This window comes from Flavobacterium sp. KMS, assembly GCF_000813005.1.
GTDB lineage: Bacteria > Bacteroidota > Bacteroidia > Flavobacteriales > Flavobacteriaceae > Flavobacterium.
Genome location: NZ_JSYP01000017.1, coordinates 1 through 57671, shown reverse-complemented (window position 1 = coordinate 57671; position 57671 = coordinate 1). Strand labels below are relative to the sequence as shown.

The 57671-nt window shown below is 31.9% G+C and carries 45 protein-coding genes (1 of these 45 running past the window's edge); 35 read left to right on the top strand and 10 right to left on the bottom strand.

Annotated elements, in window-relative coordinates; translation table 11 throughout:
* Together OA93_RS16935 and OA93_RS16930 are read left to right on the top strand one after the other, a co-directional pair.
* Positions 1-1861, top strand: partial view of a CusA/CzcA family heavy metal efflux RND transporter gene (locus tag OA93_RS16935; protein WP_039114690.1) — the final stretch only. The gene continues 2519 nt to the left of window position 1, outside the view; 1861 of the gene's 4380 nt are visible here — the last part of the coding sequence; its start codon lies off the left edge, out of view; the stop codon is at positions 1859-1861.
* A 4-nt stretch (positions 1862-1865) separates the two neighbouring features.
* On the top strand, positions 1866-2996 hold the full coding sequence (locus tag OA93_RS16930) for an efflux RND transporter periplasmic adaptor subunit (protein ID WP_039114688.1): 1131 nt from the start codon (positions 1866-1868) through the stop codon (positions 2994-2996).
* Positions 2997-3282: 286 nt separating this feature from the next.
* On the opposite strand, the gene OA93_RS16925 is transcribed toward OA93_RS16930, so the two are convergent.
* Positions 3283-4308 (bottom strand): LLM class flavin-dependent oxidoreductase, encoded by a 1026-nt coding sequence (locus OA93_RS16925; protein ID WP_039114739.1) that lies wholly within the window; start codon positions 4306-4308, stop codon positions 3283-3285.
* A 109-nt stretch (positions 4309-4417) separates the two neighbouring features.
* On the opposite strand from OA93_RS16925, the gene OA93_RS16920 reads away from it, so the two are divergent.
* The 3 genes from OA93_RS16920 to OA93_RS16910 all read left to right on the top strand — a co-directional run bounded on the left by OA93_RS16920 (position 4418) and on the right by OA93_RS16910 (position 6654).
* A complete protein-coding gene (locus OA93_RS16920) occupies positions 4418-5278 on the top strand; it encodes a helix-turn-helix domain-containing protein (protein ID WP_039114686.1) in 861 nt (286 codons plus the stop codon).
* Positions 5279-5693: 415 nt separating this feature from the next.
* Positions 5694-6224 (top strand): hypothetical protein, encoded by a 531-nt coding sequence (locus OA93_RS16915; RefSeq protein WP_039114684.1) that lies wholly within the window; start codon positions 5694-5696, stop codon positions 6222-6224.
* Between the two features lie 76 nt (positions 6225-6300).
* Entirely contained in the window at positions 6301-6654 is a 354-nt protein-coding gene (locus OA93_RS16910; RefSeq protein ID WP_039114682.1) for a DUF1622 domain-containing protein, read from the top strand.
* 4 nt (positions 6655-6658) lie between these two features.
* Here OA93_RS16910 and OA93_RS16905 read toward each other — a convergent pair whose 3' ends face one another.
* Positions 6659-7081 (bottom strand): hypothetical protein, encoded by a 423-nt coding sequence (locus OA93_RS16905; RefSeq protein ID WP_039114680.1) that lies wholly within the window; start codon positions 7079-7081, stop codon positions 6659-6661.
* A 360-nt stretch (positions 7082-7441) separates the two neighbouring features.
* Here OA93_RS16905 and OA93_RS25520 point away from each other — a divergent pair, with 360 nt between their 5' ends.
* From OA93_RS25520 to OA93_RS16880, 5 genes are all read left to right on the top strand, one after another.
* The gene (locus OA93_RS25520) at positions 7442-9838 is read left to right on the top strand and encodes a TonB-dependent receptor (RefSeq protein ID WP_039114678.1); all 2397 of its coding nucleotides are present in this window, start codon (positions 7442-7444) and stop codon (positions 9836-9838) included.
* A gap of 648 nt (positions 9839-10486) precedes the next feature.
* Positions 10487-11113, top strand: a complete 627-nt coding sequence (locus OA93_RS16895; protein ID WP_039114676.1) for a response regulator transcription factor — start codon at positions 10487-10489, stop codon at positions 11111-11113.
* Positions 11114-11401: 288 nt separating this feature from the next.
* Positions 11402-12820: an aspartate aminotransferase family protein gene (locus OA93_RS16890; RefSeq protein ID WP_240474747.1), complete on the top strand. Its 1419-nt coding sequence runs from the start codon at positions 11402-11404 to the stop codon at positions 12818-12820.
* Between the two features lie 8 nt (positions 12821-12828).
* Positions 12829-14160 carry a lysine N(6)-hydroxylase/L-ornithine N(5)-oxygenase family protein gene (locus OA93_RS16885; protein WP_205625787.1) on the top strand — a complete coding sequence of 444 codons (1332 nt, stop codon included), beginning with the start codon at positions 12829-12831 and terminating at the stop codon, positions 14158-14160.
* 153 nt (positions 14161-14313) lie between these two features.
* On the top strand, positions 14314-14913 hold the full coding sequence (locus OA93_RS16880; RefSeq protein ID WP_240474746.1) for a GNAT family N-acetyltransferase: 600 nt from the start codon (positions 14314-14316) through the stop codon (positions 14911-14913).
* A 353-nt stretch (positions 14914-15266) separates the two neighbouring features.
* Here OA93_RS16880 and OA93_RS16875 read toward each other — a convergent pair whose 3' ends face one another.
* From OA93_RS16875 to OA93_RS16860, 4 genes are read right to left on the bottom strand one after another with little or no spacing between them, the layout of a single operon-like run.
* Entirely contained in the window at positions 15267-16421 is a 1155-nt protein-coding gene (locus OA93_RS16875; protein ID WP_039114673.1) for a hypothetical protein, read from the bottom strand.
* 4 nt (positions 16422-16425) lie between these two features.
* On the bottom strand, positions 16426-18819 hold the full coding sequence (locus OA93_RS16870) for a TonB-dependent siderophore receptor (RefSeq protein WP_052259498.1): 2394 nt from the start codon (positions 18817-18819) through the stop codon (positions 16426-16428).
* Positions 18820-18833: 14 nt separating this feature from the next.
* Positions 18834-20642 carry an IucA/IucC family siderophore biosynthesis protein gene (locus OA93_RS16865; protein WP_052259497.1) on the bottom strand — a complete coding sequence of 603 codons (1809 nt, stop codon included), beginning with the start codon at positions 20640-20642 and terminating at the stop codon, positions 18834-18836.
* 31 nt (positions 20643-20673) lie between these two features.
* A complete protein-coding gene (locus tag OA93_RS16860) occupies positions 20674-22515 on the bottom strand; it encodes an IucA/IucC family siderophore biosynthesis protein (protein ID WP_052259496.1) in 1842 nt (613 codons plus the stop codon).
* 434 nt (positions 22516-22949) lie between these two features.
* Here OA93_RS16860 and OA93_RS16855 point away from each other — a divergent pair, with 434 nt between their 5' ends.
* Together OA93_RS16855 and OA93_RS16850 are read left to right on the top strand one after the other, a co-directional pair.
* Positions 22950-23558: a nitroreductase gene (locus OA93_RS16855; RefSeq protein WP_039114671.1), complete on the top strand. Its 609-nt coding sequence runs from the start codon at positions 22950-22952 to the stop codon at positions 23556-23558.
* A gap of 222 nt (positions 23559-23780) precedes the next feature.
* Entirely contained in the window at positions 23781-25178 is a 1398-nt protein-coding gene (locus tag OA93_RS16850; protein ID WP_240474745.1) for an MATE family efflux transporter, read from the top strand.
* A gap of 171 nt (positions 25179-25349) precedes the next feature.
* Here the strand turns inward: OA93_RS16850 and OA93_RS24820 are convergent, their stop codons facing one another.
* Complete coding sequence (locus tag OA93_RS24820; RefSeq protein WP_052259494.1) at positions 25350-29207, bottom strand: M43 family zinc metalloprotease; 3858 nt, start codon at positions 29205-29207, stop codon at positions 25350-25352.
* Positions 29208-29631: 424 nt separating this feature from the next.
* A complete protein-coding gene (locus tag OA93_RS16840) occupies positions 29632-29940 on the bottom strand; it encodes a helix-turn-helix transcriptional regulator (RefSeq protein WP_052259493.1) in 309 nt (102 codons plus the stop codon).
* Positions 29941-30691: 751 nt separating this feature from the next.
* Between OA93_RS16840 and OA93_RS16835 the strand changes: the two genes are divergently transcribed.
* The 14 genes from OA93_RS16835 (at position 30692) to OA93_RS16770 (ending at position 47516) form a co-directional block, all read left to right on the top strand.
* Entirely contained in the window at positions 30692-31768 is a 1077-nt protein-coding gene (locus tag OA93_RS16835) for an MraY family glycosyltransferase (RefSeq protein WP_165572116.1), read from the top strand.
* A gap of 73 nt (positions 31769-31841) precedes the next feature.
* Positions 31842-32975 (top strand): UDP-N-acetylglucosamine 2-epimerase (non-hydrolyzing), encoded by a 1134-nt coding sequence (wecB, locus tag OA93_RS16830; protein ID WP_039114669.1) that lies wholly within the window; start codon positions 31842-31844, stop codon positions 32973-32975.
* 31 nt (positions 32976-33006) lie between these two features.
* Positions 33007-34221 carry a UDP-N-acetyl-D-mannosamine dehydrogenase gene (wecC, locus tag OA93_RS16825; protein ID WP_039114667.1) on the top strand — a complete coding sequence of 405 codons (1215 nt, stop codon included), beginning with the start codon at positions 33007-33009 and terminating at the stop codon, positions 34219-34221.
* Between the two features lie 3 nt (positions 34222-34224).
* Complete coding sequence (locus OA93_RS25270; protein WP_052259491.1) at positions 34225-34848, top strand: acyltransferase; 624 nt, start codon at positions 34225-34227, stop codon at positions 34846-34848.
* 6 nt (positions 34849-34854) lie between these two features.
* On the top strand, positions 34855-36330 hold the full coding sequence (locus tag OA93_RS16815; RefSeq protein ID WP_039114665.1) for a lipopolysaccharide biosynthesis protein: 1476 nt from the start codon (positions 34855-34857) through the stop codon (positions 36328-36330).
* A complete protein-coding gene (locus OA93_RS16810; RefSeq protein ID WP_039114663.1) occupies positions 36327-37520 on the top strand; it encodes an O-antigen ligase family protein in 1194 nt (397 codons plus the stop codon). The genes OA93_RS16815 and OA93_RS16810 overlap by 4 nt, the downstream gene beginning before the upstream one ends.
* Positions 37517-38623, top strand: coding sequence for a glycosyltransferase family 4 protein (locus OA93_RS16805; RefSeq protein ID WP_052259490.1), 1107 nt, complete (start codon positions 37517-37519; stop codon positions 38621-38623). The genes OA93_RS16810 and OA93_RS16805 overlap by 4 nt, the downstream gene beginning before the upstream one ends.
* 8 nt (positions 38624-38631) lie before the next feature.
* Complete coding sequence (locus OA93_RS16800) at positions 38632-39741, top strand: glycosyltransferase (RefSeq protein WP_165572115.1); 1110 nt, start codon at positions 38632-38634, stop codon at positions 39739-39741.
* A 332-nt stretch (positions 39742-40073) separates the two neighbouring features.
* Positions 40074-41114: a glycosyltransferase family 4 protein gene (locus tag OA93_RS16795; RefSeq protein WP_052259489.1), complete on the top strand. Its 1041-nt coding sequence runs from the start codon at positions 40074-40076 to the stop codon at positions 41112-41114.
* Complete coding sequence (locus OA93_RS16790; protein WP_039114659.1) at positions 41111-42454, top strand: hypothetical protein; 1344 nt, start codon at positions 41111-41113, stop codon at positions 42452-42454. Before OA93_RS16795 ends, OA93_RS16790 begins: the two co-directional genes overlap by 4 nt.
* 4 nt (positions 42455-42458) lie before the next feature.
* Positions 42459-43646 carry a hypothetical protein gene (locus OA93_RS16785; RefSeq protein WP_039114658.1) on the top strand — a complete coding sequence of 396 codons (1188 nt, stop codon included), beginning with the start codon at positions 42459-42461 and terminating at the stop codon, positions 43644-43646.
* 2 nt (positions 43647-43648) lie between these two features.
* Complete coding sequence (locus OA93_RS16780; RefSeq protein ID WP_039114656.1) at positions 43649-44347, top strand: WecB/TagA/CpsF family glycosyltransferase; 699 nt, start codon at positions 43649-43651, stop codon at positions 44345-44347.
* 36 nt (positions 44348-44383) lie between these two features.
* Positions 44384-45148 carry a polysaccharide biosynthesis/export family protein gene (locus OA93_RS16775; protein ID WP_039114655.1) on the top strand — a complete coding sequence of 255 codons (765 nt, stop codon included), beginning with the start codon at positions 44384-44386 and terminating at the stop codon, positions 45146-45148.
* Between the two features lie 7 nt (positions 45149-45155).
* Entirely contained in the window at positions 45156-47516 is a 2361-nt protein-coding gene (locus OA93_RS16770; protein WP_039114654.1) for a tyrosine-protein kinase family protein, read from the top strand.
* Positions 47517-47616: 100 nt separating this feature from the next.
* Here OA93_RS16770 and OA93_RS16765 read toward each other — a convergent pair whose 3' ends face one another.
* Together OA93_RS16765 and OA93_RS16760 are read right to left on the bottom strand one after the other, a co-directional pair.
* On the bottom strand, positions 47617-48351 hold the full coding sequence (locus OA93_RS16765; protein WP_039114652.1) for a CpsB/CapC family capsule biosynthesis tyrosine phosphatase: 735 nt from the start codon (positions 48349-48351) through the stop codon (positions 47617-47619).
* A 228-nt stretch (positions 48352-48579) separates the two neighbouring features.
* Entirely contained in the window at positions 48580-49425 is an 846-nt protein-coding gene (locus tag OA93_RS16760) for an AraC family transcriptional regulator (protein ID WP_039114651.1), read from the bottom strand.
* Between the two features lie 116 nt (positions 49426-49541).
* On the opposite strand from OA93_RS16760, the gene OA93_RS16755 reads away from it, so the two are divergent.
* The 9 genes from OA93_RS16755 to OA93_RS16715 all read left to right on the top strand — a co-directional run bounded on the left by OA93_RS16755 (position 49542) and on the right by OA93_RS16715 (position 57487).
* Positions 49542-50321 (top strand): acetolactate decarboxylase, encoded by a 780-nt coding sequence (locus OA93_RS16755; RefSeq protein ID WP_052259488.1) that lies wholly within the window; start codon positions 49542-49544, stop codon positions 50319-50321.
* Between the two features lie 44 nt (positions 50322-50365).
* A complete protein-coding gene (locus OA93_RS16750; RefSeq protein WP_052259487.1) occupies positions 50366-51787 on the top strand; it encodes an L-dopachrome tautomerase-related protein in 1422 nt (473 codons plus the stop codon).
* A 25-nt stretch (positions 51788-51812) separates the two neighbouring features.
* Positions 51813-52169 carry a hypothetical protein gene (locus OA93_RS16745; protein WP_131474496.1) on the top strand — a complete coding sequence of 119 codons (357 nt, stop codon included), beginning with the start codon at positions 51813-51815 and terminating at the stop codon, positions 52167-52169.
* Between the two features lie 314 nt (positions 52170-52483).
* Complete coding sequence (locus OA93_RS16740; protein WP_039114649.1) at positions 52484-53434, top strand: polysaccharide deacetylase family protein; 951 nt, start codon at positions 52484-52486, stop codon at positions 53432-53434.
* Positions 53435-53445: 11 nt separating this feature from the next.
* Positions 53446-53826, top strand: coding sequence for a hypothetical protein (locus tag OA93_RS16735; RefSeq protein ID WP_039114647.1), 381 nt, complete (start codon positions 53446-53448; stop codon positions 53824-53826).
* A gap of 20 nt (positions 53827-53846) precedes the next feature.
* Positions 53847-54860 carry a zinc-binding alcohol dehydrogenase family protein gene (locus OA93_RS16730; protein WP_039114645.1) on the top strand — a complete coding sequence of 338 codons (1014 nt, stop codon included), beginning with the start codon at positions 53847-53849 and terminating at the stop codon, positions 54858-54860.
* 14 nt (positions 54861-54874) lie between these two features.
* Complete coding sequence (locus OA93_RS16725; RefSeq protein WP_052259486.1) at positions 54875-55258, top strand: hypothetical protein; 384 nt, start codon at positions 54875-54877, stop codon at positions 55256-55258.
* 25 nt (positions 55259-55283) lie between these two features.
* Positions 55284-56390: an alkene reductase gene (locus tag OA93_RS16720; RefSeq protein ID WP_039114643.1), complete on the top strand. Its 1107-nt coding sequence runs from the start codon at positions 55284-55286 to the stop codon at positions 56388-56390.
* 236 nt (positions 56391-56626) lie between these two features.
* Positions 56627-57487, top strand: coding sequence for a hypothetical protein (locus tag OA93_RS16715; protein ID WP_131450977.1), 861 nt, complete (start codon positions 56627-56629; stop codon positions 57485-57487).
* The last annotated feature ends 184 nt before the right edge of the window (positions 57488-57671 follow it).

Below are 57671 nucleotides of genomic sequence, written 5' to 3'. Positions count from 1 at the left end.
GATTGTAGAAGAATTACAGAAAAAGGTAAATGCGCAGATAAAATTTGATCCAGGATATTATATCACTTACGGAGGAACTTTTGAAAACTTACAACAAGCAAAATCTCGTCTTGGTGTTGCTGTACCAGCTGCATTATTTATGATTCTGGCATTGCTATATTTTGCATTTAGATCTCTTAAAGAAGGAATTATAATATTTACAGCAATTCCTTTATCGGCAATTGGTGGGGTATTTGGACTTGCATTGCGTGATATGCCTTTTAGTATATCTGCAGGTGTTGGTTTCATTGCATTATTTGGAGTAGCAGTACTTAACGGAATTGTTTTGATATCGGAGTTTAACCGAATACAGAAGCTGGGCGAAATAACTGATCCGTTTCAAATTATCATTACAGGAACAAAAAACAGGTTGCGTCCTGTATTAATGACAGCCGCTGTAGCATCGTTAGGCTTCTTGCCAATGGCTTTAAGTAATGGTGCAGGTGCAGAGGTTCAACGTCCACTTGCAACAGTAGTTATAGGAGGATTAATAACGGCAACTTTACTTACGTTGTTCGTGCTTCCGTCTATTTATTTAATGACATATCATACCAAAGTATTTACTAAAAAAATGAAGAAACATAAAATCGATAAATTGACATTATTACTTGTTGGTTTATTAATTACAGCTTCGGTTCAGGCACAACAACGACCTATATCTCTTGATGAATCATTGTCTATTGCGATTCAGAATAACAAAAGAGTGAAATCGGCACAACTGAACGAAAAATCAAAAGAACAACTCCAAAAATCGGCTTTTGATATTCCGAAAACAGCTTTAGATGCAGATTATGGGCAGTTTAACAGTGGTCTTAACGACACTCGTTTCGGCATTAGCCAAACATTTGCTTTCCCAACTGTTTATAGCAATCAGAGAAAGGCTTTAAAAGAAGGTTATAATGCTGCCAAAGCTGAATCTCAGTTAACGGCACAACAAATTAAATCGAATGTGAGGAATCTATTTTATTCCTATATCTGGCTAAATAGTAAAAAAGAACTATTGGCTTATGCTGATTCTATTTACAGATTAATGGAACAGAAATCGGATTTGCGTTATAGAGCCGGAGAAACAAATGTGCTTGAAAAAAGCGCTTCTCAATCGGCAAGGCAATTCTATACCAACCAACTTACAATGGTAAACAGGGATATAGATATAACAATACGATCTTTTAATGCTGTTCTTCAGGATAGTATAATTCATGTTCCAACAGCAACTAATATCAAGAATGAATTTAATGTTTCGTTAAACGAAAAATCAAATTCGGCAGAGTTGCCACAAATAAAACTGTCCAATCATATTGCCGAAACTGCAAAATGGAAATGGAAAACAGAACAAGCTAAGATGCTACCAGATATTACATTGGGATATAATAATTTGAGTATAATAGGTGCTCAAACCAATGATGCTGGGCAAGAAGTATATTATGATAGCAGCCATAGATTTAGTTATGTAAATCTGGGATTATCTATTCCGTTGTTTTATACAAGTCAATCAGCACGAAATAAAGCTGCTAAAACAGAATACGAAACGTATAAAACAATGGCAGAAGCAGCAAAAATTGAAGTGAAAACGGATATTTCGAATGCTATAAGTGAGGTAGAGAAGTATAAAGAAAGTCTTAATTATTATGAGAATGATGGGCTTAAAAATGCATCGACTATAATTGATGCTGCCAATAGTCAGTTAGAAAATGGAGATATTGATTATCTACAATGGGTATTGGTGGTAAACCAAGCAATTACAATAAAAAGTGAATATCTAGACAGGATTAATGATTATAATAAAGCCATAATTAATCTGCAAACCATTAATAATTTATAATATAATGAGAACATATATAACCGCAATTTTAGGCATGTTGCTTATAGTATCCTGCAAAAGCGACAAAAAAGAAGAACAAAATAATGCTGAAGTCAATAAGCAAGAAAACAGCATTCAATTAACTAATGATCAGGTAAAAAATGCTGGATTGATTGTAGGGAACCCACAAGAAAAAAATGTAAAAGAAATATTAACGCTTCAGGGAACAGTTACTGTACCGCCCAAAAGTGTTGTAAGCATCAGTATTCCGTTAGGAGGATATATTAAACAAACAAGTTTAATGTCTGGAATGCATGTTAAAAAAGGCCAGTTATTAGCAGTAGTAGAAGATATGCAATACATACAACTGCAACAGGATTATCTTACTGCAAAAGAAAAGTTTCAATTATCGCAAAGCGAATATAACAGACAAAAAGAACTTAATGCCAAGAAAGCAAGTAGCGATAAATTATACGAACAAACTGCTACCGAAATGCAAACTCAGCGTATAAATATGGCATCATTGGCACAGAAATTAACTTTATTAGGGATTAATGTAAGAACACTTACAGCCTCAAATATCAGTAAAACGGTATCTATTGTTTCGCCTATAAATGGTCTGGTAACTAAGGTTAATGTAAACGTGGGGAAATACATATCTCCAACGGATATGTTGTTTGAATTAATGGAAACCAGTGATATCGTTCTTGTTATGAATGCTTTTGAGAAAGATGTACACTTACTTTCTGTAGGACAATCGGTTACAGCTTTTACCAATAGTAATCCTTCAAAGAAATATACAGCTAAAATTGCTTATATAAATCAAAGTCTTAACGGAGATCGTGCTGCCGAAGTTATCTGTAAAGTAAATAAATACGATAGCTCATTACTTCCTGGTCTTTTTATTAATGCTGAAGCAGAATTTGAAAACGAAAAAGCACTTACCGTTCCAGAAGATGCTGTTGTAAGATGGCAAGGCAAATTCTTTGTTTTTTCTTCTACAGGAAATAATAATTATAAAATGATTCCGGTAGAACCAGGAACGACTAATGAAGGCTTTCGCCAAATTAAATCTTCTTTAATAAATGCATCATCAAAAGTTGTGACTAAGAATGCGTACACACTTTTAATGACATTTATGAATAGCGGAGAGTAAAAGTCCAAACATTTGCTAAACAGAAAAAGGTAGTCACTAGGCTACCTTTCCTGTTTAATGTATCTAGGTAGAGACGCACCGCAGTGCGTCTAACACAATATATATCGCAAAATGATTTTTAACAGATAGAAACATAGATTTAAAATGAATATCTAAGCACCTTATAGAAAATCATATTTTTTTCACATAGCTAACTATGTGTGTTTCAACTAAGTGAAACGCTTTATTGGTAACTAAAAAAATCTATTTTTCTATGTGTTAATTTTATTAAGACGCAAAATAAAATTTATTCTGCTTTTCTAATTAATGGGATAACTTTTGTTCCAATTAATTCTATAGCATTCATTAATTGGGAATGTGTAAGTCCTGCATTATCCATTTGGAATGTAAATCTTGAAACACCGCCAAGAGATTCACTATGTCTTAAAATCTTCTCAGCTACTTGTTCTGGATTCCCTACAACCAAAACTCCTTTTTCGTCGATAAGACTATCAAACTGTGCTTTTGTAACAGGTGGCCAGCCACGTTCTTTTCCTAGTTTAGTCCAAAGTTCGGCATAACCCGGATAATAATCGGCAATTGCTTTTTCATTCGTACTACCTACATAACCTGGCGAATGCAAGCCTACTTTTAATTCTTTGGCAGTAAATCCTGCTGCTTTACCAGCTTCTCTATATAAATCAATTAACGGACGAAAACGATGTGTTTGACCTCCAATAACAGCAACCATTAATGGTAATCCCAGAGTTCCTGCTCTCACAAAAGATTCCGGAGTTCCGCCAACGCCTAGCCAAATAGGTAATTTTTCTTGTAATGCACGTGGATAAACAGGAAGGTTATTTAGAGCAGGACGAAATTTTCCTGACCAAGTAACAAATTCATTATCTCGTATTTGCAGCAAAAGTTCTAGTTTCTCTTTAAAAAGTTGGTCATAATCATTAAGATTAAACCCAAATAAGGGATAAGCTTCTATTGATGATCCACGCCCAACGACAATTTCAGCACGTCCTTTGGAAATTAAATCCAGAGTAGCAAAACTTTGATATACACGCACAGGATCAGCAGCACTTAAAACACTCACGGCACTTGATAACCGAATATTGCTTGTTTTTGCTGCAGCTGCTGCCAAAATAACTGCTGTAGCAGAATCTAAGAATTCTTTTTTGTGATGCTCGCCAATACCAAATATGTCAAGACCTACCTGATCAGCTAGTTCAATTCTTTGTAATAATTGCTCCATTGCATCTACGCTACTTAGCGTATTATTGTCCCCGTACATTGCAGAGGCAAAACTATCTATACCTATTTCCATCATAGTAGTAAAGATAATAAATTTTGTTTTCTTTTTATTGTGGCTACATTTAAGTATTCGTCCAGCATTAATTATATTTGGCTATAAATTAGCTTCCAATTTCTCATTAATGAACAAAATTATAACATACTCACTTGAGCATCATACAAGCTTGTTTACAACTGAGGAAAACAAAAACGATTATTTTTATGTACAAATAAATGATCATCCTTACATCGACGAACCTTATCGAGCAGAAAGTTATGCGATAGAATTTCTTAAAAAAGGAAGTATTATAATGCAAACAAGGCTTACAAAAATTGTAATTCACGCACCAGCAATAATCACATTAGGACCTTCGGTAATAAGAAGTTTTACCAAAAACAGCGATGAAATTTTAATGGATATCATCTTTTTTAAACCGCAATTCTTCCTTAAAAATCAGGCAAATGTTTTCTTCCTGAATCAATATGATTTTTTCGATAATAGTCAGATGCATGTATTTAGCCTTGAGAAAGGTGCTAAAATTAAATTTGGGAAAATATTTGATTTAATTAGTGATACACTTAACGGAGATAACAACAATCAATCTTCAATTTTAAGAAGTTATCTCTATATATTAGTATTCGAACTTGATGCTATAAAACAAACTATTACCGATAACTACGATCAAAATCCATTGTTTGAAAAATTCAAAGAAATCCTTGCCAAAGAATTTTTAAGAGAACGTTCCGTAGGATATTATGCTGATAGTTTAAATGTTACACGCAAATATTTATCTGAAGTTATAAAAAAGAATAGTGGGAAAACAGCTAGCAATTGGATTGATGATTTTATAGTGCTTGAAGCTAAAGTATTACTGCAAAACAAAGCACTAACCATTAATCAGATAAGTGAAATGCTGAACTTTTCCAATCAATCTGTTTTCGGAAAATTTTTTAAGAATTCTGCTGGTTTTTCTCCTTTGGAATACCGTAAAAATAATGGATAATAACTTGTTGATTTTACCGCAGAGAAATTAAAAACAAAAAATTAACCGCAAAGGACGCAAAGTTTTACGCAAAGTTCGCAAAGCTTGGTCATTACTACTTTGTGTGCTCTGCAGTTAAGCTTAACACAACCATCAAAAATAATTTTCACCATTAAGAAAAAAAGAAAAATTAAGCTTAATCCTTAATGAATCTTAATATCTTAATGGTTAAACTTTTTAACCTACAGATTAAAAACTTTGTGAACTTTGCGTTTTTCCCTTGCGTTCTCTGCGGTAAATTTCTTTATGGTTAAGCTTCTCTAAAAACGACTTTATGACCAACATATAAGACATTTGGCTCTTTATTGATGAAACAAATCAACGCAACTTTGTACCATGATAATTTTACTGACAATGTGTAAATAAAAAATAAATTATGTCAAAAGTTGCAAAATTTGTAGTTATAATAAATGATAATGCTGGTTGGATAGAAAATCAGGCAATTAATTTCTATTCCAATTTATTTGGAGAATCAACAGCATTAGGGGAGAAGTATGTCGAAGAAAACTTGTCTATTCCTAAACTCTTTAAAATACAAAATGATTTTTCGGTCGAAATAATGATGGTTTATGATAACGAAACACCTTTAGGTTTTATGAAGCTTAACTCATCCAGACTATCTAATCAAAATCTTGGTGCGAATAAACCTGTTGGTATTGACCATATTGTTTATTTTGGAAAAGATGATTTAATGGTACTACTCAAGCGTGCTGAAAAAGTTGCTAATCAAAGAAAATATGATTTAATATGGATTAAAGCTTTTAAAGATGATGTTATTTTGATTGAATTATTGGAATCTCTGGAATATCAAGTATTCGATTATGAAGAAGATAATAGCAAGAATAGCAATCAAGAGCAAGTTTATTTTAGAAAAGCAATGCTAGTTCATTCCAATCCTATTTTATAAAAGATATATTAATATAGATTAATGTGGGTTAATTTACTTACATTAGTCTATGCTAATTTATTGAAAATAAGATAAAATGGAAGTAGTAAAAATATACATAGAATATGTAGCGAAAGGAATTGAAATAACTGGTATTATCACCATAATTATAGGGATTGTGCTAGCGATGGGTAAGTTCATTTTTTCACTTCAGGGAACAACTCCACGTTCCTATAAAATATTAAGGCAAGAACTTGGTAAAGGAATCTTATTAGGTCTAGAAATCCTTGTTGCAGGAGATATTATTGGCACAGTTGTAACCGAACCAACAATGGATCGTGTCCTTTCGTTAGGAGTTATTGTATTAATTAGAACATTTTTGAGTTTATCACTCGAGGTAGAAATCGAAGGGAAATTTCCATGGCAGAAAAGCAAAAAGATAGAGGAGTAATGAATCATTCCTCTTTTTGAGATCCGTATTTTTCCAGATTTATTCTTACTTTTTCATTTCTTTGTAAAGCATATTGCTCGTAGACCTTGTCAAATAGTTGATCATTTTCCAGTATTGCAATTTTGGCTTGTGCAATAAAATATTCCAAATCGTCTTTATATATTCCACCATTAACTTTTCTTACGGTATAAGTTTCTCCAGTAGCTCTTCTTTTCTTAATAATCTCGATAAAAGAGATGTTATTTCGTATATCTTTTCGAGCCGCCTGAGATCTAGGGGAGTCATAAAATCTATATTCTGAATCAAAAAATCCAGAAATCGCATCGTCATTTAGTCTAAAAACTTTATTACAAAAAACTTTAAGTGCTACGTAACCATTTTCGTCTGCTTGTTCTATAAAATCTGAAATTTGATAAGGTGTTTTCATTTAATTAATTCCGATAACAAATTTTGTTCTCTTCTAAAAAAGAAATACAATACTTGTAGATACATAATTTAAGGTTATAAAAAATGAAATTACAAAAATGAATATTTAAAACCAAATTGATATTAATGACTGTGATAGGTGAGTGGTACCAGGATTTCTATTCTTTCTAAATATTACTATTTCTAATGCATTCTATAAATATTTAGGCATTTGATATTGAAGCTAATTGAGGTGATTTTTTAACAAAAATTATATAGAATTAATCTAAATAATTTTTGTTAAAGGATTATTAATATTTACATTTGCGCTGTTTTTATTTAGAACTATTAAAAACAGATAACCAATCAAATTTAAAAATTAATGAAGTATCTCAACTTAAGAATATCACAGTTTATATTTATAATTTGTTTTTTATTTTCGGTCTTAACATCTTTCGCGCAACAAAGCCCAGGGAAAATTAAAGGAAAAATAACAACTTCAAGTGGCAAACCTTTAACAGGAGTAAGTATTATTCTTAAAGCATCAAAATATAGCACTTCGACTGGTAGTGACGGTAGCTTTAAATTTGACAAAATAATCGCCAATATTTATACTTTACAGGCATCCTTAAAAGGTTACGAAACAATAGAACAAGAGATTAGTGTCTCTAAAAATCAAACCACAACACTTAATTTAATATTAAAAGTATCAAATAAAGATCAGGCATTAGGCGCAAATTCTGGAGATAATGGATCTGAGCTTGATGAAATAATTGTTTCGGCTAGCAGAAAAGTAGAAACTTTATCTAAAACGCCATCATCAGTAACGGTAATTAACGCTAAGAGTATCGAAAACTTATCAATTGTAAGTCCAAATATTGCTAATGTTCTTGCTTTTGCAGTTCCAGGTTTAGGTTCTGCGACTAATAATACTGGTAATTACGGACAAACTCTTAGAGGAAGAAATCCTTTGGTTCTTATCGATGGGATTCCGCAATCGACACCATTAAAATCGGCTGGTAGAGAATTACGCTCTATTGATCCTTCGGTAATCGAGCGTATTGAAGTTATAAAAGGAGCAACAGCTATTTATGGAAATGGAGCCGATGGAGGTTTGATTAACTATATTACAAAATCGGGCAAGACACAAAAGAAGTTTGCTGGTTATAGTGAAGCAGGAACAACAGGTAACATAAAAGGAGATAGCGTTGTAGGATATAGACTTTTGCAACAGTTTTACGGAAGAATCAAAAACTTTAATTATATCGTAGGTGGTGTATATGACAGAACTGGTGTTTTCCGCGATGGAGAAGGAGAAGTTATTTCTCCAGAATATGGATTGGGTGAAACTAAAACATATAATGTGTTTACCAAACTAGGATATGACCTTACAGATAAACAAAGAATTGAATTGATGTATAATTATTTTAGCTCTAACCAAGATTCTGATTTTGTGCTTAAAAATGGAGTTTATGGAGTTAGCCCTGCAATTGGCGTACTCGGAAACAGACAGGGTGCTGATGAAGGAACACGTTACAATCATAATGCAAATCTGCAATATGTAAACAAAGAGATTTTTGGCAATACTAGTTTAACAGCTAATTTATATTTTCAGGATTTCTTGACTATTTTCTCTAATTCTGCCTTTTTCTACGGATCTGGACAATCACAAACAGCATCTACCAAAAAAGGATTAAGAGTTTATTTAAACACTCCATTTACAGTTTCGTCAGACTTTACAGGAGATGTTACTTATGGTTTTGATTTACTAAATGATAAAACAAATCAAAAATTAGTTGACGGTAGAGTATGGGTTCCAAACATTGATATGGTTAATCTAGCTCCTTACGCACAATTATCGACTCTATTATTTGAGGATTGGACAGTAAAAGCTGGTTTACGTATCGAAAATATCAAAATAAATATTGATGATTATAACACCCTTGCTACAGGAGCAAACGGTGCGGGAAGTGTTGCCGTAAAAGGTGGCGAACTTAATTATGATGCATTTGTTTTTAATACAGGTATAAGATATTCTAAGTTCAAGTTTTTGAACCCTTTCATCAGTTTTTCTCAAGCTTTCTCCGTATTTGATTTAGGTAGAGTTCTTACTGCAGCAAAACAAGATGCTATCTCTAAATTAGAAACTGAACCAATTATCGTAAATAATTATGAAGGTGGTTTTAGCAGCCAATTAGGGAAGTTTAATCTTAGTGCAGCTTATTATTACAGTACTTCTAAACTAGGAACAAACTTGATCCAAGTTGATGGTTTCTTACTTGCAGAACGTTTACCAGAGCGTGTATGGGGTTATGAGATTCAGGCAGATTATCAAGTATTAAAACAACTTACTGTAGGAGGAAATTACGCTTATGTACAAGGAAGAGGCGATAAAGACGGTGATGGTCATTTTTATGGAGAAAATGATATTTATTTAAAATCAAACAGGATACCTCCAGTTAAAATGACTGGTTACGCAAAATTTGGAAACGAAAGATTAAATGTAGAAATATATTGGATGTATGTTGGAGATCGCGATTATTTTAAACCAAATGCCAAAGGAGCTTATGCAATTGGTGAAGGTCCGATTCATTCATTCAACTTATGGAATCTGGCTACAGCTTATAAAGTAACCGATCAAATTAGAGTAAAATTAGGTATTGAAAACCTACTTAACACCGATTATTATACTACAACTTCTCAATTTTACGGTACAAATGCCAATTATACAAGAGGAAATGGATCAAGATTTAATCTAGCTGTTGGTTACAGTTTCTAAGACAATCTATTAAGTAATAATTAAAAGGTTTCTGGTATTTTTATCAGGAACCTTTTTTTTTTAAGATTCTGAGCGACAAAGGTTCTAAGGCTCTAAGAAACTTCACAAAGATTGTCTAAAATGGAAAGCGGATGACGCGGATTTACAAAAGTAAAGACGCAGATAAAAGCTGATTTTTAAAAGCAATATCGAGAAATCCGTCCCGACGCTTCGGGATCGTGTTTTCGCTTTAGCGAATCTGTTTTATCTGCGTACTATACACAAAGAGTTAGATAGAATTTAATTCGTCTGTTCTAGAATTGGCTACAAATAGAACGCCGATGACACGGATTTACAAAAGTAAAGACACAGATAAAAGCAGATTTTTAAAAGCAATATCGAGAAATTCGTTTTATCTGTGTTTTCGCTCTAGCGAATCCGTTTTATCCGCGTACTATAACACATCTGAAATCAATCCCGACGCTTTGGGATTGTGTTTTCGCTCGAGCGAATCTGTTTTATCCGCGTACAATTCCTCAAACTTGTCATTAAGGTTTCTTTTTTGTACTTAGTTTCTTTCTTTGTATTTGTATAAGTGCGAAAAATTAATACAATAATGTGAGATTTATTTGTTATTTTTGTTTAGACCAAATCTAAACAACCTAAATAATGAAAAATTTCCTGATTGCAGATTCTGAAAACTTGCATATAATAGGATTGAAACAGACCTTGAAAAAGTTTGTGAAGAAATCAAATTTAACCGTGGTAGGTTCTAAAGATGAGTTGATTACTCATCTAGAGAAAAATATAGTTGAGTACTTAATTATCGATCCGAATAATATTTTTTTATTTTATGATGATGACTTTAAGCAGCTACGGCTGAATTCTCCAAATTGTAAAATTATCATTTTATCATACTTTAAGAATAAACAAACGATCAGTAGTTTTCTGAAAGAAAATATTGACGGATTTATTTCAAAAGACTGTCAGGAGCAGACTATTTTTGATGCTTTGTATAAAATTGAAAACGGTGAACGTTACTTATGTCCGAAAATACTAAATCTTCTTGTAGATGTGCTTATTTCTCCGGCATCTGATTTAAAAGAAAAACTAACTTTTAGAGAGTCTGAAATTTTAAAGCAGATTGCTAAAGGTAATGATGGGAAAAGCATTGCTTCTGACCTTTTTATAAGTATTCATACATTTAGAACTCATCGGAAAAATATTATGAAAAAAACTGGCAGACATACCACCCCAGAGCTTATTTTATATGCAATTGACAGAAAAATAATATAATTCAAGACTAGGTAAATAGTGTTTTTTTTGTCTATTTTATACTACATATGTAGTATTGCTACTACCTCTTTTGTATAATTTTATTTACTATTCGTGTAGTATTGACTTTAGTTTTTATGGGATATACTTTTGTTAAAAACTATTCTTTAGAATGAATCTAAATAAAATAAGTCAATGGAAGCACGTGAACAGATAAGCACAATTGAATTAAAAGAGGTTTTAGAAAAAAAACATGTCAAGCACATTTTTTCTAATAATAAAAAAGCCATTTCTCTTTACAAGAAGAGTATGAAAAAAACAATTAAACTAATTGCAAATCATTTAGAAAGCAGAGATACTCCTTTTACAGGCGCAAGCATTTCTTCGATTAAAGAAAAAATTGATGCAATAGTACTTGACGAAAAGAATCAGGGAAACAGTTTAGAATATGTTTTAGACGAGCTTAAAGACGTTTACCTGAATGATTGTATTCATTTTCATGACCCAAAGTACATAGCTCATTTAAACTGCCCAATTTTGATACCTACACTTGTTGCAGAAGCGTTTATCTCTTCTTTAAACTCGTCAATGGATACCTGGGATCAAAGTACCGGAGGCACTTTTATCGAATTGAAGCTGATAGACTGGACGATTGAAAAATTGGGTTATCCGGAACGAGCAGATGGAATTTTTACAAGCGGAGGAACACAGTCGAATTTGATGGGATTACTTTTAGCGCGAGATCATTTTGTGAAAAAGAATTACAATATGGACCCTAAAATGGACGGACTTCCTGCGGATGCATCAAAATTTAGAGTTTTATGTTCTGAAGTAAGTCATTTTAGCTTAAAGAAGAATTTAAGTTTATTAGGATTAGGCCAAAATGCAGTTGTTCCTGTGGCAGTTGATACTGATTTTAAAATGAATGTTCAGGCTTTGAAAAAAGTAATTCAGCAGCAGAAAGATTTAGGAAATATTCCAATAGCAATTGTGGGTACAGCAGGCACTACAGATTTTGGGTCAATTGATCCCTTAACCCAAATTGCTGCAATCGCAAAAGAGAATAAATTATGGTTTCACGTTGATGCGGCTTATGGCGGGGGATTATTGATCAGTGAGAAACATAACAGTAAATTGGAAGGCATTGGACTTTCAGATTCTGTTACTATAGATTATCACAAAACCTTTTATCAGCCGGTAAGTTCAAGTGGTTTTTTTATGAGAGACAAATCGTATGTTGATTATATAAAATACCATGCAGATTACCTGAACTCAAAAGAGCAGGAAGACGAGGGAATTCCAAACATGGTGAAGAAATCAATACAGACCACCCGCAGATTTGATGCCCTAAAATTATGGTTTACCCTAAGAATAATTGGAACAAAGGGACTAAGCACCTACATGGACAAAGCGATTGATAATGCTCTCTTTACCGCAGATTTCTTAAGAAGGAGAGATGACTTTGAAGTAATTCATAATCCTGAAATAAGCACAATTGTGTTCCGCTATAAACCTTGGAAAACAGATGAAGGATCTTTTTGTAGCTTAAACAGTTACATCCGTAAAGCTATTTTTAATGAAGGAAAAGCCATTATAACGAGTACAAAAGTCTATAATGAAGTATTTTTGAAATTCACACTACTTAACCCTCTGACAACTCAGGCCGATATTGAAGAAATTATAAATTTAATCGTTTTTCACGGTCAGGAATATACATTGATAAATTAATACCCCTTATGGAAAATAAAATATACGACTTTATAGCTGTTGGTGTTGGACCTTTTAATTTGAGTCTGGCATGTCTTACAGCACCAATTGAAAATCTGGATGGTTTGTTCTTTGATAAAAATGAATCTTTCAACTGGCATCCCGGAATGTTATTGCAGGACACCACTCTTCAGATTCCTTTTTTGGCTGATTTAGTAACACTCGCAGATCCAACTAGCCCGTTTAGTTTTTTGAATTATATAAAAGAACAGGGCAAAATGTACTCGTTCTACATTCGTGAAAACTTTTTATTGTTAAGAAACGAATATAACCAATACTGTCAATGGGCAATTAAGAAACTCCCAAATGTATTTTTTAATACAGAAGTTTCGATGATTGAATATGATGATAATGAGTCTGTTTATATTGTGAGTACAGTTTGCACCAAAACAAGCAAGGTTACTTTTTACAAGACTAAAAAGATCATTTTAGGTACTGGAACTGCACCACATATTCCTAAATCCTGTCAAACTCTTAAAGGAAAAGCAATTCATTCGTCTGCCTACGTGCAGAATAAAGCAGCATTACAAAAACAAAAGGCGATTACCGTTTTGGGAAGCGGACAAAGTGCTGCCGAAGTTTTTAATGATTTATTGCAGGAAATTGATGTGTACGGATATCAGTTGAACTGGATTACGCGCTCGTCCCGTTTCTTTCCAATGGATTACAGCAAACTTACTTTAGAAATGACCTCTCCTGAATATGTGGATTACTTTTACAGTCTTCCCGCTGAGAAGAGAGATTATCTGTTAAAAGAGCAGAAATTGCTTTACAAAGGAATTAATAAAGATCTGATTGAAACTATTTTCGACACTATTTATGCTAAAAAAGTGATTGGAGAAATTGATGTGAATTTAAGAACAAATTCCGCTTGTGTAAAAGCAGATTTTGACGAAAGTAAACAGTCTTTTGAATTGGAATTACATCAGGTCGAACAAGATAAAAAATACCGTCATGTTACCGACGCATTAGTTCTGGCAACAGGTTACGGTTATAAATTGCCGCCTTTCCTCGAAGGAATTACAGACAGAATCCAATGGGATGATAAAGGACGTTTTGCTGCCAATCGAAATTACAGTATTGATAAAAATGGACGAGAAGTTTTTGTTCAGAATGCAGAATTACACACACACGGATTTGTTACACCCGACTTAGGAATGGTTTGTTACCGAAATTCTTATATTATCAAAGAAATTACGGGTGTTGAGCATTATGCAGTTGAAACAAAAATTGCTTTTCAGGAATTTGGAGTTGCTGTAGCTGAAGTTGTAGAGTCAAATGTTTTTGAAGAGATTCTGTAAACACTGCTCCGGTTCAACGGCTAAAAGGTATTCAATAACAAGACCGTAATCGGCTGAGATAATCTTGGTTGTTGTTTTACCATTTTGAAGAAAAGTGTAAAATAAGATTATGTCACTCCCATTAAAATAATAATAAGCTTAACTTGATAAGAGATGATGAATAATAAAATAATTGATATAGAAGATAAAGCCGTTTCTGATATTGTTTTTGTCAAAACAATTCCTGGTATGGGCGTTTTTGAATTGCGTCCAATAGACTTAGAAACTGATACGCCTTTGCTTCATGACTGGGTGAATCGTGATTACGCAGTTTATTGGGGAATGAATGGATTTTCTTTGCAGGAAGTGTACGATTCATACCGCGAAATTCTAGAGAAAACTGATGTTTATATGGGTGTTTTTAATGGTGACATTTCTTTTTTATTAGAATGTTACAATCCCGAGACAGATAGTATTGGAGAGTACTATAAAGTAGAAAAAGGGGATAAAGGGATGCATATCTTAGTAGCGCCCTTAGAAATACCCGTAAATAAGTTTACCTGGACAATTTTTACCGTAATACTGGATTTTATTTTTTGTGATGCCAAAAATCAACGTGTTGTTGTTGAACCTGATGCACGCAATCATAAAATTCATGCATTGAATAGAAAAGCCGGATTTGTATTCCAAACCGAAATTGATCTGCCTCATAAAAAAGCACATCTTGAGTTTTGTACACGTGAGGATTATTATAAAGCTTTGCAATCGGTTTAGATATAATATTGGAATTATCCAATAAAAAGTACTGTAGCTTTAATTTAAAGTGATTAAGGTGAAAGTAAATGTTTTTTTTGTTAAATAGAATGATAAGCGGGTTCAGGGGTGGATCCGCTTATTTTTTTGGAGTTAAGAATGAAAGTTTCTTATTTGTATTTGTTCACTGTAAAACCTCCTAAATATACTTTTAGTGCATTATTTTAGATACTTAATAAAAAAAGGAGTCAAAAAATGTACTTTGTTTTTGTTTTTTATGACCTGGTAAATTTAACCAGAATAAAAAAATGCAGAGATCATAGTCAATATGTTCTCTGCATTTTTTATTTCCTTGAATGTACTATTTACAATTTTTATAGTAAATCTTGTTGCATCGGTTTTATTTTTTTTATTATGAAATAACAGATCAGAACGAATACAATCCACAAAATATAGACCGTAGCTAAAGAGTATCCATAATTAAGTAATGGACTATCTTTACCATAAGAAGCAGTCGTTATTACCATCGTTTGTAATGGTTTTCCATTAAAGCATAACCAAATCATAGCTGCTAAATGAATAATGAGTGTACTGAACAGATAGGTAAACAAAGGAATCTGTCCTAAAGTAAAAAAGAAACTAACAACCCTGCCTTTCCAGTTTTCTGCATAAGCTAAGAACAAGAAAATCGGACCTAATGTGATCGCCAGAAAATCCAATGAAGCTGGATATTTAGTGAGATTGAAAAACGACAGTAGGCTGATTAGGTTAGAATTTCCTGCTTTCCACGGGATAGATTCTCCGTAACCATTTAGGCCACGTAATAAGAAAAATAATCCAATAAGAGTAAAACCACTGTACAGCAGTACTTTTTTTCGAATTACTGGCGAACTTTCTGACCTACAAAAGAATCCAAAAAAATAACCCAGTAAAAGAACACCAAACCAGGGGAGTAGTGTATAATTTACGATATATAAACTCTGACCATGAGGTATAAATTTTTGTTGATGTAACAAATACCAGAAGATAGCATTTATAGAATCTCCTTTCATTTGCAAAGAATCCAGTAAATGATGAGCTATTATAATAGTTAAAGCGATCGATAAGATCAATTTTCTGTTGAAGTATTGTAACCCCGCCATACAGTACAGGCATAAACCTAATGAACCAATGATAAAGACACCAATCGTACGGTAATAGGGATCAAACGTATATAAAAAATTGTTTACGAAAATTTCAATAAGGATCAGTGCACTGCCAAGTTTGAATAACTGCCATACATTTTGGTTTTTGGTTGTCTTACCCATCCAGTGAAATAATTCAATACCAGCTATAAAGAAAATTGCCGGTGCAAAATAATGGGATATAAATCGGGTAAAGAACAAAGTGAAAGTGGTATGATCTAAATCTGCCGGATTGGTGTTCCAGTAATGAAAAAACAGTCGGGTATGATCCAGAATCGCAAAAGTCATTACTACTCCCAATAGTATTCTTTGGGATTTGAAAGCGCGCTGATCAATATGCTCCATCTAATTAAAATTTATAAGTAAAGTTGATCATAAAATTACTTGGCTTTTGTGGACGTGCATAATAACCATCGCTCACCCAATATTGTTTGTCCAGAATGTTATTGGCTTTAATACCAATTCGATATTTGGGACGGTTGTAAAACAGGGTAGCATCAAGAAGATTATAAGAGGAAAGAGTAAAAGTATTTGTATTGTCAATAAAAGCATCAGAAACATAAGAATTTCCAATTCCCAATCCCAATCCCTGAGCTTTACCATTAACAATAGTGTAACTTGCCCAAAGATTAACCACATTTTTTGGAGTACCAGCGGCTCTTTTGCCCATTACATTTTCGGCTGACTTGGTAAACTCATTATCATTATATCCATAACTGGCTACATAGTTGAAACCTGCAAAAGGTCTTCCGATAATTTCTATTTCAAGCCCTTTACTTTTTTGTGTTCCGTCTTGAACAACGAAGGTTCCCTGAGTTGTCACATCATTTCTTAAACTGTTTGTTACATCAATCTGGTAATAGCTTACAGTTGCATTGATTTTGTCTGATAAATCAAGTTTAACACCACCTTCCAGTTGTGCAGCCTCTTGGGGTTTGAAAACAGAAACTTCTCCATTTGGCTGAAGTTTGCTGCCTATGTTTTTAAATCCATTCATATAATTACCGAAAACCGCTACTTTGTCTTCAATAATTTGATATACAAGACCAAATTTAGGAGAAAGTGCGGTTTGATTGTAGTCACCTACAGTTGTGCGGGATTTTGTATTTGTTGTTCCATCACCAATATAACGATCTACACGTAAACTAGCCATAACTAAAAGTTGATCTGTTATATTTAGAACATCAGAGGCATAAACACTATAGGTAGATTCTTTTGTCTGGTTTTGTCCCGTGTTTCTTTTTGCTAAAACCGATTCAACGTCCTCTATTCGAATTACTGGTGTTGCACCTAGATTATCGAGGTTTGCCGGTTCAAATACTTTACCGCCATATCCTAATCCATCATATCGGGTTGATCTGTAACTGGATAAATAATCAAAACCTACAACAAGTCTGTTTCTGAGGTTCCCGATTTTAAAATCTCCGGTAAAATTTTGCTGGAAGTTTTTTCGCACTGTTTTTTCATCCGTAAATGCTCTTAATACGCGATCAACAGATGATTTATTTTGCCAGATGAAATCAAAAATATAAAGATCATCATAAGTACCACCACCGTAAGCATATCTGGACCGAGAGATCCATTGGTCAGAAATTTTGTATTCAGCATCAAGCAATACATTGGTAGAAGCCTGTTTACTTACAAGAGAGTTGTCGTTAAGTGATATGCGGTAGTCCAGATTAAGATCTTTAAAGCTACTTAGACCCAACGTAGGAGAAGTAATCCATCCGCCCGGAGCAATTCCTTGTACACTTTGAAAATCAGCATTCAGCGTAAATTTCAAACGGTCTGATACTTGATAAGTAATACTTGGTGCAATAAGTAAAGTAGTAGAGTTACCCTGATCCTGAAAGGTATTTTCGGTCTGACGAGCCACGTTTAACCGAACCAGTAAACCTTCGGCATCCTTAACTGGGGTATTGATGTCTAATGTCATACGGTTTAGATCCCAACTTCCCATGGTATAGCCTATTTCGCCTCCAAAATGATCGTATGGTTTTTTGGTAATGTAATTAACAATTCCTCCAAATGAGGTCATCTGCGCTCCGAAAAGTGTAGAACTTGGACCTTTATAGGTCTCTACACGTTCTACAGCAGCAAGATCTACACCTGTGCGCAGATAAGTTGCCATTCCGTTACGGAAATTTTCACTGGTTTGAAAACCCCTCGAGAAAAAAGAGGGCATTCCAGCCCCCGTTTTTGCAGGTGCAGCTCCCGGAACATTTCTAAAAGATTCTTCGACTGTTAAAGCCATCTGCTCTTTGATTAGTTCTTTGTCAACTACACTATAAACTTGTGAATTTTCAAGGTTTGAAATTGGAAGTCTCGACACATACTCACTTTTCTTTTTTGAAGTAATTTTATATTTGTTTCCTACAATAAAAACCTCATTAAGAATTTCGGCATTAGCAGTAAGGTTAAAATCCAATAAAATTTCTTCTCCTGTTTCTACGGTAACCGTTTTTGTCTGTGGGGCTAATCCCATGATATTGACTGTAAGCGTATTCTTTTTTGATGTAAGTTTATCAAACGTATACCAACCATCCTTGTCTATTTTTACACTGTATTTTCCATTTAGGTTAACAGTGCCGTACTGTACCTTCTTTCCATCTTCTGTCATAACCTGACCTTTGATGACACCCGATTGGGTTTGTTGTGCCTGAGTTTGTAAAGACAATAATAAGAACGCAGCAGTAATAAGCAGCGAGGGTATGTACTTGTTTAATGATGTAAAATAATTCACGAAATTATTATTTATTAATTAATGTAAAATGGTGTTACCGGATTTTTTACAATACCGATATAAGGAAGGTTTTGAAATGGATTGGCACGATTTCTCAACTGTCTGTTATTATTCAGTTGTAATTTGTTTAGAGCATCAGGGCTGAACTCATTAACAAACAGGTCAAATTTTTGGAAAGATTCACTGAATTCTGGATGTGCAGATTGGTAATCTAAGATGCACTCTGCTACAAGCTTCCAAAACTCGTCTTCTGGAAAATCAGCATGTTCTACAAGTATTGCAGCTATAAATCGGAATATAGAATCGAATACCTGTGTAAATAAAGGCAACGTTTTGCGATCGTCAGGAACGTCAACAGCAAGCCTCAAAGCTTCTTCAGGAATCTCTAAACTACAGTTAAGTAGTGAAACCTCTTCACCAATATCTTTCATAATAGCATTAACAACCTTATGATCTTCCAGAATCAGGATTAAGTTTTCGCCATGAGGCATAAAAACCATGTCCCATTTGTAAAAGCAATGAAGTAAAGGACTCAAATAACAGCTAAAGTACTGTCTTAACCAATTTGAAGTTGTTAAACCAGATGCCTGTATTAATTCAGGAAGGTAAGCTTTGCCTTCATTATCAATATGAAGTAATGCTGCCATTGTAATTAAACGCTGATTTTCAGAAACTTTATCGGCTGGACTTTCTCTCCATAAACAGGCAAACATTTTCTTGTAAGGAGTATCACCCGGAACTGCTGTTTCATAATATTGATGAGCAAAACTCAAACTGGCGATTTCTCTCAGAATGATAAATCCCTTCGATTGTAAGTAATTATCATCCTTTACCAGGTTGTAAATCCACTCATTGATTGGTGGGTTAGACACCATAAATTTAGGAGATAGCCCACGTACATAACCCATGTTGAGTACAGATAAAGCCGTTTTAACATAGAATTTTTCAGGATGGGTAATATTATAGAATGTTCGGATTGATTGTTGCGGCTGGTATTTATCGGCATTGTACCCCATACAAACCAGTCTATTAGTTGCGATATCGGCTGAAAATATATTGGATAATTTATTAAACCATTGCCATGGATGCACCGGCATATAAAAATAATCATTAGGATTTAACCCTTTTTCCAGAAGCTGATCGTTAAAGTTTTTTAACGTTTCTTCACCAAGTTCCTGTAGCATTACTTTTTCATAATCTAAAGGTAGGACGGCAGTAAACACAGCAGTCGAGCGATGACCGGCAAGCCATACCAAAGAAAACGGTGCGGCAGCTTCCGGAGCATATTCCCTGTGATCGCTAGAAGTAAAACCGATTCTTCCATTATTTGCAATGAATCGAGGGTGACCTGTCATGGTAGATTCAGTTTGCTGATAACCAGCCTCCAATAGTTCTTTTGAATTGGGTTTGCCATAATAATTAAGGTAAGCACTTCCAGCCAATGTGCTGCATACCTCTTCCAGGTAAACAGGTAACGACTCTTCAGGAATTCCAAGTTCTGCCTTAAATTCAATGATAAAACTTAGTGCGTCTAATGTAGCAGTTTCGCCTTCAGTAAATTTTTCAATGGATGGAGTATCAATATACCAATGGTTTAAAGCTAGAATTTTGGCATTAAACTGATAGACGTTTTTTTCGTCTGCACTCGTCAACTGATAGATTTCCCAGTCGTCTTTATTTCCGATTAGCTTTGGAATAACAAGTCGCTCATGAGAAAATTCGGCAAGTATTTTTCTAAGGTGCAAACGAGTTACTTTGTCCCAAACTGTTTTTTCTAAATGGCTGGATGCTTGTATTGGTGAGATTTGAGTATCTATATTCATGGTTTTAGCGTATTATAGTTTTAAAGAAGGGCTAGATTAATTTTGTCTGATAAATGGAAAGTGGATTTTTCAGAGTACCGGCAAATTGTTGATTCTTGAATGGATTGGTAGCGTCAAGCATTTTTGTGCTGTTTTGCATTTGCAATCTATTTGAACACGTTTTAATGATTTCTGAATCAAATAAATCATACTTTCTGAATTTATCCTCCAGTTCAGGATATTCTGATTGATATTCTGTTACGCATTCCGCTACAAGACTCCAAAAATCTTCTTCTGGCAGATTTACATGTTCTACCAGTACATGATTTAGATATCGGAAGAAAGAATCAAATATCTGAGTAAAAATAGATAGGATTTTTAGATCTTCAGGGACATTGATAATGATTCGTTTGATTGTTTCTGGTAATTCTTTTTCCTGATTTACAATAGCTACTTCTTCACCAATGTCTTTCATAATTGCCCTAACCGGAACATTGTCACGGAATACCAGAATTAGATTTTCGCCGTGTGGCATAAAACGCATATCATGGTAATAAAAGCAATGTAAAAGCGGGCTAAGGTAAGATTGCAAATAGCTTTGAAGCCATCCTTTTGCATCCAAAGGGGAAGATTTAATTAATTCCGCTAGCAATGAGTTTCCATCTGTATCTATGTGAAGCAGTGCCGCCATAGTCATAAGACGTTCACCATTTGCTATTTTGTCCATCGGACTTTCTCTCCATAATGTAGACAACATTTTTTTATAAGGAGAATCTACTTTTATAGCTTCTTCTATGTACGCATTGGTGTAACCAACTGTAGCGATTTCTTTTAAGGTGGTAAAACCCTTTTTCTGAAGATAGGGATCATTTTCTACAAGGTTCGCAACCCATTCGCTAATCGGTGGGTTTGTTCGCATATAATAAGGCGAAAGCCCTCTCATAAAGCCCATATTAAGAATAGAAAGAGCTGATTTAACATAAAATCTTTTAACATCACTTACATTGAAAAATGTGCGTACCGATTGTTGGGGCATATATAAATCTTTACTATCACCTAAACAAACCAATTTTGATGCAGCAATATCCGGAGCAAATAAATAAATCAGCTTATTGTGCCATTGCCATGGATGAATAGGGAAATAAATATAATCTTCTGGCTGAAGTTCTTTTTCTGTAAGAATCGAATCAAATGATGCTTTTAAGTCTGCATCTAATTCCTGCTCCATTACTTGTTGGTAACTAAGAGGAGGAATACTCGTAAATTCGGTGTATTTTTTATGGCCTGCTACCCAAACCAGCGAAAGCGGTGTTGCTGCTTCAGGGCTGTAATTCTGATAATCTACTGCATCAAAGCCTATTCTGGCACTGTTGGCTACAAAACAAGGATGCCCTGCAGTCATGGCATGTTCTACATCAGCGTAACTTGCTTCAGTTAGATCTTTAGCCGAAAGCTCGCTATTAGTATGCATATAAGCACTACCATAAAGACAGCTGATTACTTCTTCAAGGTAAGTAGGCAGATTTAGATCAGTAAAACCTAATTCCTCTGTAAATTCAAGAAGAAAAGCGATAGCATCTAGAGGTTCAGGATTTCCGTTTACTGTTTTAGTAATAGAGTCTGTGTCAATATGCCAATGGTCTAATGCAAGTATTTGTGCATGAAATTGATATTCTGTTATTCCATCTTGTGCACTAAGGCTGTAAAGCCCCCAGATTCCGTTAGTGCCCTGCAGTTGAGGACTAAGTAATAATTCATGTGAATATTCACATAGCATTTTTCTTAGCTGTATTCTGTTTACTTTTTCCCATATTTCAGGTTGAAGATGTGATGTGACTAGTTGAGGATTTAATTGACCATTCTCATGTCTTACGATTCGGGATTTTTCTTTCATTGGGTTTTTTGGTTTAATGGATATGATTACTTTTTCAAAGTGTTTTCTTTTATCAGATAAGCGTTTTTAAGGGGTATACTTAATTGCTTTAATCTGTTAAAATTTTGATAATGATCTTTTCCGTTAAGAGTAGGAAGTAAGTGGTTGTATTTTTCATAATTATGGGACAATTATTTAGTATTGTAAAATTTTGTTTTTGTTAGCCTGCCTGGTTCTATAGTAGATTACATAGGTTTTTTTTGATGTGATAACAAGATTTATGTTGTTTTTATGAGAATTACTATATATATTTGCTTTGTTTTTATTTATTCTAATTATAAATAATAATTTAGTTCAGCAAAGCTATTTATAATAATTTTAAATAACAAAATTTATTTTGCATATTTTTCGTACTTAATTTTATCTAAATTATCACTAAATCTTTATTAAAGTTTATGGAAACAAGTATCATAAGTTCTTCATCTGAAGTTGCAACTCAGCTAATTAGATTTAGAAAAAGTATTTATGCTGATTCTTATGTAGGAGGAAGTCTTTCAGATACAGTATTGCAGGAAATTCTAATCAATGCAACATGGGCGCCTACTCATAAAATGACAGAACCCTGGAGATTTATAGTGCTTGAAGGAAGTCAACTTGAAAAATATGGAAATTATATGGCAGGCTATTACAAGTATCTGTATGAGGATATTACTGATGTCGAAAAAAAAGCGGCAAAGTATAATTATCTTAAAAAATATCCACTTAAAGCGGCGTGTCTGATCGGAGTGATTCTTTCTAAAAGCACCAAAGTGAACATTCCTGAGTGGGAAGAACTGGCTGCCGTTTCCTGCGCAGTGCAAAATATGGCTATTAGTGCAACTTCTTATCAGTTGGGTTCCTATTGGGATTCAAGTGGTGCTGCAATAGAGTATGTAAAAACCTTTGGTCTCGAGGCCAATGAGCAATCTTTAGGACTATTTTTTATAGGTTTCCCTGAGGAGTCGGCACTTTCTGTAACCAAAAGGAGAACCGCTATAGATAAAAAAGTTTCCTGGCATATTTAATAAAGAGGTTTGAAATTATCCTGAAAACCATGCGAAACAAAAGTTAAGCTAAATTTTAAAAGAAGAATCTGCAGCTGTGATAATAAAGATGCTGTTTAGCTCTTCACTTACGAAAAAATAAAGGCAGATAATCACCCCACCAGAGAGGATTGATCCGGGTATTTTAGTACCGCTGCCATTCTCCAAAAAAATCTTAATATTTCTCTTTTAAACCAAATAATTGTGCTAGTAAAAATACGTTCAATATTTACTTTATTCAGGATTGCATTGCAAGGAACTGAAAAGAATTTTACCACAGGAAATGTAAACAGGGCGACCTTTTTATTATCTGTACCTACCATGTTAGAGCTCAGTATGGAGTCTCTTTTTGTTTTAGTCGATCTTCTTTTTGTAAGCAGTCTGGGTGAAAATGCCATTACAGTCGTAGGGATTACTAACTCTGTAGTGATTCTTATTCAGTCGGTAGCGATGGGTTTGAGTATTGCGGCAACAGCAATGATTTCAAGAAGGGTAGGAGAACAAAAACCTCGTAGAGCAGGACAGACCGCAATGCAGGTCATTTATTTGGGGATTTTCCTTTCTGTGATATGCAGCGTTTTAGCCGTAATTTTTAACCAAGAGATTATGCGTTTTGCAGGTGGATCAGATCATTTGGTGAGCTACGGCAACACTTTTTCTAAAACTATGTTTGCAGGACTCATTTTTATGATCATGCGTATTTTGATTAACGGAGTGTTTAGAGGTTCCGGAGATGCCTCGATGGCTATGCGAACCCTCGCATTTTCGAATGTTTTAAATGGTTTGCTGTGTGCGGTACTAATCTTCGGATTGGGTCCATTTCCGAAGCTGGGGTTATTGGGAGCTGCAGTAGCTATGGTAATTGCAAATGTCTTTAGTGTTGGCTATCAGTTATGGTATCTGTTTAAAAATAATAGCACAATTATTATAGGAAAACGACAGATGTTGATGGTTCCTGCCCTGATGAAACGAATCCTAAAACTTGCAACTGCCGGAATGATTCAGAACCTGGTACCTTCTTCAAGTAGATTTTTAATGATTGTGATTGTTGCCAAACTTGGTGAAAATGTACTGGCTGGCTATATAATTGCCAATCGGATTATTATGTTTAGTGTTTTACCTGCCTATGGAATTGCTAATGCGGCTGGTGTATTAACCGGACAGAACCTTGGTGCAAGACAGCCGGAAAGGGCAGAAGCTTCGGTATGGAAAACAGGAGCGTTTAATATGTGTTTTCTGGGGCTAATTGCCATTTTTTTATTGATCTATGCTAAAACTCTGGCAGGATTTTTTACCCATGATGAGCAAATCCTTTCTTATGCAAGTACTTATTTGCAGTATATGGCTATTGCTTACTTTTTCTTTGGTTATACCATGGTAATCTCCCGTGCGTTAAATGCAGCCGGAAGTGTAAACACGGTGACCGTACTTTATATCCTAATGTTTTACATGATTCAGCTTCCGTTATCATATTTACTGGGTACTTATTACGAATGGGGACCAAAAGGAATATTTATTGCAATCCTAATTTCGGAAATTGTATTGGCAACTAGCAGTGTTTTAGTTTTTAGAACCGGCAAATGGAAAACGGTGAAGTTGTAAAAGATTTGAATTATCATTAAACCAATCAATTTGATGGGAACTATAAAAAGGAAGGCTTGCTATTATTTACGATTCATTTTCTTGTAGATATTTACAACATATAAAAAAACCGCTGAGAAATAATTTTCAGCGGTTTCAGTTTTATGATTCCTTATAAAGTATTAGCAAATTTTATTTCACTAATAATTTTTTACTTTGTTTATAAGCCCCGTCAGTAAGTATAACATGATAAATACCTGTTGGCAAATTCTTGATAGTATAACTAGATGCATTGCGTACAGTATCTATTACAACGCCGTTATTGTTGTAAATGGTAATTATTGCAGTAGCACTATTTACATTTTCAAAAGAAAAATTAACTACATCTGAAGCAGGATTTGGATACATCGAAAAGGATTTATTTCCTGCTAGTGAATCATTAGCTTCAGCTCCGGCAAGAGGAAGAGTTATGTCAAGATAACTACTCCAATCGCTTGTTCCGGCCGCATTAACTGCTCTTACTCTAAATCTATAAGCTGTTTCAGTTCCTTGTTTTGGAACCCACAAATAATACGTAGTCGATGTTCCTTGGGTTGCCCATCCAGTTGCAGCTTTGTATAATTGTACTTCATAGCTTGTTGCATTTGCGACTTGTGTCCATGAAGCATAAAAACCTTGAGCGTAAATTCCAGAATTAGTAATGTTTGTAGGAGTTGCCAGAGTTACAGGATTTGGATTTGATGGTCCAAAAGTTACCGTATAATCTTCAACTTCTCCATCGCCAATACTTCCGCATACAGCAGTTGGGTTCGAATTATATTTCATTACAATACGCATTCTGGTTGTTCCAGTAGCATCATTTGGCACCGTAAAATTACCAGTAACTGTACCATTCGACGAAAGTCCAGTAATTACTTTCTCTGAAGCTTCGAATGTGTTATTTTTATTGTAATCTATCCAAATTCCCCAAGATTCAGTATAATTAGAACTAGAAAAACCTGGAGTTAAACTAACTGGTGTACTTGCGTTTGGAGTTAATGTAATATTCTGAGAAGTGTAGTTTCCATATCCGGAAGCATTCGCACCAGATGAATTTGTAAAACTTCCTATTACAACATCTTTAATATACTCATATTGATTTGCTCCTTGCGCACTACAATAGGGTGAAGTAGCTGTTAATACTGCCGTTGCAACATTAGAATAATCAGAAAATGTAGTATTAGCATTTGCTCTTACCTTATAAGTATACGTATTTCCAGCAGTTAAACCTGTATTTGTATAGGTAGCAACATTTGCTCCAAGTGTTGCAATAACACTATAAATACCGTCTGCCGAAGCTCTTTCTACAGTATAAGCAGTTTCGTTAGTAGCATTATCAGTCCATGTTAATACAGCCTGAAGTGTTGTAGAGTTTGGAGTTGCTACTAAATTTGTTGGCGCTGCAACTGTTGTTCCGCTTGTAACTCCAGCTATTATAGCTTCAAAAGGTTTAGTGTTATAAGCATAATCGGTAATAGTATATCCATCTCCGCTAGCTGTAACTTTTACTTTGAACCAACCGTAGCAAGTTCTTCCTCTGCTAGTGTATTCAAAACCTACATAACCAGTTTGATTGTCCCAAGCTGTATAAGTTGCTGTACGTAAATCTAATTGATCAGGGTATGCTGCGCCAGGTGTAACAAAAGTACTTGAAGCACCTATAGATGTACCAGCAGCAATTTTAGCAATATTTCTTGTTCCGGTTATTCCGACTAATCTCTTGCCGTAAGTTTCAATTTTTAATGCATTGGCAGCAAATTGCCATGCGCCATATTCGGTATTGTCACCAATACCCAAATCTATATATTTCCAAGTGATTGCAGGAGAAACTATAAAATCAGGATTATCTACATAAACAATTCCATAAGGAGCATCGAATTTTATATTTATTGTTTTTGCAGGATTATCCACAGTTATAATTCCGCCAGTTATTGCAGCGTCTTTAAATGTAACTATAACAGCAGCATCATTGGCAGGTAAATGTGGATTTGCTTTCCCTGTAAAAGTAAGCGCTACTTTAGAGTTACTTTGTAATGTTAAAACAGCTGTTAAACCAGTTGGTACTCCCGAAATAGTGTAATCAGTTCCAGCGGTAAATGTTCCCGTACTTTTGGTAAAAGTTCCATTATTGGTCGACAGTGAAATCTCAGTGCTTGATGTTATGCCACCATCATTAGCATCAGCCTCATATAGTGTATTTGCAGATAACACAACAGCAGTTTTAGCCGTCATTCCTGTGTTAATTGTCGCACCTGGTTGAGTATTATAAGCATATTCAGAGATTGTATAACCGTCTCCATTTGCTGCAACGGTAACTTTGAACCATCCATAGCAAGTTAAACCATCAATAAGATAATCAAAACCAACATATCCAGATTTACCATCCCAGTTTGTATATGCTGCAGTACGTAAATCTAATTGGTTGGGATAAGCTCCCGGTGCTGTAAAATTGCTTGCAGGACCTACTTGAGTATTTGGAGCTAATAGTGAAATATTTTTAGTTCCGGTTTGACATACTAATTTTTTAGCATAAGTTTCAATTTTTAGCGCATTGGCAGCAAATCTCCAACCTCCAAAAGCTGGATCATCTCCTTTTTCTATTTCAAAATATTTCCAGGTTAGCGCTGATGAAACAGTTACGTCAGGCATATCAACAAAAAAAATCCCATAGGGATTTACAAAATTGAAATTGAAATATATACTTGTACAAGATAAACCTGTTGTGCCACCGGTAAATGCTGCTGGCAAAAATGAAATTGCTCCTTTAGTATTATTAGTTAATAAATGATTTGTTGCTTTTCCTGTTAAGGTAACTGTTATTTGAGAATTGGAGTTAACAGTAAGTACTGGTGTAATTCCTGCTGGGAATGTGTGAGTAAAATGTGTTCCCGCTAGCATAGTTCCAGAACTAATTGCAAGTGTTTTTGTTCCTGATAGTGTTATTATCGATGATGTGTCAAAAGATCCATCATTTACTACAGCTTCTTTAAAAGAACTTTTATTCACAGTTAATAAGCTTCCTGTATAATTAACTCCCGTTGCAATGAGATTACTTTCTTGCCAAAGGGTTTTTCTTGCGGGATGTTCTAAGGCAGCGAGCATCCGATCTATTTGCCCTTGAGTGTACATTTTATAACATCCTTGTGCACCATTGTAACCCATGTAATTTTCATTATTCACTCTGTCGCCGTTACAATTTGTTCCTTGAGTGCAGGCTAAGGTATGTAATCCGTCTTCAAGAGGAGTGTCGGCTACTTGATCTGTGCCTGTGCAACCACCCTCAAATGTGTGTATTAGATTGAGGAAATGCCCAAATTCATGTGTTAGTGTAGCCGAAAATTCTTTACTATAGGAGTTATCATATAAATAAGCTCCATTAAAGACTACACGGGCTGTATTGTCAGCAGTCATACCAGAGTCAGGGTACCAAGCTACTCCTGAGTTATTTAGAGCTCCATCTTGGTAAAGATCATTTTGGATATATACATTCATGTATTTTGTATTATCCCATGCATCGGCTGCAATTTGATCATCATATCCGCTACCGTTGCCATACCCGTTTTTGGCAGAATGAAAGACGACTCCCGAGGTACAGCCTCCATTCGGATCAATTTTGGCAAGTTTAAACTCAATGTTTAATGAGCCTCTTCTGGGTTGAAAAAATGGATCAACTGTAGCATAATCAGCATTTCGACCATTAAAATCATCATTAAGTTGAGCAAGATGATTTACTATTTTTTCGTAGGTAATGGTTTTTCCACTTTGAACATCTCCGTATATATGAAAAACAACGGGAATTACGTAGGATGTTTGTAGTAGTTTGGAAGTCTTGGATTTCCGTTCTGCACTAAATTTTTTGGTAAATGCATCAAAGTTTTGCCGTTCTTTTAATGCATTGGGGTTCTGTTTGTAAATTTTGTCATTTTCTTCTTTTGTTCTACAGGGTAGCCCTTGAGCACTAATTTTAAGAACAAAAATAAACGCCACAAATAATAATAATTTTGGTTTCATAATTTTTTTTTGGGGTTTGTTAATAATGAGACCAAAGATATCTGAATAGTTTAAAATATGATTATACTATATTATTCTGTTTTAATATGAAATAATCCAAATAAATTAACTTTAAAATTATGTTAAGTGTTTTTTTACTCTTAATTTAATAGGTTTAATGTAATTAATAAAAAAGTGTCTTGTTCTAAAATGTTATATCCATTGATGTATTCCAGTTATAGCTTTGGGCTTACAAAGGAGCATTTTTGGAATACTAAATTCTAAGCAATTTGGATAGTATTAATGGAGAGATAAGTGATAGTTACGAAACTCAATAAGTACTGAATTTCTAATGTAGGGTAGAGGAATATTATAAGAATCTAAACTCAGGAAGTTTTTCTACCTATAGTATATATAGGTAGGTAGTATCAAAGGACTATTTAAATTACGATGTTTGTAATTGTCCAAATATAAAATCATGCTTTTTTATATTATTATCTACATAATCATGATTAGAAGATTTGTTATAACTCTTATTAAAAAAATAAGATATATCAAGGAATAATAAATCATTTAATGAAACTCCAAAAACGGAAGCTATTTTTGATAATTTAGAAATTGTTAAATCAATTTCACCACGTTCAATTTTACCATATCCACTAATACTCATATCCATCTCAGAAGCTACAAATTTTCTTGTAAGATTTTTCATTTCGCGTATAGTTCTGATATTTTCTGATATATTTTTATTCATGAGAAACTAATTTTTGTAAATACATTTTAAAGCAATAAATCATTCAAAAAAATGTATCTGTTTAATTGTTAATAAATTATACGCAAAATTAATTAGGAAATGAAAATTAAAAAGCCACAATAAATCATTAAAATATTATAATAAGTTTTTTCAAAATAGTTGTTTGAAGACTTAATTTTAGTAAAAAAATGAACCATATCAATATTTTGAACAGTATCTATGTTGCTGTTTGTAAGTTCTTTAATTGTTTATATGAACGTTTTTTTGATAACTTCTAAATCAAAAAAAAGAATAAATTAGTTGATTTTGTGCCGCAAAATTTATTCAAAATAATATATGCTAAATAAGATTTAGTGTATATATCTAATTTTTCAATTAATCAACTCTTTTTCCGAATAAGATGTCCTTATTTAGGACATTATGCCACTTTTAATTCAGTCTTTTTTTTAAGCTTACAAGTACTTTTGTAAAAAATTAGCTACTATCTATTGGTGCTAAAAACAGCATGAAAGACTCCTTTTTAAGTACTGTATTTTAAAGTATTTACCTGTGATTTGATCTGCTTGATTTTCTTAATAATATATCCAAATAATAGCCAAAATGTGACTGGCTACGGGGGACCCTTTTCTATATTTTAAATATTCTATCCATTTTGTCTTTTTAGTTGTTATCGAAATTGCGTTTATCTATATCTGATAAACATCAAATCTAAATAAATTAAAAACACGATTTTATTATAAGTTTTATGCAAATGTTAATGACATATATTCTGAATTACTACTTTTTAGGAGCTTTTATAATAGTACTTTTTTCTTTTTTAGCGTCTTATAAACTATTTCCTATATTGATTCATTTAAGTTCTGTAAAAAAATTATCTAAAATACCAGAAGAAAGAAGTTCTCACCTATATAATACACCAACTATGGGCGGAGTAGGGATTTTCTTTGGTTTTACATTGACGTTTGCATTTCTAGGATCAATTTTAAATAAATATTTACAAATAGATACCTTATTAGATTTAACAGCCTCCCTTTTAATTTTATTCTTTATTGGTATCAAGGACGATTTATTAGTCATTTCTCCTTTAAAAAAATTAATAGCGCAATTCTTTGCAGCTGGAATTTTAATTCTGTTTTCAGATATATATATAACCAATTTTTATGGAATTTTTGGTATTCATGAACTTCCATATATTATCTCAATCATTTTTACCTTTTTTGCTTTTGTAGTTGTCATAAACGCTTACAATCTAATAGACGGTATTGATGGTTTGGCTGGCGCAATTGCCTTAATAATTAGTTTGTTTTTTGGATTCTATTTTTTAGCAAATAGACAATTCACGCAAATGCTGATTTCGTTTTCTTTGATAGGTCCACTAATTGCCTTTCTTAAATTTAATGTTTCCAAAACTCAAAAAATTTTTATGGGTGATACGGGAAGTATGGTAATTGGTTTTATTATAATGTATCAATCTATCAATTTCCTAACAATAAATGAGACTTTGGCAATTCCGTTTTCACTAGATAATGGACCTATTTTCATTTTAGCATTTCTTTCTTTACCCTTAACAGATACTTTAAGAGTTTTTATTATTAGAATTAAAAATGGCCAAAGCCCTTTTAAAGCTGACCGTAATCACATTCACCATTACTTTTTAGATTCAGGACTGACACATATAAAAGCAACAATTATTATTACATCATTATCCTTAATTGTAATTCTAAGCGCATTTTTACTACAGAACGTAAATATCAATCTTGCTTTATTCTTAATTATTATCATTTCTTCTATTGTCTATCTGCCTTTAACATTGAGGAAGTCTAGATAATTAGTATGATAAAAAGTATTCTTTAGAGAATATCTAAAATTCAAATTATAACATAATAATTAAAATAATTAAAATGGCAAAAGTACTTATTGTATTCGGAACTCGTCCTGAAGCAATTAAAATGGCCCCATTGGTTAAAGAATTTAAGAAGTATCCAAAAACATTTACTACGAAAGTATGTGTAACAGCTCAACATAGAGAAATGTTAGATCAAGTATTAAACTTTTTTGACATTACTCCAGATTACGACCTTGATTTAATGAAACCAAATCAAGACTTATATAGCTTAACATCGGATATAATTATTAACATGAAATCTGTGTTAGAAGATTTTCAACCAGATTATGTGTTTGTACATGGAGATACCACAACAACTATGGCAGGAAGTATCGCCTCATTTTATAGCGGTGCTAAAATATGTCATGTTGAAGCTGGTTTAAGAACCCATAATAAATGGGCACCGTTTCCAGAAGAAATAAATAGACAGATAACAGGACGTTTATCAGATTATCATTTTGCACCTACCAAATTGTCTAAGCAAAATTTATTAAACGAAAATATAGCCGAAGATTCAATCATAATTTCTGGAAATACTGTCATTGATGCGTTGTTGCAAAGTATAGACAAAGTAAATCAAGCACCGAGTAGCTTAATTCAGGAACTATCAACAAAGCTTGGCGAAAAAGAGATGATTCTTGTAACAGGACATCGAAGAGAAAATCATGGAGATGGATTTATCCGCATATGTGAGGCTTTAAAAGCTATAGCAATGGATAATCTGGACCGAATAATTGTTTATCCAGTTCACTTAAATCCTAAGGTACAAGAACCTGTAAATCGAATTTTATCTGATATTCCTAATGTATTACTTATTAATCCTTTGGCTTATGAGGATTTTATTTGGATGATGAATCGATCTAAACTAATTATTACAGATAGTGGTGGTGTACAAGAAGAAGCACCTAGTCTAGGGAAACCAGTCCTAGTTATGCGTGATATTACTGAACGTCCTGAAGCGGTAGAAGCAGGAACTGTAATACTAGTTGGAACTGATAAAGAATTGATTATAAAAGAAACCTTAGATCTTTTAAATAATAAAGATCGTTTTGAAAGCATGAGTTCTTTACATAACCCTTATGGAGATGGGAATGCAAGTAATAGAATAGTAAATTTTATTGCAGAATTAGAAGGCACAGAAATAAAATAATGAGGGAACTCACGAATAAAAAATAATAACAATGAATCAACCAGAAGTTGTAATGATTGGTTTAGGCTATATAGGTCTACCAACAGCAGCATTAATAGCGTCTAAAAATATCCGTGTATTAGGTGTAGATATTAACCCAATAGTAGTAGATACAATAAATAGGGGTAAAATTCACATTGTTGAACCACAATTAGATATTGCTGTTGAAAATGCTGTTAAAGCAGGTTTCCTAAAGGCTGCAACAGCACCAGTAGAGGCTTCAACCTATTTAATAGTTGTTCCTACACCTTTTAAAGGAAGGAACGAGCCAGATATTTCATTTGTTCAAGCAGCTACAAAAAGTATTATTCCGATTTTAAAAAAAGGAGATTTGTATATTATAGAATCTACTTCTCCAATCGGAACTACTGAAAAAATGAGAGATTTTATCTTTAGTGAACGACCTGAATTAGAGGGTTTTTTAGATATTGCTTATTGCCCTGAGCGTGTATTACCCGGAAATGTTATGTATGAATTGGTATATAACGATAGAGTAATCGGCGGAATAGATGATAAATCAACAGAAAAAGCAATTGCCTTTTATTCAAGATTTGTACAATCTAAATTACACGCTACAAATGCACGAACTGCAGAAATGTGCAAATTAGTCGAAAACTCGTCAAGAGATGTACAAATTGCATTCGCTAATGAATTGTCATTGATTTGCGATAAAGCAAACATAAATGTTTGGGAATTAATTGCTCTTGCTAATAAACACCCGAGAGTAAACATTCTACAACCTGGGTCTGGTGTTGGAGGACATTGTATCGCTGTTGACCCATACTTTTTGGTTTCAACATATCCGCTGGAATCTAAAATAATAAACACAGCCAGAGAAATTAACAATTTTAAGTCATTTTGGTGTGCTGAAAAAATTCAATCTACCAAACTAAAATTTGAATTAAAACACGGAAGAAAAGCTAGTATCGCTCTTATGGGATTAGCATTTAAACCAAATATTGATGATTTAAGAGAATCTCCAGCTAAATATATAGTTCAAAAAGTTTTGCAAGATGATAACAATGGAGAATATTTTATAGTAGAACCTAACATCACAGAACACAAAGTTTTTAAATTAACCAATTACGAAGAAGCGGCTCGTTCAGCAGATATAATTGTATTTCTAGTTAATCATAAGGAATTTAAAGAAATTGAGATTGTTGAGGACAAAGAGGTTTTAGATTTTTGTGGTGTAATAAAAAATTAAGTCATGTTAAGATATATAAATAATTTAATCAGTGTTTTTTTTGATAAACGTTCTTCTAATGAAGTAAAAAGTAAGGTGACATTACTAGGTAAAAATTATATTTTTAGAAGATCAACCATAATAAATTTACAAGAAGGTTCTTTAAAGTCAGATATCGTTTTAGATGATAATGTTTGGATTTTGGGCTCACTAACATCATGCAATGGTGGTAAAATTAAATTTGGAGGCTTTAGCAAAATCGGTACAAACTCTATAATAATGTCAGCTAATCACGTTGAAATTGGCAGTTATACGGCAATAGCAAATAATGTTAGAATAATTGATAATAATAATCACCCTATAAATCCAGAAGATAGATTATTTATGCGTCAACAATCTGAAGATTCATCATATAGATCAATAAAACATTCTGATTCGGCTCCTATCATGATTGGAGATAATTGTTGGATAGGAGAGTTTGCTCGTATATGCAAAGGTGTAACAATTGGTAACAATTCTATTGTAGCAGCGTCCTCTGTTGTAACAAAAGATGTTCCTGAAAATGCAATAGTTGCTGGAAATCCTGCGAAAATCGTAAAAATTGATATTGATAAATTACCAAGAAAATTTCTAAAAGAAGAAATCTAAATCCATATGAAATCAAGAAGTCAAATAATTTCTCTAATAACAGGCAAAGGTTTAGCCTTAATAGCTACAATGCTGATGCCAATGATATTAACAAGGTTTCTTAATATGCAAGATTATGGTACATATGGACAATTTTATACCGTTTTATTATTTTTAGTTGGTATTAGTACAATGGGGATTCATACAAGTTTGTATTATTTTTTCAATATTAAAGAAGGTAAAGATCAAAAAAAACTAATTCTACAGTCACTAATAATTTTATTATTAATGGCAGTGGTAATAGTATTTATTCTCAAAATTCCGATTATAAATGAAAATATCCTAGAGAAAAGTGGGTTAAGTAAATACTTTATTTATTTGGTATTAGCTTTACTTTTCTCCATACCTGTCGAAATGATGCAGCCCTTATATATACTTCATAATGACAAAAAAATGAGTCTAATGTATCCTTTTTTTTTGGTTATATTGAAGACTATTTGTATCATAAGTTTCACACTTTACAACAACAATATTGACTCCGTATTAAAAGGTGTAATTTTGGCTAGTTTTATTACTTTTTCTTTTTTATGCTATTATATAATAATTAAAATTAAGAGAATTCAGATAGAATTTGACTATAGTTTGATAAAAGAGCAAATTGTCTATAGTTTTCCTTTTGGATTAGCTGTAATGTTAAAATTATTTAGTTTGCGGTTTGATAAAATTGTATCACTTAGCGTTTTAACTAGTACACAATATGCAATCTATATAATTGCTTATTACGGTGTACCTGGAATTAATGAAGTATTTGATTCTCTTGCTCAAGTTTACACTATAAAAATTACTCATCTTTATAAAGAGAACAACATTGCAGAAATAGTAGAAAATTATAGAAATTTAATTGTAAAAACATTATCCTATACTCTTCCATTGGTTTTGATTGTTTGTTTATATGCAGATAGTATAATTAGTTTGCTTTTTTCAAAAAAATATTTACCTGCAACTCCATATTTTAGAATTTATTTAATTTGTGTAGTTCTTACTGCATTAGGAGCTGGATTGATACTTAGAGCTACTAACAATACTAAATCAACACTTAGGATTTACTTTATAAGTTCAATAGTAACAATGCCTGTTACTTACATTCTAGTTTGTAATTTTTCAATAGGAGGTGCTGTAACAGGTTCAGTTATTGGATTAATTATTCCAATTGCTTTAATTATTCGTAGCGAAATGAAAGTGCTGAATACCACAATATTTAATCATTTTGATTGGAAAAAAATATTTTTAATTTTTTCAATATCAATACTTGTTTATGTTCCTTTTCTGTTATTAAAAATTTATTTTGGGACTACCGTAATTATTACTGCATTACTAGGAATTATTTATCTCATTCTGGTTTTTTTATTTCAAATAAAATATGATGTGTTTATAATTGAACATGACGAGTTTCTTGAAAAAAAAATGTTATTTATAAATAAACTCAAAAGGATTATTAAATGATAAAGCTTTATAAACTTAATATTGGTTTTATTGTTATAATTTTTATTTGGCAAGCTACACAAACAAGTATTTTTAGTGGTTTTGATGGAGCTGGGAGAGTAAATGTATTTTTAACTATATCAATTTTGTTATTAAATTTATTCAATGATAAGTTCGCATACAACGTATTAAAAGAAAATTCCATCCTAATAATTGCATTTTTAGCTCTCATTTATAAAATTATTAACTCTTATTTTTTATATAATCCTAATTTTAATAAAATAGATACTGAGATATTTATAATGTCTAGGTTAGTTATTCCATTTGTAATTATATATGTAGTTACATTGATCCCAGTTAGGAGAGTAAATGTTTTTTTGAAAGTCATGATAATAACTCTATATGCATCAAGCTCTATTTTTATGTTTACTTCCAACTTTGTAAATGGAAGATTTCATAATAATATGATGAATATGAATGAAATAGTAATAATCATTTTAGCATTAGTAGCAACTATTTTATTATATGCATTAAATAATAGAATGTCTTTATTTAAAGTAATATCTCTTTTAATAATACCAACAGTTTATATAGTATTATCAGGATCAAGGATGGCTTTTGGCGCATTTCTAATTTTAGGACTTGGATATTGGACTATAAAACAAGAAAAAATGGATTTTACTTTTATATTCAAAATGATTGTTCTTGGTATTGTTTGTTATAGTTTATTCCAATATATTGCTGAAAACACAACCTTGGGTGAACGGCTAATGAATACTACTGAAGACCTTTCAGGAATGAGTGAAGCAAAAATTGTTAAAGGAACTATTTTTGAGAAATTCGGAGATCGTGGTATTTATTACATCAAAGGATGGAGCATTTTTCTTGACAATCCATATTTCGGAATTGGACTATTGAATTATCGAAAAACTAATTCTTATGTATGTCATGTTGAGTATATGATCAATTTAGCAGAACTTGGAATAATAGGGTTTACCTTTTATTTTCTTCTTTTAAAATCAATGTTTAGCAAAATATACACAAAAATCAGATTGAATAAAGACTTACAATCAAAGTTTTTAATGTGTATTTTGTTTAGTATTATTTTTTGTGGTTTTGTACTTTTTCTATATAACTCTTTCGCTATAGCTTATCTCTTTGGAATAATATCACTTTTAACCTTAAGAAAATCTCAAAATAAGTTTATATGAAAATAGTACAAATCATACCAACATTAAGTTCTGGAGGTGCACAAAGAATTACTATTGATATTTGTAATGAACTGTCAAAAAAACATGATATTTTTCTAATTCAAATTGTGTCAGATTCAATATCACATACTACTTTTTATAGAAATCAATTGAATAATAACATTCAATATATTAATTTGAAAGGAACTGATAAAAAGGTTCTTGATTTAATGGTTTTATTACCTCTTTATAAGAAAATTAATGAAATCAAACCAGATGTTGTTCATTCTCATTTGAATATTGTATATACTTTTTTACCATCAATTTTTTATAAAAAAGCAAAATATTTTCACACGATACACAGCCATGCAGCCAAAGAATGCATATCCCTTAAAGGTTATTCACTTAGAAATGTTATTCGTTTTTTTTATAGTAAAAAATTAATTAATGCAATTACAATATCGGGGGAATCTAAAAAGTCATTTGAAGAATTTTATAAACTCGATTCTCCAATACTAATCGAAAATGGATGTTATCCTAAGGTTCCCACAAATAAGTTCGAAGAGGTCAAAGAGTATATTTTTAATTTTAAAAAAAATAAAGACCGTTTGGTTTTCATCAATATTGCGCGTTGTATTGAAGCAAAGAATCACATGCTATTAGTGGAAGTTTTTAATCAACTTTTATCCGAAGATCATAATGTACTTTTACTTGTTATTGGCTCTAGTTTTGATACGCCTTTTGGACTAGAGATAAAAAAAAATGCAAGACCTGAAATTATCTTTTTAGGGCCAAAAGAAAATGTAACAGATTATTTACTTAATTCAGATGTATTTTGTTTGAGCTCGTTATGGGAAGGATTACCTATCTCACTTTTGGAAGCCTTATCTACAGGATGTTATCCTATTTGCACTCCTGTTGGAGGAATTCCTAATGTCATTGTAAATTCTCAACTCGGATTATTGTCGAAATCTGTTTCGCATGAAGACTTTTATACAGTTATAAAAAAACATTTGATGAGCAAATCAAATATTGATAAAGAATATATAAAGAACTATTTCGATGAAAATTTCCATATAAAAAAAACCGTTGAAAAATTAAGTTTTTTCTACTTAATACAATAATGAAAAAAATGAAAATCCTTGAAGTAATAGCGAGTTTAGGAGCTGGTGGGGCAGAAACACTTTTGAAAGATTTGGCTATAGGTATAAAAAAACACAATCATGAAGTTTTGGTTGTCATAATTGATTCATTTTCTAATGACATTTCTGAGATGTCAAAAATAAATCAATTATTTGAAAACGGTATAAAAGTAATAAGTCTAAACAGGAAACCTGGCGAAAAATCACTTTTTTTATTCTTTAAAATATATAAATTATTGAAAGAAAATAAACCTACGCTAATTCATATTCATTCCTTTTTGGCAAGTATATACTTTTTTCCTTTTGCATTTATATTCAAAATCAAATTTGTTCAAACAATACACAATACACATATAAGTGAGAGTAAATTATTAAAATTAGCTTACTCTAAATTATTTCACTTAAAGTTTAAATATACCTATTGTTCTGATGAAGCTTATTTGAGTTTAAATAAAATTATAGGAGAAGGAATGGTTATCAATAATGGTATAGCTTTTCACGCAAATCAAAACATTAGAGAATTTATAACCCAAAAATATGAAATTCCCACAAACAGCTTAATTCTATTAAATGTTGGACGGATTACAAAACAAAAAAATCAATTATTACTTATTGACTTAATAGAAAACCTGAATACTGAATTATATGAAGGCACACTTTATCTATTAATATGTGGTAAGCATTATAATGACAGTCTTTATCAAAATATAAAACTGCATCATAACCAATTGAAATTTAAAAACAATATTAAATTTATTGGTATACAAGATAACATTAATGATTTAATGTATTCATCAGATTTATATATCTCCTCATCGATTCATGAAGGATTGCCTATTACTGTTCTAGAAGCCATGAATACAGGTGTTCCACTCATTTTATCTCCTATAAAAGAGCATTTAAACGTATTTAGAGATTTAGAATACTGTTATTTTCCTAAAACGAATGCTGTAAGTTCGTATGTTGAGTTATTTAAAAAAAATGAAAAACTATTTGCTGTTAGTAAGGAAGAAATAATTAATAAAAGAGATTCTATGATAAAAAAATTTAGCATAAGTGCAACAGTATCAAACTACTTAATTTTTTTCAAAAATCTTTAATAATAACAATTTGGTATATGCTTATTCTGTATGCTTTATAAAATTATAAATGCTTATTTAAAATGTTAAGTATCTATAGAATGAGACATTGGTTCTATAAAAAAAGAATTTCCGCAAAAATAGGAAAACTAACAAAATTTGCTTGAGGCGGAATTGACTGTGTCCTTCATTATAATATGTATAGTAATTGGTGAAAATGTATAAATAGGAACAAATGTTACAATAGGTGGCAAATCTGAACATCCTAATGAAGTAATGAGTGTTGAATATCAATTATTCGGCTCTAAATGAATAATACCGACGCGCTAAAAGGTATTAAAACTAGTTAATAAATGAATAAAATTGTTTTTATTGGAGTTGATTACAAAAAAGGAAAAGGTGGCGTCGCTAGTGTATTGTTTCAATATTCAAAAATATTTCCTGAAGCAATATTTATTAAATCCACATCCTCAGTTAATAAAATTAGCAACTTGATACAATTTTTAATTTGTATCTCTAAGCTTTCATTTCTTTTAATTAGAAATTCTAACTTAATTATCCATATACATGGATCGTCATATCATAGTTTTTTCAGAAAGTATATCATCTATAAAATATGCAAAAGATTTTCTTGTAAAATAGTATATCATATACATGGAGGAGAATTTAATGTGTTTTATGCAAAATCATCTAAAAGAGTAAAAAGATATATTGAAGATTTTATAAACAATGCTGATCAAGTTATTTGTTTGTCAAAAGAATGGGAAATATTTTTCTTAGAAAATTTTAATCCTAAGAGAATTGATGTAGTTCCTAATATTGTCCCTTATCCTAATCTTAAAGTCAATAAATTGAATAATCTCTTTAAATTTTTATTTCTGGGCCATATTTCTGAAAACAAAGGAATTTGGTTATTACTAGATGTTATTATAGAAAATAAAAAAAAACTTCTTGGTAAATGTAAATTTCTGATAGGCGGTAATGGCGAAGTAAATAGATTACAAGAGTTAATATTAAAAAATGATTTAAACAGTTTAATAGAATATATTGGTTGGGTATCTGATGACATAAAAATCAATTACTTGAATAGTGTTAATGCTTACATTTTACCTTCTTACAACGAAGGTCTTCCAATATCTATTTTGGAAGCAATGTCATATGGTTTACCGATTTTATCTACTAACGTTGGAGGCATTCCTGAGGTAGTAAAAGAAAATGCAAACGGATATTTAATAAATCCAGGTGACAAAAAAGCATTATCAGATAAAATTTTATACATCATAGAAAAACAAAAAGAGTTTGAGTTTTTAGGAAAAAATAGCATGAAAATGGTAGAACCATACCTTCCTAAAAATGTCAAAAACATATTAAACAACTTATATAATAACATATGAATTTAGGTTTTTTTCTAAGAAATAATTTAAATTTTATGCCATATGGTATAGGTAAAATCATTTCGTTTTTGCCTTATTCTTTTAGGCCTGGAATTAGTAAAAGTTATAGAGATTCACAAAAAGAATTATTAGTATTTAATACTTTAGAAAAGAAGAAAAAAGAAGAGTATCTATTTTTTAAAATAAAAAAAATTACAATTTATGCTTATCAAAATATAGCATTTTATAAGGATTATTATAATTCATTGAATTTCAATCCTATGATGCAACTGAATTCATTCAATGATATTAAGCGCATACCAATAATCAAAAAAGAACTTTTACTTAAATACAATATTTCAGATAGGTCGGTAAACTTTACTAAAGCAGTTCAAGTAAATACTGGAGGATCAAGTGGCAAAACATTATCTTTTTTTACTCCTTCAGAAAAAATGGGTATAGAATGGGCTCATCTCCATTATATCTGGAAAAAACAAATGAAGTTTAAAGTACCTGAATTAAAGCTTATGCTTGTAGGAAGAAACGATGTTCGGAATTATGTAGATTACGATTTCGTTAGAAATAGCCTAAGATTAGATATATATAGTGATTATAATACTATATCAAAAGTATTATTAGGTAAGTATAAAAAAGTTCAAATTAAATTCCTTCATGGTTACCCAAGCGCAATATATGAACTAGCTCTTTATTGTAAGACAAATGAGCAACTCAAGGAAAGGCTTAAGAGAGATTTAAAAGGCATAATATTAAATTCTGAGTTTCCTTACGATTATTTAAGAATCACAATTGAAGAGGTTTTTGGTGTAAAAACAAATGCTTTTTATGGACACTCCGAAGGGTGTATAATAGCATATGAGATAGATAAAAATAAATATAAGCCACTTCATACTTATGGCTATGTTGAAACTGATGAAACAGAGGGAGAATCAAGTTTAATAGGAACGAATTACTACAATTTTCAATCTCCAATGATTAGATATGATACTGAAGATATTGCCTTTAATTGCGAATATAGGGACTCCTTATTAAGTTCTTTTTCGATAAAAGAAGGAAGAAGTGGTGAATATATTTTAGATAAAAAGAATAAAAAAATTCCATTGACAGGATTGATTTTTGGAAGACATCATAAATTATTTGATTACTGTGTTAGTATACAAGCAAGTCAAAGCGAAATAGGTCAAGTCGAAATTTTATACGTAATAAATCAAGACATAAATTTAAGCAAAGACTTCAATCCAATGAATTCATTTGACTCTTCTAAAGTTGATATAGAATTCACTTTTAGAGAGATACCAGAACCTGTAAAATCTATTTCGGGAAAATTTAAACTATTAATTTAAACTAATGAATTTAGATAAATCTTTTCTTAAACTAAAATCATATTGTGAATATCAGAACTTTAAAGGTTGGGATCCTTATGATGGTTTAAATTCTAAAATTTTTAATGCACTCCCATTTAAGCAATGGGATTTAGCAAGATTAGCATGGATTCAAGGGTTTAAAAGATCACCTATTAATTTTAGGAAGATTTTTTTTGTTCCAAAACAATATAATGCAAAAGGTATTGGTCTGTTCTTATCAGGTTATTGTAACCTGTATGAACTAGCTAAAAAAGGGAATAACAGTTTTGACAAGAAAGAGGAGTTTCTTGAAAAAATTATTTTCCTTGCAGATTTGTTATTAGAATTACAAAATAAACACTATTCAGGAGCATGTTGGGGATATAATTTTGATTGGCAAGCGCGTCGTCTTTTTTTATTCCCTAAAAACACACCAACGGTTGTTGCTACAACTTTTTGTGCTTCGGCATTATTTGAAGCATATGAGATTACTAAAAACGAGATTTATCTTAAAACTGCTTTAAGTTCAGCAGATTTTGTTCTGAATGACCTTGGAAGAACACCACATTTTAATGGTTTTCTTTTTTCATATAGTCCATTAAAAGGGAATAATACTGTTTATAACGCTTCATTACTTGGTGCAAAATTATTGAGTAAATGTTATAATTATACTAAGGATTCTAATCAAAAAGAAACTGCAAAAAATGCCGTAATAGCTGCTTGTGATGGACAACAAAAAGATGGTTCTTGGGTATATGGTCTTTTACCAGTGCAGTCTTGGATTGATAGTTTTCATACAGGCTACAATTTAGACGCAATAAGTACTTATCAGAATTGTACGGATGACTTTACTTTTTCAGAAAATATTGAGCGAGGCTTTAAATATTATATAGAAAATTTTTTTGAAGCTGACGGAAAACCAAAGTATTATCATAATCAAACTTATCCTATAGATATACATTGTCCTGCACAATTATTTGTAACGCTGTCGAGTCTTAACAAATTTATGAATAATAAAGGGTTAGCTAAAAAAATCATGGAATGGACAATTAATAATATGCAGGATCCTAAAGGATATTTTTATTACCAATTGAAAAAGGGGGTAAGTTCAAAAATTTCGTATATGCGCTGGAGTAATGCTTTTATGTTTAACGCTATGACTCAATTTTTAAAAGAAAATTCAAAATTATAATTATGGAATCAAGTTTTTCAAATGGCGTTAATATTTATGCCCCTCAATCTAGAATTGAACTTATAAATTATGCTGTTTTTAATCATAAAATTTTAGTTGCTGTAAACGCAGAAAAAATACTCCATGCAACTAATAAAAGTCGCTCTATTATAAACAGAAATTTAGGATATCCTGACGGAATAGGAGCGGTTTGGGCACTTCGCAAAAAAGGTTTTAAAAAAGCAGTAAAAATTCCTGGATGCGAACTTTGGTTAGATATAATTGCTGCATATCATACTACTAAAACATTTTATTTAGTTGGAGGAAAAGATGAAGTAATTGAAGCTACCGTGGTAAATTTAAAAAAAGATTTTACAGGGATTCAGATTTTAAATTACAGAAATGGTTTTTTAAAAACGGATGAAGAAAAAGAAAATCTAATAAAAGATATAGTCGAGAAACAACCTGATATTGTTTTCGTAGCAATGGGTTCTCCTAAGCAAGAATTGCTCATGGAAGAAATTCAAAAGAGACATAAAGCAACTTATCAAGGATTAGGTGGGAGTTTTGATGTGTTTACTGGTCATGTACAACGAGCACCAAAATGGTGGATAAATAACAATCTAGAATGGGCTTATCGTTTAGTATGTCAGCCTTTACGAATAAAAAGGCAAATTCATTTAATTCGATTTTTTGCTTTACTTCAGTTTAATAAGCTTTAAATAAATAAATAAATAAATAAATAAATAAATAAAATCATGAATAAATACATTTACGCATTAGCATCCATTCTCTTGCTTTTGCAATCCTGTGCTTCCAAAAAAGATATTTTATATTTTCAAGACAGCACTGAATACATATCAAGCCGTATTGAGTATACAGGTTCGTTAATACAACCGAATGATATTTTAAGTATTACTGTGGGGGCAAAAGTTCCAGAAACGGTTATTCCTTATAATATTCAACAATTAGGTACAAATAGTATGTCTAATATTGAGACAATGAAATTGCAAGGATACTTAGTATCTCCTCAAGGCACAATTGTTTTTCCTGTATTAGGTGAAATTCCTGTAGTCAATAAAAGTACCTCTGAGCTAGAACAAGAACTAAAAAATGTATTAGAGATAGGAGGTCATTTATTAAGCCCAACTGTAAGTATTCGTCTTTTAAACGCTAAAGTTACTGTACTGGGGGAGGTAAATAAGCCAGGAACATATTCTTTTACAGAGCAATACCTTACTTTACCTCAAGCTCTAGGATATGCAGGAGATTTAACTATTAATGGTAAAAGAAAAGATATAATACTTATCAGAGAATCACTAGGTATACGTACTATTAAACACCTAGATCTTACTACGACCGATTGGATGAATAATCCAGATTATACTATCAGACAGAACGATGTACTAGTAATAAATCCTAATAATTCTAAAGTAAAAACATCCGGCTATATAGGAAATGCAGCTACCATATTAACGATAGCTTCTTTGGTATTAAGTTCGGTTATTTTGTTAACACGATAATTTTGAGATGGATAAAAATATAACTAAAAATAGTTTTTTAGACTTTGACGAAAAAGAGACTACTATAAATTTTGTAGAATCATTTAAAAAATATTTGCGCTATTGGCCTTGGTTCTTGGGTGCAATGCTTCTTTCTCTTTTAATTGCATTTACATATTTACGTTATGCAGATGTTATATATACAACAGAAGCTAAAGTTAAACTTATAGATGATAAAAAGAATACTAATTTTTCTCTGGATATCTCCAAAGCATTTAGTAAATCTGCTATTAACTTAGAAAACGAAATTGCTTTGTTTAACTCATATCGTCTTTCTGAACAAGTAGTGCAGAATTTAAAATTAAATGTAATTTATATTTCAAAAGGAAAAATAAATTCTAAAATAAATTTTAATCCACCATTTGTAATCAATTATGCGCTACCACAAGATAGTTTATCAGATATAATAAGGTATGACATAAATATTACTAAAACAGGGTATACAATTTTAGACACAGATTCAGGTAAGACTTTGAAAACAAAAGGATATTGGCTTAATAAACCTCTCCCTAATTTTCCAATAACAATTCAGCCATCTGCGAATGAAAGTATAAACTCATTTGTTGACAATACGTATCAAATAATTTTAAAACCTATTAGAGTAGCAACATTAGAGCTAACTAAAGCAGTACAGGTATCCGCAATGGGAAAAGATAGTGATATCATTTCGTTAGTTTTAAAAAATTCTGATGGACAACACGCTCAAGTTATCTTGAATAATTTAATTAAAGTATTTGAAGAGGATGGAATTAAGGATAACCAACAAGTTTCCCGAAGAACAATTGATTTTGTTGATAATAGGTTTGTGTATTTAAAGCAAGAGTTAGATGCGATAGAAATATCTAAAAAGGACTATAAAACAAGTAACAATTTAAGTTTTATTCAAGAAGATGCTGGGGTGAGTATAAAAATAAAGTCTGACAAGGAACAAGCACTCTTTGATGTAGAATCTCAATTATTATTGGTTAAACTTCTTCAGGATAATTTATTTAAACAGTCTGGTTTTGATCTTTTGCCTGCTGATATTGGAGTTCAAAATGCTACTATAAATCAGTTAATTGCAGGATATAATACTTTAATATTAGAATATCAAAAACTACAAACGAGTGCGGGTAGCAATAACCCATCAGTTCAAGTTGTGTTAAGTTCTCTCAAGAATCAAAAAGATAATATTATAAATTCCATAAAAGGCTACAAGCAACAATTAGAAACTACTCGTAATCAAGGTGTATTAGCTCAGCGAACTGCAGATGGTGCTTTTTCGACGTTACCGGAGAAAGAAAAAGTATTACGTAATATAGAACGTCAGCAAAATCTAAAAGAAAACTTATATCTATTATTGCTTCAAAAAAGAGAAGAAGCTTCTATTAATCTAGCTGTTACGGTACCTAATACCAAAATTATAGATTATGCCATAACAAATAATATTCCTATTTATCCAAAAACAAGTTTTGTCTTTTTGATGGCCTTAATGTTAGGTTTATTTATTCCATTTGGCGCTTTATATCTGCTTTTTAAATTTGATAATAAAATATACAGCACTAATGATATCGAAAAAATAAACAATCATATTCCTATTCTTGGAGAATTACCTTCATTACAAGAAAATAAAAATGAAAATAATGAAGCTAATTTAGAAGTATTGGAAGCGTTTAGAACATTAGTTCATAACACCGAATTTATTACTCCATTTGATGATACTAAACAAGGAAAAATCTTTTTTGTTACTTCATCTATTAAAGGCGAGGGAAAAACTTTTGTATCATTTAATTTAGCTAATACTCTTGCTCAATTAGGCAAAAAAATACTTATTGTAGGTACAGATTTAAGAAACCCACAATTGCATAAACATTTAGATCAATCTAAACTTGACAATAAAGGATTATCTAATTATTTACATAACAGTTCATTGGAATGGCAGGATTTACTCTATAAGAATAAAACAAACGATTTTTCTTTTGATGTATTGTTATCTGGAGATATACCACCTAATCCGATACTTTTATTATCGAGTAAAAGATTTACAACTTTTGTAAATGAAATAAAAGAACTGTATGATATTATAGTTTTTGATACACCACCTACATTATTGGTTTCAGATTCATTAATTATTTCTAAATATGCAGATACAACCTTGTATGTTGTACGCTCAGGAATGACCGAGAAAAAATTAATCTCTTATTCTAGTAAACTTAATGAAGACAAAAAACTCAATAATATGGGGTATGTAATTAATGATATTGCCAGTGGTTATAATTATGGTCATAATTATGGTTATGGCAGATATGTTGAAAAGAAAACGTTATTTAAGCGTTTATTTAAGAAGTAGTTGAATCTATATTAAATATGCTTTAACCGAAAAGGTCCTCATTTATATGAGGACCTTTTTTATTTTAAGCTATAATATGTTGGAACATGATAAAGTGAAATTAATCCCTGTAAAAGATATTATTCTTCTGCATCAAATCACCAATTTTGTTCTTATTGAAGTAAATTGATTCAGTTGAAAATTGGTTCATTTGCTCTTCATTATGGATATCTGTACCTGTAAAATCATATAAATCTTTCTCGATTAAACGTTCAGCAGTTTTCTGAACTTCCCTGCCGTAGTAGCCAGTTAATGACAATAAATTAAGCTGGAAATAAACACCAAATGCTTTTAATTTTTCAAATTTATCAATATGCTTATGAAAATAAAAGTAACGTTCAGGATGCGCTATTATAATTTTATAATCTTTGCATTTTAATTCAAATAGCATTTCATACAAGTCTAATGGACAGCTTACAAGTGATAGTTCTACTAAAATGTATGAATCCTGTAAGCATAAAAGATTTTCTTTACTCAATCGTTGGATCAAAGTATTATCTAACATATATTCACTAGCATATCCTTTTAAAAAAGATTTTTCTTCTTCAGATTCTATAGCAAAATTATATGCGGTTTTTATACTTGTGGGAGTATTATTCCAATATTTAACAAAAGTGTGCGGTGTAGCTATCGCACCTGCAATATTGATTTTTTTCATGCCTGAAATAAGCATTTTAGTTTCTTCAATTGTTTTAGCCCCATCGTCAATTCCAGGTAAGAGATGGTTATGAATATCAATATAATGATTAGGTATTAAATCTTTTAAATAATAGCGGGATTTAAATAATGAAAACATATGGAATAGGTGTGTTTTTGAATAGAACTTTAAAATATTCACTATTTGAGCAATTGTATTTTGAGATAAAAAAAGGTTTTAATTATTTGTAAGACTCTCATTTAGAATATAAAGCAGTGCCGCAAAGGTAAGTTTATTTAGTTATTTTATTAAATAAGTCAAAAACATAATTCTCCTGATTTAGGACAAAATAACACTTTTTAGACTTTTTAAGATTGTAAAAATCTATCATGGTTTCATGAATCCGGTAGGACTTACTTTTTTATACTTTTTATATATTTTATTAAAATGACTTGCATCTGTAAATCCTAATTTGGCAGCTATTTCATTTACATTATGGCGACCATTTTTAAGTAATTGATCAGCAGCTTTTAATTTTGTCTGAATAATATGTTGCTGAATAGAAACTCCACTGTGTTTTTTTACATAAATACTAATATAGTTGGGGGACATGGCAAATAACTCTGCTATATTTTCAATACGCATTTTTTCAGCATCTAACGCATGTAGACGGGTATAACCTAATATTTGATTTAACTTATCAAGTTCTGTATTACTAGGGCATTGATCTCCGTGTTTAGAAGTAGAATGGCTTCTTGCAACCATCATCATTACTGCGCCAAAAAGCTCTAATACAACTTCACGACTGTAGGCACATTTTTTTGAAAATTCAATTAATAGTATTTTCAATAAGTTGCAAATATGTTCTTTATCTTCTTCATCTGTTATCAAAGTTCCATCTACAGCAGATGGATTTTGTAAAAGAACTTTAATTATTTCCATCCATTTGGCAGTTTTGCCTCCTTCAAGTTTTTCTATAAAAAGTTGCTCTGTAAATTTCACAAAAATGAAGCTTGTATTTTCTTCTATCTCAAAAGAATGGGAATCTTCTGGTCTTAATAAAAAAGCATCTCCCTCTTTATAATTGAACATGGTTTCGTTTAGAATGTGATTACCACTTCCTTTCTCTATAAAAATGAATTCATAAAAATTGTGTTTATGTGTTGGGAATTCCCATTCGTCGAGCTGTAATCTAAATACATTTAAGGAATGATAGCTACTAAAACGTTTCATATACTGATGATTAATTTATACAAAAATACAATGAAAATCTACAATATATCTTAGTTGTTAAAAAATATCTTTGCTTTTATAATCCTTTCTGTGTAAACAGAATAATAAATTAAACAATGAGTAAAAAATTAACAACAATAGCTTCTTTAATTACTACTGCTAGTTTCTTGGTAGTAAATGGGCAAGTTCAGGAAGAGAAGCCAATTTTTCATTATTCTGCAATGGACGCAATGCGAAACGGTGTTTACATAGGTGATCTTAGTATAAAATCACTTGCTGCTAAAGGAAGTTTTGGATTAGGTACTTATAATCATCTCGATGGTGAAATGATTGCTCTGGATGGTATTTTTTATCGTATAGCTTCGGATGGACGTGTTACAAAAGCAGAAGTTGAACGAGAAGTTCCATTTGCATCGGTTGCTTTTTTTAGAGCTGACAAAGAATTTGAGGTGAGTGGTATTAAAAATATTGAAATGCTCCAAAAAGAAATCATAAGTAAACTCCCATCTGCAAATAAACCGTATGCATTACGAATAGAATGTGTTTTTGAATCTATCGTAGTGGGTGGCGCAAATAAACTCGAAGACTGGGATACTACAGGTTTAGCTGAGTTAATGAAAACAAGGCCTTTATACAAAAAAGGAAATATTTCGGGAACTCTGGTTGGCTTTTATAATCCACCATCTTTTGCAGCTATCGATTTGTCACCGTTTCATTTTCACTTTATATCAAATGATAAAACATATGGGGGACATTTGGTTTCTGGAGAATTATCTTCTGTAAAAATAAAAATTAGTATAGACGAAAAATCAGGTTATGAGATTCTTTTGCCAAAGCAAAATAAAACTTTTGATAAACCCTGGCCGCAGCAAAGTAACGCCAAAAGCTCTTATTAATAATTGAAGGGAAAATCTATTTCAAATAATTAAATACAATAAAAATGATAAAATTAAAATTAACAATATTGGCAATCGCTGTAATGACTTTGATTACGAATAGTATGACAGCACAAAATACAAAAGAGATACAACATATTAAGTTTGACGATTTGGGATGGGAACAGTTGGGAGATAAATTACAACGAAAATATGTATATGGAGAGCAAGGAATGCTAGCTTTATTTAAGATGGATAAAGGAGCAAAAGTACCTTTGCACCAGCATCCCAATGAACAAACATCTTATATTACAAAAGGAAGTGTAAAAGTAACTATGCAAGGCAAAGATTATATCGTTAAGGCTGGAGAAGTACTTATAATTCCAGGGAATATACCACACCAATTTGAATGTCTTGAAGACGGAACACTAGATGTTGACTTTTTTGCTCCTCCTCGTAAAGACTGGATAGAAGGTACTGCAAGTTATTTTGGGAACGCTAATAAAACTAATAACAATCTAGAAGTTGTAGCAGCAATGGATATACGTCCGGGGGATGTAGCTGTATCGGCAGAAGGTCGTGTTTTTGCAACTATACACCCGCTAGGAAGTCAAAAAATACAATTGGTAGAAATTGTAAATGGTAAAGCAATTCCTTATCCATCTGAAAATTTTCAGAAGAATGGAAAAAAAGCTACTGATGCTACATTTGATGCTATGCTAGGACTTATTTTTGATAAAAACAATCAATTATGGGTTATCGATATGGGACTTGAACTTGGTAAAACAAGGCTTTGGGCTTTTGATATTAGCAAAAATAAAGTAACTCAAAAAATCGAATTACCTTCATCTGTAGCTCCCAAAGGAACTTTTACTCAAGATGTAGCAATAGATGAAAAGAATGGTTTTGCTTATTTGGCCGATATTGCCAATCCGGGAATTATTGTACTGAATTTAAAAACTAAAAATGTTCGTAGATTTAGTGGACATACTTCATTGCAAGCAGAAGATAAAGACATGATTATTAAAGGTAAAGTAACACATTTTGGCGGTAAACCTGCTCGTGTGGCAATTGATCCAATTACGCTTTCGAATGATCGAGAAACTATATTTTTTGGAGCTATGAATGGTTCTTCTTGGTATAAAGTGTCTGCAAAACTGTTAAGAGATGGTAAAAGTGATGCCGTAATTGGTAATTCGATAGAAAGAGTTGGAAGCAAACCTTTTAGTGATGGAGCAATTACGGATGCAGATGGCAATCATTATTTTACTAACTTGCAAGAACATGCTATTACGAAACTAGATGCTAAAGGTAAATTAACCAATATTATACAAGATAGTGAAAGAATATTATGGCCTGATAATGTTTACCAAGGTCCAGATGGCTGGATGTACATTTCAGTAAACCAACTTGATAGTTCGCCTGCATTTACAGGAGCTGGTGATGAGGGCAAACCACCTTATTATATTTATCGTTTTAAAAAATAGACTAATTAAATACTTAAAAGCAACTATGTTTACATTCTTCAAGATTTCTGTTTATACGGCTGTAGTAGCTTTTTTTATACTAAGTTTAATTACGCTTAGTGATGTTTTTATTCATAGTAATCAACTTCGTTTTTATGTATTGACTGTTATAGCAGCAGTGATATTTTTTGCGATAGCTTTTACGGGAATTATCATCTATAAAAATTTCAAAAATATCTATGAATACATTTCAAAAGATAATGAACAAAATTTAGCAAAAGGATCTATTCGAAAGTTGTTAATAATTTTTGGATTAATAGCAATTGCAATTACGCTATTTACATGCTCACTTTGCATGGGATTATTAGAGAGAATGAATAGCGGAACAGCTTTATTTGGGTAACAAAAATCCCAATTAATATAAACTTACTTATACTAGTTTAGGTAAAAGAAAGCACCCAATAATTTTTTATAATTTTATTGTGTGCTTTTCTTTTTATATAGATTATTAAATCAACGTATGCCATTTAATTATAAGTGATTATGATTTTGTTTACTTGTTGTTAATATTCAAATTTAATATGAAATTGTATTCTATAAAGATTATAAAAACAAATCTAACAGGTTAATCGAAATTTACAAACATTCAATGATATTTTACAACAAAACAGCTGTAGAACCATATTAACTTTGTTAAAAATTTTAAACTTATAAAAAATGAATTCAACTTTTTTCAAAACAATAATAACTTCAATTTTCATGATGTTATTTTTATCATTTAATGCACAGACAAAAAAAGAAAACACTACTAAAAATTGGCCAAATGGAGCTCAATTAGTAATTTCAGTATCCATGCAATTCGAAACAGGAGGCCAACCAGAAGGTGCAGAAAGTCCGTTTTCTGGAAGTCCACTACCCAAAGGACAACCAGATTTACCTGCCGAAAGTTGGTTTCGCTATGGAGCAAATGAAGGGATTTACAGAATGCTGGATTTATGGAAGAAATACGATATTAAAGTTACTTCGCATGTAGTAGGTGAAGCTGCTGTACAATATCCCGAAATTGCAAAAGCTATTGCAAATGGTGGTCATGAAATCGCAGCTCATGGAATGTCATGGAGTAATCAATGGAATATGAGTTATGCTGATGAATTAGCATTTGTAAAAAAAGGGATTGATACTGTAGAATCTATTACTGGTAAAAGGGGAGTTGGATATAATGCAAACTGGTTACGCAGAAGTCCAAACACTCTAAAAGTATTGCAAGAACTTGGTTTTTTATATCATATCGATGATTTAAGTCGTGATGAACCTTTTATCACTAAAGTAAATGGGAAAAACTTTGTCGTAATGCCATATACACTTCGTAATAATGATATTGTAAATGTAGAGGGTAAACATTGGAGTCCAGATCAATTTTTGGCTCAATTAAAAATGGAATTTGACCAACTTTATGAAGAAGGAGCTACCAAAAGAAGAATGATGTCTATTAGTTTTCATGACAGAATAGGCGGAACTCCAGCGATGGTTAAAGCAATGGATACCTTTATTCAATATACAAAAACTAAAAAAGGAGTCGTATTTATGAGAAAGGATGATATCGCTAAGATGGTTCAAAATGATCCTAAAACGCCTATCGATAATGCCGAAGAAAAGTTTAATAACTAATTATAATTTCCATGCACATTGATCATACTACCATTCGAACAAGGGATATAGACAATACAAAAAAGTTCTTTATTTCTGTATTTGATTTAAAAGAAGGGAAACGCCCCGATGTGATCGAAAAATCTATTCCTGGTTATTGGTTATATGAAGGAAATGACCCAATAGTTCATGTCATTCAATCTAATTTAAGATTTCAGCAAAGTAGTAATTATGCTGCAGAAGCAATAGATCATACTGCGTTTTTTATGAATGGATATGAAAAATTTAAGTCAAAATTAGATTCACTAGCTGTGGATTATAGCACAATGGAATTAAAGGATATTAATGAAAAAAGAATCTTTTTGCATACTCCGACAGGAGTTTTGCTCGAAGCTGTTTTTAGAAATGAATAATAAATAAAACAATTAAAATTATGAAAGCAATAGGATTTAAAACATCACTACCAATAACTGAACAAAATAGTTTTTTAGAATTTGAAACTGCTAAACCTATACCAGGTGCAAATGATTTATTGGTAAAAATCAATGCGGTATCTGTAAATCCAGTAGATTTTAAAATTCGCCAGAATAGTGCTGTAAATACAGTTTTAGAAACTCCAAAAATTATCGGCTGGGATGCTGTAGGTATAGTAGAAGCTGTTGGTGAAAATGCAAACTTATTTAAAGTTGGCGACGAAGTATATTATGCAGGAGATATTACGAAACAAGGTAGCAATGCAGAATATCAAATTATAGATGAGCGCATTGTAGGCAGAAAACCAAAATCTTTTACGAATGCAGAAGCTGCCGTTATACCTTTAACAGGTTTAACAGCTTGGGAAATACTTTTCGACCGCATTCGTATTAATCCTGAAAAGGATAAAGGTAAAACGGTTTTAATAATTGGAGGGGCAGGAGGAGTTGGTTCTATTGCCATACAATTGGCTAAAAAAATAGCAGGTTTAACTGTTATCGCCACAGCATCTCGTCCGGAAACTATTGCTTGGTGCAAAGAGCAAGGAGCCGATTATGTGGTTAATCATAAAAACTTGATTTCTGCTGTTAGGGAATTAGGATTCGAAAATGTTGATTTCATTCTCGATTTTGTTGATACAAATTTTTATTGGGATATTATGGTGGAGCTTATTAAACCTCAAGGACATATTGCTTCTATTACCGGAAGCAGTGACCCTGTTGCCTTGAATAAATTAAAGAACAAAAGCGTTTCGTTTTCATGGGAATTGATGTACACCCGTTCTATGTTTCAAACAAATGATATACAAGAACAACATAATATTCTCAATAAAATAGCTGATTTATTAGATAATGGAATACTCAAAACTACTTTGAATGAAACATTAACTGGTCTTACGGCTGATAATTTAAAAAAGGCGCATCAACTATTGGAATCTGGAAAAACAATAGGAAAGATTGCTATTGAATTTTAAATTAAAAGATAAACATGCAAGCTACAATAATAAATCCTGCAGGAACCTGGGAACTGTGGACTAATGAATTACGCGATGAACTTAATAATGCTGAAAACAATAGGACAGTAGGTGAAAAATTAGTTTTTGAAAATAAAGAATTTAAAGTTTGGACTATTCATTTACCTGCAGGAAAAGAACTTCCGTTTCATAAACATTGTTTACGCTATTTCTGGACAGCACTCTCATCTGGCAAATCTATTTCTTACTATAATGATGGTTCTGTAAAGGAAATAATTTATGAAAAAGGAGATACAGTTTATTTTGATAAGCTTAATGAAGAGAATTTTTTCGTTCATAATTTAAAAAATACTGGAGAAACAACATTGATTTTTTCAACAGTAGAATTCAAAAAATAAATTACAATTCTAAATTGACATAAAAATGAATTATCAAGAATTATTTCAGAAATATAACTTAAAAGGAATCGAATTACAAAACCGTTTTTTAATGGCTCCTATGACACGTTCTAGAGCTACACAACCTGGAGATGTTCCTAATGTATTAATGGCAGAATATTATGCTCAAAGGAGTATGGCAGGTATTATAATTACCGAAGCAACGCAAATTTCTATGCAGGGTATGGGATATGCAAAAACTCCAGGGATATATAGCCAGGAACAAATAGAAGGATGGAAACTAACAACAGATGCTGTACACAAAAAAGGAGGCAAAATATTTCTTCAATTATGGCATGTAGGCAGGGTAAGCAGTTCTAAAGTAAATGGATTGCAACCTATTGCTCCTTCGGCTTTACTGGCACAAAATACCAATGTTTATATTTTTGATGGTGCTCCAAATGGGGATGCTACTTTTATACCTGTAGAAAAACCTAGAGAAATGACTAAAATTGATATCGATAACGTAATCCAGGAATTTGTTCAGGGGGCTAAAAATGCTATCGAAGCAGGTTTTGATGGTGTAGAGATTCATGGAGCAAACGGCTATTTAATCGACCAGTTTTTAAGAAGTAATAGTAATAAAAGAACCGACAAATATGGAGGCTCGAAAGAAAATAGAATCCGATTATTAATTGAAATTTCTAAAGCAGTAGTATCAGCTATTGGAAAAGAAAAAACAGGAGTAAGGCTTTCTCCTTTTATAAGCTTTAAAGATATGAATGATCCTGAGATTCTGGAAACTATTATGTTAGCTTCGGAGGAGTTGAATAAATTAGATATTGCGTACATTCATCTTTGTGAAGCCGATTGGGATGATGCTCCACAAATTTCAAATGATTTCAGGAAAGAACTTAGAGCTAAATTTAAAAATACAATTATAGCCACTGGTAATAAAACCCCTCAAGAAGGTGAAAAATTAATAGAAAACAATTTGGTTGATTTAATTGGCTTTGGAAGAAAATTTCTTACGAATCCCGATTATCCAAAAAGAGTCAAATTAGATACATCGCTAAATGAAATATCAGATAATCATACTTTATTTGGTGGCGGTACAGGAAGAGGTTACACAGATTATCCTTTTATGGGGTAAAACCTTAATTTAAGAAAAATTTAACTTGCGCAATCGATTGATAAAACTAGTGCTTACCTACGATTAATATGGGTTTATATTGGATTTAAATAAAAAAATAATTATTTTTATAGTATCAATTTATCTACAAATAACATTTTTTTTAACAATTGTATACGCGACTATTGTCTTGATTAAAGATTTTGCTTTATGCATTTAGATTGGTTTTAATTCTTAAAAATTTAATCTTTGAAAAAATGAAAATTCTTATTTTAAAAAAAATCACTTTTTTTATAATCCTTTTTTGCAGTGTAATTACCATGTCTGCTCAGGATAAAGTTGATACTGTTATTATGGTAAATGGAGAAAAAAGAGAAGGCAAAGTTGTATCGGTTAAAGATAATGCCATTAAGTTTATATTTAAGGGAGAATCCCTAGAATATGAGTTTAAAAAGGCAGATATAAATGTAATCGTATTTGCCAGCGGAAGAACGGAAGTAGTTAATAAAACGGCTGGTTCCGAAACAATTTCACCAGTTTCTACATCTACAGATCGCAGAGGGAGAATAGCTATATTGCCTTTTGAGTTCATATCTAATGATCCTTCACTTAATGTTAATTCGATGGCTGAGCAGTTGCAAGCAGAAGGATATTTGTCTGTTAAAGACAATACTTATGGTTTAGACTTGCAAGATCCTATTACAACAAATAGTATATTGGCTAAGAATAAAATTACACATGCTAATTTAAAATCGATAACTCCACAGGAAATGGCCGTATTACTAGGGGTTGAAAATGTTTTATACGGAATTGCCACTGTAACTAATAAAGGAACTTCGTCTTACGGAAGTGGTGTTTCTAGTTATAATGATAAAGAAACCCAAAATAAAGAGGGACGAAAAGAAACTACTAAATCATCAGGTTCAGCATATAACTCTAATAATGCCACAACAATGATTAATTATGAAACTAAAATTAATCTGAATATTTATAACGATAAAGGATCTAACTTATACTCGGAATCTAGAAATTCTTTTGGAACCGGATTCGATGCTTACCACGCTACAATCAATTATCTTATAAAGCGTTGTCCGTTTGGATCTAAAGCAAAACATTAATAATTGATAATTGATAATTGATAATTGATAAAAAAGAGCGCTAAAGCGCTCTTTTTTATCAATTCAGAACCTCAGAACCTCAGAACCTCAGAACCTCAGAACCTCAGAACCTCAGAACCTCAGAACCTCAGAACCTCAGAACCTCAGAACCTCAGAACCTCAGAACCTCAGAACCTCAGAACCT

What these genes read in the sequence shown, in the direction of transcription:
- OA93_RS16930 (WP_039114688.1), top strand. Translation starts at nt 1,866, where the DNA reads ATGAGAACATATATAACCGCAATTTTAGGCATGTTGCTTATAGTATCC.
- OA93_RS16925 (WP_039114739.1), bottom strand. Translation starts at nt 4,308, where the DNA reads ATGGAAATAGGTATAGATAGTTTTGCCTCTGCAATGTACGGGGACAAT.
- OA93_RS16920 (WP_039114686.1), top strand. Translation starts at nt 4,418, where the DNA reads ATGAACAAAATTATAACATACTCACTTGAGCATCATACAAGCTTGTTT.
- OA93_RS16915 (WP_039114684.1), top strand. Translation starts at nt 5,694, where the DNA reads ATGTCAAAAGTTGCAAAATTTGTAGTTATAATAAATGATAATGCTGGT.
- OA93_RS16910 (WP_039114682.1), top strand. Translation starts at nt 6,301, where the DNA reads ATGGAAGTAGTAAAAATATACATAGAATATGTAGCGAAAGGAATTGAA.
- OA93_RS16905 (WP_039114680.1), bottom strand. Translation starts at nt 7,081, where the DNA reads ATGAAAACACCTTATCAAATTTCAGATTTTATAGAACAAGCAGACGAA.
- OA93_RS25520 (WP_039114678.1), top strand. Translation starts at nt 7,442, where the DNA reads ATGAAGTATCTCAACTTAAGAATATCACAGTTTATATTTATAATTTGT.
- OA93_RS16895 (WP_039114676.1), top strand. Translation starts at nt 10,487, where the DNA reads ATGAAAAATTTCCTGATTGCAGATTCTGAAAACTTGCATATAATAGGA.
- OA93_RS16890 (WP_240474747.1), top strand. Translation starts at nt 11,402, where the DNA reads ATGAAAAAAACAATTAAACTAATTGCAAATCATTTAGAAAGCAGAGAT.
- OA93_RS16885 (WP_205625787.1), top strand. Translation starts at nt 12,829, where the DNA reads ATGGAAAATAAAATATACGACTTTATAGCTGTTGGTGTTGGACCTTTT.
- OA93_RS16880 (WP_240474746.1), top strand. Translation starts at nt 14,314, where the DNA reads ATGATGAATAATAAAATAATTGATATAGAAGATAAAGCCGTTTCTGAT.
- OA93_RS16875 (WP_039114673.1), bottom strand. Translation starts at nt 16,421, where the DNA reads ATGGAGCATATTGATCAGCGCGCTTTCAAATCCCAAAGAATACTATTG.
- OA93_RS16865 (WP_052259497.1), bottom strand. Translation starts at nt 20,642, where the DNA reads ATGAATATAGATACTCAAATCTCACCAATACAAGCATCCAGCCATTTA.
- OA93_RS16860 (WP_052259496.1), bottom strand. Translation starts at nt 22,515, where the DNA reads ATGAAAGAAAAATCCCGAATCGTAAGACATGAGAATGGTCAATTAAAT.
- OA93_RS16855 (WP_039114671.1), top strand. Translation starts at nt 22,950, where the DNA reads ATGGAAACAAGTATCATAAGTTCTTCATCTGAAGTTGCAACTCAGCTA.
- OA93_RS24820 (WP_052259494.1), bottom strand. Translation starts at nt 29,207, where the DNA reads ATGAAACCAAAATTATTATTATTTGTGGCGTTTATTTTTGTTCTTAAA.
- OA93_RS16840 (WP_052259493.1), bottom strand. Translation starts at nt 29,940, where the DNA reads ATGAATAAAAATATATCAGAAAATATCAGAACTATACGCGAAATGAAA.
- OA93_RS16835 (WP_165572116.1), top strand. Translation starts at nt 30,692, where the DNA reads ATGTTAATGACATATATTCTGAATTACTACTTTTTAGGAGCTTTTATA.
- wecB (WP_039114669.1), top strand. Translation starts at nt 31,842, where the DNA reads ATGGCAAAAGTACTTATTGTATTCGGAACTCGTCCTGAAGCAATTAAA.
- wecC (WP_039114667.1), top strand. Translation starts at nt 33,007, where the DNA reads ATGAATCAACCAGAAGTTGTAATGATTGGTTTAGGCTATATAGGTCTA.
- OA93_RS25270 (WP_052259491.1), top strand. Translation starts at nt 34,225, where the DNA reads ATGTTAAGATATATAAATAATTTAATCAGTGTTTTTTTTGATAAACGT.
- OA93_RS16815 (WP_039114665.1), top strand. Translation starts at nt 34,855, where the DNA reads ATGAAATCAAGAAGTCAAATAATTTCTCTAATAACAGGCAAAGGTTTA.
- OA93_RS16810 (WP_039114663.1), top strand. Translation starts at nt 36,327, where the DNA reads ATGATAAAGCTTTATAAACTTAATATTGGTTTTATTGTTATAATTTTT.
- OA93_RS16805 (WP_052259490.1), top strand. Translation starts at nt 37,517, where the DNA reads ATGAAAATAGTACAAATCATACCAACATTAAGTTCTGGAGGTGCACAA.
- OA93_RS16800 (WP_165572115.1), top strand. Translation starts at nt 38,632, where the DNA reads ATGAAAATCCTTGAAGTAATAGCGAGTTTAGGAGCTGGTGGGGCAGAA.
- OA93_RS16795 (WP_052259489.1), top strand. Translation starts at nt 40,074, where the DNA reads ATGAATAAAATTGTTTTTATTGGAGTTGATTACAAAAAAGGAAAAGGT.
- OA93_RS16790 (WP_039114659.1), top strand. Translation starts at nt 41,111, where the DNA reads ATGAATTTAGGTTTTTTTCTAAGAAATAATTTAAATTTTATGCCATAT.
- OA93_RS16785 (WP_039114658.1), top strand. Translation starts at nt 42,459, where the DNA reads ATGAATTTAGATAAATCTTTTCTTAAACTAAAATCATATTGTGAATAT.
- OA93_RS16780 (WP_039114656.1), top strand. Translation starts at nt 43,649, where the DNA reads ATGGAATCAAGTTTTTCAAATGGCGTTAATATTTATGCCCCTCAATCT.
- OA93_RS16775 (WP_039114655.1), top strand. Translation starts at nt 44,384, where the DNA reads ATGAATAAATACATTTACGCATTAGCATCCATTCTCTTGCTTTTGCAA.
- OA93_RS16770 (WP_039114654.1), top strand. Translation starts at nt 45,156, where the DNA reads ATGGATAAAAATATAACTAAAAATAGTTTTTTAGACTTTGACGAAAAA.
- OA93_RS16765 (WP_039114652.1), bottom strand. Translation starts at nt 48,351, where the DNA reads ATGTTTTCATTATTTAAATCCCGCTATTATTTAAAAGATTTAATACCT.
- OA93_RS16760 (WP_039114651.1), bottom strand. Translation starts at nt 49,425, where the DNA reads ATGAAACGTTTTAGTAGCTATCATTCCTTAAATGTATTTAGATTACAG.
- OA93_RS16755 (WP_052259488.1), top strand. Translation starts at nt 49,542, where the DNA reads ATGAGTAAAAAATTAACAACAATAGCTTCTTTAATTACTACTGCTAGT.
- OA93_RS16750 (WP_052259487.1), top strand. Translation starts at nt 50,366, where the DNA reads ATGATAAAATTAAAATTAACAATATTGGCAATCGCTGTAATGACTTTG.
- OA93_RS16745 (WP_131474496.1), top strand. Translation starts at nt 51,813, where the DNA reads ATGTTTACATTCTTCAAGATTTCTGTTTATACGGCTGTAGTAGCTTTT.
- OA93_RS16740 (WP_039114649.1), top strand. Translation starts at nt 52,484, where the DNA reads ATGAATTCAACTTTTTTCAAAACAATAATAACTTCAATTTTCATGATG.
- OA93_RS16735 (WP_039114647.1), top strand. Translation starts at nt 53,446, where the DNA reads ATGCACATTGATCATACTACCATTCGAACAAGGGATATAGACAATACA.
- OA93_RS16730 (WP_039114645.1), top strand. Translation starts at nt 53,847, where the DNA reads ATGAAAGCAATAGGATTTAAAACATCACTACCAATAACTGAACAAAAT.
- OA93_RS16725 (WP_052259486.1), top strand. Translation starts at nt 54,875, where the DNA reads ATGCAAGCTACAATAATAAATCCTGCAGGAACCTGGGAACTGTGGACT.
- OA93_RS16720 (WP_039114643.1), top strand. Translation starts at nt 55,284, where the DNA reads ATGAATTATCAAGAATTATTTCAGAAATATAACTTAAAAGGAATCGAA.
- OA93_RS16715 (WP_131450977.1), top strand. Translation starts at nt 56,627, where the DNA reads ATGAAAATTCTTATTTTAAAAAAAATCACTTTTTTTATAATCCTTTTT.